The sequence below is a fragment of the Cucumibacter marinus DSM 18995 genome (genome assembly GCF_000429865.1).
In the GTDB taxonomy this organism is placed as follows: Bacteria; Pseudomonadota; Alphaproteobacteria; order Rhizobiales; family Devosiaceae; genus Cucumibacter; species Cucumibacter marinus.
Genome location: NZ_AUCR01000001.1, coordinates 395,062 through 452,732, shown reverse-complemented (window position 1 = coordinate 452,732; position 57,671 = coordinate 395,062). Strand labels below are relative to the sequence as shown.

The window sequence follows — 57,671 nt, the reverse complement described above, 5'->3', positions numbered from 1 at the left end:
AGAGGGCTGAGGCAGCGCCCCTTACGCCCCGAGCGCCAGCTTGATAACGGCCCCGATCAGCACCACGACGGCGACGCCCGCCGCCCAAAGGCCGACGAACCAGATCAGCCGCGAGGAAAGCCCCGACCTCGCCATTAGTGGTAGCCTTCCTCGGGGTCGACCTTGCCGCGGAACACCCAATAGGCATAGGCGGTGTAGATCAGGATGATCGGCACCAGCACCACGGCGCCGGCCAAGAGGAACCCGAGGCTCTCCGGCGGTGCCGCGGCTTCCTGAATGGTCAGCGCACCGGGGACGATATAGGGAAAGAAACTGATCCCGAGCCCGGTGAAACTCAACGCGAACAGCCCCAATGCGGCAAGGAAGGGGGCGGTGTCGCGTTGGGCAGAAAGCGACCGCCACAGCCACCAGAAACAGGCCAGCACCAGAACCGGCACGATTCCGGAGAACAGCATGGTCGGCCACTTGAACCAGCGTTCGAGATAGATCGGGTTGAGGAAAGGTGTCCAAAGGCTCACCGCGCCGATCAGTGTCAGCATGCCGAGCGCAGACAATCGGGCAACCTTTTGCGCAATGTCCCGCAGGTTACCCGTGGTCTTCATTACCAGCCATGTCGAGCCAAGCAGGGCATACCCGGTGGCCAGCGCAACGCCGGTCAAAAGGCTGAACGGGGTCAGCCAGTCCCACCAGCCGCCGGCATAGGCGCGGTCTTCTATGACGATGCCTTGTACCAGCGCGCCAAGCGCGATCCCCTGCATGAAAGAGGCGATCAGCGACCCACCGAAGAACCCTGCATCCCACCAGGAGCGGCCCCGCTTGGTCCGCCACCTGAATTCGAAGGCCACTCCCCGGAAGATCAGTGCCAGCAGCATGGCGATAAGCGGGGCATATAGAGCCGGCAGCACGGTCGCATAGACCACCGGGAACACGGCCATCAGCCCGCCGCCGCCCAGCACCAGCCAGGTCTCGTTACCGTCCCAGACCGGGGCGATTGAATTCATGGCGACGTCCCGGTCACGCCCCTTGAACAGCGGAAACAAGATGCCGATGCCGAGATCGAACCCGTCCAGCACCACATAGGCGAAGACCGAAAAGGCGATCAGCCCGGCCCAGATCAGCGCCAGATCAACCATGATTGCCCCCCGCGCTGGTCGCCTCGACCGCCTGCGCGGGGGTCAAACCCGCTGCGCGCGTTGGCACTTTGTCTTCCTCGGTATCCGGTGTGTCGGGTGGCTTGCGCATCAGTCTCAGCATGTAGAAGACGCCCGCACCGAAAACCAGAAAATAGACGATGACGAAGGCGAGAAGCGATGCGCCGACGGCGGGCGCCTCGATCGGCGAGGCGCTCTCGGCAGTCCGCATCAGGCCATAGACCGTGAAGGGCTGCCGCCCGACCTCGGTTGTCACCCATCCGGCCAATACGGCGATGAACCCGGATGGGCCCATCAGGACAGCGGCGCGGTGGAGCCACTTGTCGGAATAGAGATCACCGGGCCCGAAGCGGCGGAACAGCGACCAGGCGCCGATGAACAGCATCAGGAAACCAAGTCCGACCATGATCCGGAAACTCCAGAACACGATCTCGGCAGGCGGACGGTCCTCCTTCGGGAAGGCCTTCAGACCCTTGACCTCGCCATCGAGATGATGAGTGAGGATCAGTGAACCCAGCTTGGGAATTTCGAGCGCGAAGCGCGTTTCCTCTGCCTCGTCGTCCGGCAGTCCAAACAGAATGAGCGGTGCACCATCCTCATGGGTTTCGTAATGCCCTTCCATCGCCGCCACCTTGGCCGGCTGATGCTCGAACGTGTTCAACCCGTGCAGGTCACCGGCGAAGATCTGGATAGGGGCAACGATTGCCGCCATCCACATTGCCATGGAGAACATGATCCGGGCAGGACGCCCGCCGCGCTTTCTGAGGAGGTGAAAGGCCCCAACGGCGCCGACCACAAAGGCGGTGGTCAGGTAAGCAGCCAGAACCATGTGAACGAGCCGGTAGGGGAAGGAGGGTGAAAAGATGATGGCCCACCAGTCCTGCGGGATGAATTGGCCCACCTCGTTGATCACGTGCCCTTGCGGCGTCTGCATCCAGCTGTTCACGGCCAGGATCCAGGTCGCGGATATCAAGGTGCCGACAGCCACCATCACGGTTGCGGTGAAGTGCAGTTTGGGCCCCACTCGATTTAGGCCGAACAGCATAACTCCGAGGAAACCGGCTTCGAGGAAGAAGGCGGTGAGCACCTCATAGCCCATGAGCGGTCCGATCACGGGTCCCGCCTTGTCGGAGAATTCGGCCCAGTTGGTGCCGAACTGGTAGGACATGACAATGCCCGAGACGACCCCCATGCCGAAGCTGAGGGCGAAGACCTTCTTCCAGTAGTCGAAGATGGCCATGTAGACCGGGTCGCGACGGATCAGCCACAGCCCCTCGAGGACTGCGAGATAACTCGCCAGCCCGATCGAGAAGGCCGGGAAGATAATGTGGAACGAGACCGTGAACGCGAACTGGGCTCGCGCCAGCATCAAGGCATCGAAACCTTCGAACATGACGGCATTCTCCCGTTTCCGCCTCGCCGGTTGCCGAGCCGGCGAATGGGTCTGTGGATGAGCTTGATCCTTAAATCAGGACTTTGCACTGGGACCAATTGCCTCGCACGGTCCGACCTTAAGCATTCATTATGCATAGGAAAGAATTCAGGGATTCAACGCGTGTAGAAATATGGTCTTGGCAACTTTTTCCGGCCAAGCTCGATATCCATCGCGCCCCATGGTCGCGCCAGATGCCACACGAACCGCCGGAGCCCGGGCCTCCCGGACTTTTTCATGATCCAAGTATTGTCCTGTATCGCTTTCGATCACGAGCCGTGGATTCTGCTGCTTGCTGCAACCTGTTGCGTTCTCGGGTCCTGGGTGTCCGTCCAGCTGCTCGGCCGCGCCAAGGCGACAAAAGGCACGCACCAGGCCGTGTGGACGGCGGTGACCGGTATCGTGGCCGGTACGATGATCTGGACAACCCATTTCGTGGCCATGATCGGTTTCGATCCGGGTGTTGAAAGCGGGCATGACGTAGTACTGACGGCAGCCTCTCTTCTGGTGGCCATGGCCGGCGCGACATTGGCTGTGGGACTGATGACCCGCAAATCGGGCTGGTACTGGCCGGAAATTGGCGGCGCGTCGCTCGGCCTTGGTATTGCACTCATGCATTACTGGGGCATGGCAGGCTATGTTGTCGCTGCTCAGGTCAGCTGGGATCAGACGCTTGTGGCGTCGTCTGTCTTTTTTGGCGTCACGCTGGGCGTGATTGCCGCCAACCAGTTGATGCGTGGCGAAGGCCTTGGTCGCATGATCCGCGGCGCCAGCCTTCTGACGGCTTCGATCTGTGCGCTGCATTTCATCGGCATGGGCGCCATGACCATCATGCCCGACCCGAGCGTCGCGGTGCCGCCGTCGCTGCTGCCGGACGAAGTTCTCGTTCTTGCCGTCGTGGTGATGATGGCCATCATTCTCGGTGTCGGGGCGTCGAGCTACTTCCTCGACACCCGTTCGGAGGCCCACGCGGCAGAGCTCTACCGTGAGATGGTCCAGTCGGACCAACTGACCGGCCTGCCGAACCGCGCTTTTCTGACCGCCCAGATCGATCGCGAGCTTGGCGAAATCAGCGCCCGCAATTCGCGGATCGCGATCACGGTTTTCAACCTCGATCGCTTCAAGGACATCAACGAGGTCCACGGCTATGCCATGGGCAATGCGGTGCTCAAGACTGTCGCCCGCCGGGCGAGGGCAGTCCTGCGCGACGGCGAGGTTCTCGTCCGCCTCGGTGGCGACGAGTTTGCCGCCCTCAAGCTGGAGGCCGAACGCGATTCCGTTGTCGACGAATTCATCGCGCGCCTGGAAACAGCATTGCGCAAGCCGGTCGAAAACGGCGGCTTCAACTTTCGACTTGTTGCCAGCTTTGGTGTCGTGACCTTCCCCGATTGCACCGGCAGCGCCGATGAGTTGCTGACCTTCGCCGATCAGGCCATGTTCCGGGCCAAGCGCTCGGTTACCTCCAAGGTCTGTCACTACGATCCGGCGATGGACGGGTCCAAGCGCTCCGAACGTGCCCTGGTCATGGATCTGCACCGCGTTCTCGAACGCGATGAGCTGGTCTTGCATTACCAGCCCCAGATCAACGTTGCCTCGGGGCGTCTGGTCGGTTTCGAGGCGCTTGTGCGCTGGAACCACCCCAAACGCGGCATGGTGCCACCGGGCGAGTTCATTCCCTCCGCGGAGGAGACCGGTCTGATCCTGCCGATTGGTGCCTGGGTTCTGCGTGAAGCCTGTGCGACAGCGGCGACCTGGCCCGGACACCTCAAGATTTCCGTCAACGTGGCCTCGGCACAGTTCCATATCGGCAACTTCGCTCAGCTTGTGGCCCAGACTCTGGCTGACACTGGCCTCGCGCCCGAGCGGCTTGAGCTCGAAATCACTGAAACGGGCATTCTCGACAACACGCTCGGCACCATGCAGGTCGTGCACCAGCTCAAGGCGCTGGGCGTCACCATTGTCATGGACGATTTCGGTACGGGCTATTCCTCCCTGTCGACACTGCAGTCTTTCCCCTTCGACAAGATCAAGATCGACCGCTCTTTCGTGTCGTCACTGACGACCTCCAAGCAGTCGGCCGCCATTGTCATGGCCACCATGATCCTGGCCAACAGCCTCGACATTCCGGCGCTCGCCGAAGGGGTTGAGGACGAGGAGACGCTCGATCATCTAAAGGCGCGTGGTTGCGAAGAAGCACAGGGCTACTTCATTTCCCGGCCCGTGCCACTGCATCAGGCCCAGACCATGATCGATGCAGACGAGAGCCAGGCCGGGCTTGAAGGCCGAAAGGTCGGCCGGTTCACCGTCCTCGGCTGATCCTGCGGCCCGATCTTCCGGGCAATCAGAATGTAAAATCAATTGCTTGCCGTGCCATTCGTTCGGTGCGCTAGTAATTTTACGTATGCATCAACATACTTAACTTGATAACATACTCTCATCTGATTTTTTCTTTTACGTACAAGTATTTATCAGCCGGTATATATTATCGTCATTACTCGTTAATACAGTTGAGGTGAAATAGAAAAAACGGGGCGTCAGCATACGGAGACTCTGCTCAACAAGCGGGAGTATGCGACATGAAATTGAACATCCTTTCTGGCCGCGGCGGCAGTGCGGCGAAGGATGCAGAAGCGGTAGTAGAGGCCTTATCCAAATCGCAGGCGGTCATCACGTTTGACGCCGACGGCACAATTATCGAGGCCAACGAAAACTTCTGCAAGACAATGGGCTACGAGCGCGACGAGATCGTCGGGCAGCACCATCGCATGTTTGTCGAACCGGGCCATGCGGAAAGCAGGGAATACAAGGAATTCTGGGAACGGCTCGGTCGCGGCGAGTTTGACCGTGCGGAATACAAGCGGATCGCCAAGGGCGGTCGCGAAGTCTGGATCCAGGCCAGCTACAATCCGGTGGTCAATTCGGCGGGCAAGGTGGTGCGAGTCGTCAAGATCGCGACCGACGTGACCGAACGGCGTCTGGCTCAGGCCGATGCCCGTGGACAGCTCGATGCGCTGTCCAAGTGCCAGGCCGTCATCGAATTCGACATGACCGGCAAGATTCTGACTGCCAACGAGAACTTCTGCAACGCAATGGGCTATTCCCTCGATGAAATCGTGGGCAAGCACCATTCGATGTTTGTTGATCCCGACTATGCCAAGGGCCGCGAATACCGCGAGTTCTGGGACCATCTCAATCGGGGCGAATACCATTCTGCCGAGTATTTGCGTTTCGGCAAGGGCGGCAAGGAGGTCTGGATCCAGGCGATCTACAGCCCGATCCTTGATCTCAATGGCAAGCCTTTCAAGGTTGTAAAATTCGCCAATGACGTTTCCGAGATCGCCGCCCGCAAAGTGGCCATCGCAACGCTTGGTGAGCATCTCAACAAGCTCTCGCAGGGCGATCTGACGGCCGCGATCGAATCCGAGTTTGAAGGCGAGCTCGACCAGTTGCGCATGGCGTTCAACGGGTCGCTCAAGACCTTTGCGGAAACCATTGCCAAGGTAAAGACCACCTCGGCGGGCTTGCGCACCGCGACCGGTGAAATCCTGTCCGGCGCCAACGACCTCTCCGAACGCACCACCAAACAGGCGGCGACCATCGAGGAAACTTCGGCGGCGATGGAACAGCTCGCCGGCACGGTCACCGAGAATGCCAAGCGGGCCGAAGCGGCCAAGCAGCGAGCGCGTGATGCCTCGACCACGGCGGAAAAGGCGGGGCGTGTGATGGAAGGCGCCAACGGCGCCATGGAGCGCATCTCGTCATCCTCCACCAGGATCTCAAACATCATTGGCATGATCGATGACATTGCCTTCCAGACCAATCTTCTGGCGCTCAATGCATCTGTTGAGGCCGCGCGCGCCGGCGATGCCGGCAAGGGCTTTGCCGTGGTGGCGGTCGAAGTGCGCCGGTTGGCACAATCCGCGGCGGAGGCCTCCTCGGAGGTGAAGTCGCTGATCGATCAGTCGTCCTCCGAAGTGGGTGAAGGCTCGCGACTTGTGGCGGAGGCCGCGGAGAAGGTGACGACCATGCTCGATGGTATCCGGGAGAATGCCGACTTCATTTCCGAAATCGCCGAGGCGAGTCAGGAACAGTCGAGCACGATCTCGGAAGTCTCGATGTCTGTGCGCCAGATCGATGAAATGACCCAGCACAATGCTGCGCTTGTCGAGGAAACCAACGCGGCAATCGAGCAGACGGAGAACCAGGCCAACGAACTGGATGATTTGGTTGATGTGTTTGTGGTCGACGATGGTCACCGCGCGCAGCTTCAGGGGCGTGGCATTTTGCTCCATCCTCACGAAAACGAGGAGGACGCGACCGGCGGCAGCCGGGCCGCGGCCTGACCGCGGGCCGGTCCGCCGGGGGCAGGGCGCGTCGCAGTGCCGTGCCCTTGCTGATGTCGGGCGTGCCCGGAAGCGCGTTATGGCGCCTGCCGGGCCCACCTGCCAGCACGATGCACACGCCAATTCGGCCGAACGCAACGGTTCAGCAGAAGCAGATAAAGCATTGATGGTGAAGGAGGATGGCTCCCCGGGCCGGACTCGAACCAGCGACCCAGCGGTTAACAGCCGCTTGCTCTACCAACTGAGCTACCGGGGATCACCAAAACCTCGCCAGTGGCGAAGTGGGGGCGGATGTAACGCGTTTGATCCGGTTTGCCAAGACCCCAATTGACAACTTCTTGGCACGAACCAGGTTTTCTTCACGGCCGGGGCGGCGGGGTCGGGTTAGTCCCGGTTCCGCGCAAGGTGCTTTCGAGCCCTGATCAGGTCGCCGACCCGGTTGATGTTGAAAAAGGGATTGTCGTCCCGGTCCGCGTAATCCAATGGCAGCCACCGCAAAATGTCGAGAAAGCCGCGGACGCTGCGGTCCGGATTGTGCGCCAGATGGTCCGGCAAACGGTCCAGAGCTGAACGCCGCCACAATGCGCAAACCGGGTAGAGCGTGTCACCTGAAGATCCCACGACCGCATCGGTGGCATCGCCGGCCTTGCCCAGCGCGCGCGTGACGAAATCCGTAGGGAAGAAAGGAGAATCGACGGGTGCGGTGACCAGCCATTCCGGCGGGACGGCAGACGTACCGGCATGTGTATACGCTGCCAGCAGGCCCGATAGCGGACCACCGCCATCATCCTTGAGAAGGGCCAGGCCGGGCAGGGTGGTTTCACCGCCCGCCACGACGGCGGCCTCGGTTTGAGGCCCCAGGCGCGCGGCGGCGTGCTCGAGTAGCTTTTGTCCGCCCAGGCGCAGCCGCGCCTTGTCCACATTCCCGAGCCGCCGGCCTTGGCCGCCTGCCAGAATCACGCCTGAAATATGGGGATTGTCCGGCATGGGAACGCCGTTTTCACAAAGGAAGGCTTGGAGGCCACGCCCGGAATCGAACCGGGGTACACGGATTTGCAGTCCGCTGCGTAACCACTCCGCCACGTGGCCCCAAACAGACCGGGGTCGTAAGTCAAAAGCCGGGCATGTGCAAGACGCAATCGATGCCCGGATTGCCCCGCAGATGATTTCTGTCGCAGGATAGCAGGGCAGCGGTCGCAAGCCACACTTGCGCTGCTGAACGCCCGGCGATATGCAACCGGCAACTGATACCGCCCGCGCGAGGCCCCAATGACCGATTTCGCCAAACACCGCACCGCCATGGTCGACAGCCAGCTTCGGCCGAATGACGTGACCGATCGGCGTATTCTCAACGTCATGGGAAGCGTGCCGCGCGAGAGCTTCCTGCCGGAGGATCGTCGCGCCCTGGCCTATATCGATGAAGACCTCCCGGTCGGATCGAGCGTTGCGCCGCGGTTCCTGCTGGCTCCCATGCCCTTTGCCCGGCTGGTTCAACTCGGTGAAGTCGGCAGCGATGACGTCGTTCTCGATATCGCCTGTGGTACCGGCTATTCGGCAGCGGTGCTGGCGCAGCTCGCCTCATCCGTCGTTGCCATTGAGGACAATGAGGCGCTGGTCGAACTCGCCAACGAGAACCTCGCGGCCCTCGATATCGGGAATGCGGCTGTCGTTCAGGGTGAGCTCACCGGCGGCGTGCCGAGCGAGGCTCCCTTTGACGTCATCATCATTGAAGGCGCCGTCGAGGAAATCCCCGAGGAGCTGTTTGCCCAGCTCAAGGAAGGCGGACGCCTGGTGGCTATCGAACGTTCCGGCGCGGTCTTTGTGGCGGCGGTCTACATTCGCTCCGGCGACGAGTTCACCAAGCGCGTGGCCTTCAATGCCGGGGTGCCGTCCCTCAAGGCTTTTGCCAAGGCGCCGCAGTTCCAGTTTTGAGGGGCTCGCTGGCACTCTCGCGCAAAATATGCGTCCCTTGCTGACCCGTCCTGTTGCACTGCCACCACTTTGAACCAAATTATGGTGACCGCACAGCGATGTGAGACCGGTTCGCTTGAGTGTCGAATCGGGGACGGCTAGTTTGGTGCAATAGTTTAGCAATGGCGCTCGCGTAGTGTGAGGGCAGTACACTTGAGGGAGTATTCGTGGTGCATTTCCCGCGACGTATTGTGATGTTCGCTGCCGCCCTGGCAATTTCGACCATCCCGGCATTTGCCGAGAGCCTCACCGAGGCGATGGCCCGCGCTTACGCCAACAACCCCACGCTGGCTTCGGCCGTTTTGAGCGTCAAGATCGCCTCTGAGGACATTGCCCAGCGCAAGGCCGGGAAGCGACCCAATATCAGCCTCTCCGCCAACACCGGCTATTCCTGGTCAGTCAATGGCGGCACTTTCTCGGACTCCGGTTCGGGCCGGTTGACCCTTTCCTATGATCAGACCCTGTTCGACGGGCTGCGCACCGACGCCCAGATCGATCAGGCCCGTGCGCTCGCCGATGCAGCCTCGCAAGGGCTGCGCAATGCAGAGCAGAACGTTCTCCTGTCTGCCGCCTCCGCCTATATGGACGTCGTGCGTGATACCCAGCTTGCCAGCCTTCGGTCGGACAATGTCGGCTTCCTGCAGGCCCAGGTGAAATCCGCCCGGGACCGGCTTGAGGTTGGCACGGGCACCCGGATCGACGTGTCCCAGGCTGAATCGCGCCTCGCCCAGGCCGTTGCCGCCTATCGCGCCACGGTCAACTCGCTGCAGATTTCGCGCGCCGCCTATACCCGCTGGGTGGGTGTTGAGCCGCGCAACCTCAATTCGGATTTCCGCTTCGGTGGCATCATGCCGGGGAGCCTCGACTCAGTCATGGCGTCGGCCAATGCCAGCCACCCGGCCAATCTCGCCGCGCAGGCCCAGGTCCGCGCCGCCCGCTATGGCAGCGACCTTGCCAACCGCGCTTTCGGTCCGACCCTAAAGCTGGTTGGCTCGATAACCGGTTCGTTCACGGATTCTCCTCCGCCGGGCGCCGCCAACGGTACCATCAGCGGGGATATCGGGTTGCAGCTTGTCGTCCCGATATATGCGGGCGGCTCGATCACCTCGGGCATGAAACAGGCGAACCTCAATCGCACCAAGGCAGAGTTTGATGCCCAGGCGACCATGTTCGAGGTTCGTCAATCGGCCATTTCCGCTTGGTCGGGCTACCAGACCGCGATCGCACAGATTGAGAGCGCTCAGAGCGCCGTCAATGCCGCCCAGTCGGTCCTCAACGGTCGCATCGAGGAGCAGAAGGTCGGTCAGGCCACTGTTCTCGACGTGCTCAACGCCCGCGCCGAACTCACCGGCGCCCGCGAAGCCCTGATCTCGGCGCAGCGCGACAAGATCGTCGCGGCGTTCTCCGTTGTTGCCGCAGCCGGCCGGCTCAGCGCTGCCGAACTCGGTCTGCCGGTGGCCATAAAGACGGGTCAGGCCTATCGCCAGGCTGTCGAAAATGACGCATGGGGCGATATCCGCACCGTTGACTGATCGCTGACGTCGAAAAACCGAACAAGGAACGCCCCGGTCACTCCGGGGCGTTTTTCTTTTTGGCCCAGGCAGCTTTTGGTGCAAGCAGCTTTTGGTGCAAGCAGCTTTTGGTGGATGAAAGGTTAACGCCGGCGTGCCCGGTATTGGGTTATCCCCTGCAGTCGGGATAAGGTGAAATCACCCGAATCAGGCTTGGTCCTGGTTTCGGCGAGTACGCGGCGGCAAGGGGGCCAGGCACGAGACCGAACTGCGCGCCGCCGCGCCTTTGAGTGATAATGAGGCCGTTATGAACCAGCCCGCGTCTAAAGAACCGTCGATGGATGACATCCTTTCGTCGATCCGGCAGATCATTGCCGACGATGATGCAGGTGCGGCCGCGGCCAAGGCCAAACGCGCTGCCGAAGCCCAGGCAGCAGCGGCATCCAAACCGGCTCCTGCACCCGCGCCGGCCCCTGAGCCCGACCCGGAACCACAGGCCGCCGCAGATGATGACCTGCCGTCCTTTTCGCCCGCCGACGAGACCGCGGAAAATCGCGACGCTGAACCGCTGGCGCTCAGCCCCGAACAGATCATCGCGGATGAGATGGGCGAAACACAGGACGATACCGGCACCGACGATCCCGATCTTTCAGAGTGGGGGCTGACCGAGGAAGACGTTGCGCCTGCCGCGCCGGCAGAAGAGCCGCAGCCCGAAGAACCGCGCTACGAAGAGCCCGTGGAGGAACCGGCAGGGGAATCCGGCATGGTCATGCCTGATGACGTCGCCTTCGCCGAACCGGCCGCGGATGATCCCGCTCCGCAGCCCGAACCGGAGCCCCGTATGGAGTCGGCCTCCAGCCTGCCGGACAAGAACCTCTCCGCAGATATTGCGGAACGCCTGGTGGAGCCCGCTGTCGAAGCAGCCACCCACAAGGCCTTCAGCCAGCTCAACGCCCTGGCGCTCTCCGGCCAGCAACGCACGGTCGAGGATCTGATCCGCGAGATGCTGCGTCCGATGCTCAAGGAGTGGCTGGACGATAATCTTCCATCGATGGTCGAGCGCCTCGTACAGCGTGAAATCGAACGGGTCTCGCGCGGCCGCTAAACGGCAATTCCGGCCCGCTGACCACATTCCCTCCTGCGCCAATTCGGCCTTCACCGGTTGACAGGCCGATTGCGCTTGGCTTTACACCAATGACTGTTTCCCCGCCCGCCATCCGGCGAGCGCGTATGCGTATGGGCCGTTCCGATGATCGATAAAAACTATGAGCCTTCCAGCGTTGAAGGACGGATTTACGAGGCTTGGCTGAAAGCAAAGGCTTTCGAGGCCGGTGCCGGCGCAAAGGAGGGGGCCGATTCCTTCTCCATCGTCATCCCGCCACCCAACGTCACCGGCGTCCTGCATGTGGGCCACGCGCTCAACAACACGCTGCAGGACATCATGATCCGCTTCGAGCGCATGCGCGGCAAGAATGTGCTCTGGCAGCCCGGCACAGACCACGCTGGCATCGCCACTCAGATGATCGTCGAGCGCAAGTTGATGGAAAACCAGCTTCCCTCGCGCCGCGAAATGGGCCGCGAGGCGTTTCTTGAGCGCGTCTGGGAGTGGAAGGAAGAAAGCGGCGGCAAGATCATGGGGCAGCTGCGCCGGCTCGGCGCTTCCTGTGACTGGTCCCGCGAACGCTTCACCATGGATGAGGGCCTGTCCCGCGCAGTGCTCGAAGTCTTCGTCAAGCTGCACAAGGAAGGCCTCATCTACCGCGCCAAGCGCCTGGTGAACTGGCATCCGGGCCTGCAGACCGCGATCTCCGATCTCGAAGTCGAGAACATCGAGGTCAACGGCCACATGTGGCATCTGCGCTACCCGGTCGAAGGGACGGACGAGACCATCGTCGTCGCTACGACCCGGCCCGAGACCATGCTCGGCGATACCGCCGTTGCCGTTCATCCCGAGGACGAGCGCTACACCCACCTGATCGGTAAAAAGGTCCGCCTGCCACTGACCGGCCGACTGATCCCCATTGTTGCCGATGAGCACGCCGACCCCGAACAGGGCTCGGGTGCGGTCAAGATCACCCCGGCGCATGATTTCAACGATTTCCAGGTCGGCCTTCGGCACGACCTCGAGCAGATCAACATCTTCACCGTCGATGCGAAGATCAACGAGAACGCGCCGGAGGCCTATCAGGGGCTCGACCGGTTCGACGCGCGCAAACAGGTCGTCGCCGATCTCGATGAACTCGGTGCGCTTGTCCGCATCGAGGACAAGGTGATCTCGGTTCCGCATGACGAAAAGACCAAGATGGTCGTCATCGAACCCTATCTGACCGACCAGTGGTTCGTGGATGCCGAAACCCTGGCCAAGCCCGCTATCGCCTCGATCCGCGAGGGCCGGACCAAGTTTGTCCCGAAGAACTGGGAGAACACCTATTTCGCCTGGATGGAAAACATCCAGCCCTGGTGTGTTTCACGCCAGCTCTGGTGGGGTCATCAAATCCCGGCCTGGTATGGACCGGACGGCACCGTCTTTGTCGAAATGACAGAAGACGAAGCGCTCGCCGCCGCCGAGAAGCATTATGGCAAGGCGGTCGAACTCACCCGCGACGAAGATGTCCTCGACACTTGGTTCTCTTCCGCACTGTGGGCGTTCTCGACCCTTGGCTGGCCCGACGACACTGAGGAACTCAAGACCTATTTCCCGACCTCGGTGCTGGTGACGGGCTTCGACATTATCTTCTTCTGGGTCGCCCGGATGATGATGATGAGTCTGCACTTCCTGGGCAAGGAACCCTTTGAGACGGTCTATGTGCATGCGCTGGTGCGCGACGAGCATGGGCAGAAAATGTCCAAGACCAAGGGTAACGTCATCGACCCGCTCGACCTCGTCGACACTTATGGCGCTGACGCGACCCGCTTCACCCTGGCGGCGATGGCCGCGCAGGGCAGGGACCTTCGTCTCTCCATGTCGCGCGTTGAAGGCTACCGCAACTTCGTCACCAAGCTTTGGAATGCGGCCCGCTTCCTCGACATCAACCAGTGTGCGCGTGTTGACGGGTTCGACCCCAAATCTGTCGCTCTGCCGGTGAACAAATGGATCATCGGCGCAACCGAACGCGCCGTTGCGGCGGTTACCGCCGGCATCACCGAGCACAAGTTCAATGAAGCCGCCAATGCCGCCTATGACTTCGTCTGGGGCACCTTCTGCGACTGGTATGTGGAGCTGACAAAGCCGATCCTGTCAGGCGAGGACGAAGCGGCGCGCGACGAAACCCGTGCCAGCGCAGCCTATGCGCTGGATGAAATCCTCAAGCTTCTGCATCCCTTCATGCCCTTTGTGACTGAAGAACTGTGGGCGCAGGTTGCCGGCGCCAGGCACGACACCATGCTGGTGCTTGCCGACTGGCCTCAGGCCGCCGGTCTGGAAGATGCTGACGCCGACGCGGAGATCGAATGGATCATTGCGCTGATTTCCGGGGTGCGCTCGGTCCGGGCGGAAATGAACGTACCGGCAGGCGCGCGAATCCCGCTGGTGATCACCGGCGCCGAAGATGCCACCCGTCAGCGGGTCAAGGACAATGAAGCATTGATCGAACGGCTTGCGCGCCTTGAAAGCGTGACCTTTGCAGACGACGTGCCGCCAAGCTCTGCCCAGCTGGTGCTGGGTGAGGCGACCGTCTGCCTGCCGCTCGCCGGCGTTATCGACATCGATGCGGAACGCACCCGCCTCGAAAAGGAGATCGCCAAGATCGAGGACGAGGCCGCTCGCATCGAGAAGAAGCTCGGCAATGAGCAGTTTATCGCCAAGGCGCCGGAGGCCGTGGTCGAAGAACAACGCAGCCGTCTGGCCGATCTCAACGAGCGCAAATCCCGCACCGAGGCCGCAATGGCCCGCCTCGGCTGATTGTGGACCAGCTTGGATTGTTGAATGAGGCGCCTTCGGGCGCCTCATTTGTTTTGAGGGGCTGAAGAATGGCGCTGTGAATGCGCCGGTTCCGTCAATGCGCTGCTAACCGTCAAACCAATCGATTAGGCGAGGCCGAACGATTTTCGGGGGTCCGGTACGCGCGAGTTACCTTTTTGCAACAGCCTCAAGTGAATCATATCGCTTGGATTTCAGCCGTTCAGGCGGGGCCCGAGGTGCCACAATCTTACCTCAAACCCCATCAAGAACGGTGAGGGGCGGAACTGCGGACAATCCGGCGCTCATGGCTGTCGCAAAACGGTCATGACTCGCGTGAGGAGGCTCTGTTGTCTGCCCTTGTGCAGCGCCATCCGGCTGGTCATAAAGCGTGCCGGCCACAAGCGCAGCAAGAGGATTGACGGCATGGATGCCAAGAACAAGAACTTGGACAAATCGAAACTGCCCAGCCGGCACGTGACCGAAGGACCGGATCGCGCGCCGCATCGCTCATACTATTATGCGATGGGGCTTAATGCCGGTCAGATTCATCAGCCGTTTGTCGGCGTGGCGACCTGCTGGAACGAGGCTGCGCCGTGCAATATCGCACTGCAGCGCCAGGCCCAGGCCGCCAAGCAGGGTGTCGCCTCCGCCGGCGGCACACCGCGCGAATTCACCACCATCACTGTGACCGACGGCATCGCCATGGGTCACCAGGGCATGAAGTCCTCGCTGGTTTCGCGCGATCTCATCGCGGATTCGGTTGAACTCACCATGCGCGGGCACTGCTATGACGCGCTGGTCGGTATCGCGGGCTGCGACAAGTCGCTGCCGGGCATGATGATGTCGATGGTGCGCCTCAACGTGCCGTCCGTCTTCATCTATGGCGGGTCGATCCTGCCGGGCCGCTATAAGGGCAAGGATGTCACCGTCGTCGACGTGTTCGAGGCTGTGGGCCTGCACTCGGTCGGCAAGATGTCCGATGACGACCTTGAAGAACTCGAGCAGGTCGCTTGCCCTTCGGCGGGCGCATGCGGTGGCCAGTTCACCGCCAACACAATGGCGACCGTGTCCGAAGCCATCGGCCTTGCGCTTCCTTATTCGGCCGGCGCACCGGCGCCCTATGAGATCCGTGACAAGTTCTGCGAGGCGGCAGGCGAGGCGGTGATGAACCTGCTCTCGCTCAATCTGCGCCCGCGCGACATCGTCACGCGCAAGGCGCTCGAGAATGCCGCGACTGTCGTCGCCGCCTCGGGCGGTTCGACCAATGCCGCACTGCACCTGCCGGCCATCGCCCATGAGATCGGCATCGATTTCGACCTGTTCGACGTCGCCGAAATCTTCAAGCGCACGCCTTATATCGCGGACATGAAACCCGGTGGCCGTTATGTCGCCAAAGATCTGTTCGAAGCTGGCGGCATCCCGATGATGATGAAGACGCTGCTCGATGAAGGCTATCTGCACGGCGACTGCATCACCGTCACCGGCCGCACGATTGCCGAGAACCTCGAAAAGGTCGAGTGGAACGACCAGCAGGATGTGGTCGTGAAGGCCGCGACGCCGATCCGCCCGACCGGCGGTGTTGTCGGCCTCAAGGGCAATCTGGCGCCCGATGGTGCCATCGTGAAGGTCGCGGGCATGAAGAACCTGGTGTTCAAGGGCCCGGCTCGTTGCTTCGACAGCGAGGAAGAATGTTTCGAAGCGGTCAAGAACCGCCAATACGAAGAAGGCGAAGTGCTCGTCATCCGCTACGAGGGGCCGATCGGTGGGCCGGGCATGCGTGAAATGCTCTCCACCACCGCGGCGCTGTATGGCCAGGGCATGGGCGACAAGGTTGCGCTCATCACCGATGGCCGGTTCTCCGGCGGGACCCGCGGTTTCTGCATCGGCCATGTCGGGCCTGAAGCTGCGGTCGGTGGGCCGATCGCCCTGTTGGAAGACGGCGACATCATCGAGATCGATGCCAATGAAGGCATCCTCGCGGTGGAAGTGAGTGCCGAAGAGCTTGAGGCGCGCAAACAGCGCTGGAAGGCACGGGAGCTGAATGTCGGCTCCGGTGCGCTTTGGAAGTATGCCCAGACCGTCGGTAACGCGCGTAACGGCGCGGTGACCCATCCCGGCGGCAAGGGCGAAAAGGAGTGCTATGCCGATATCTGACTGCGGGCTGCAGTTGAAAGGTATGCTGGCCGCCGCCGCGATTTGGGCCGTTCCGGCTCTTGCGGCGGCCCAGGGCCTGCCGGGCGGATCGCAATTGTCCGCCATCGACAGTGCGCGCGATGCCACCGAGGCCGTGCAAAGCCTGTCGAGCGGTGGATCCGGCGGCTCGCCCGGACGCCTCAACATCTCGATCAATGCAGGCGTCTCCAACGACGAACTGCTTGGTGCGCTTGAGGCTGGTGCCGAAGCTGGACAGCCCCTGGCGCTCTGGCAGCTGGGCCTGATGTACGAGAATGGCGATGGCGTGAAGGCGGACAAGGCCAAGGCATTCGGCTATTTCTCGCGCATTGCCAATGACAATGCCGACAGCCTGCCGCGCTCTCCTTCGGCGGATATCGTAGCCCAGAGCTTCGTCAAGATCGGTGAATATCTGCGCTCAGGCGTGCCCGATGCCGGGATCGCCGCCAACAAGACCGAAGCCAATCGGCTGACCTATCATGCGGCCACCTATTTCGGCGACGCGGAGGCCCAGTTCCGGCTCGGTCAGCTCTACCTCGACGATGCCGAATTCGGTTACAACCCGCTTCAGAGCGCCCGCTGGCTTACCCTTGCCGCGCGCAAAGGCCATATCGGGGCCCAGGCCACGCTCGGCCGGCTGATCTTTGATGGCGAAGGCGTCGAGCGCGATCCCGTCGAGGGGCTGATGTGGCTCAACGTGGCCGAGCGCCATGCGGATGGTACCGCGGATCAGGCCTGGATCGAGGATCTGATCGAAAGGGCCAATGCCGAGGCGAGCGACAATGAGCGCCTGAGCGCCCTGATTGCTGCCGACAGCCTGTCGTCCCAGCTCGGTCTCTAGTTTAGCCTAGAATGCAAAATCGCCGACCACGGGCACGTGGTCGGAAGGCTTGTCCCAGCCACGCACATCGCGGTGGATGTTGACGCCGTTGAGCCGGTCCGCAGCCTGCGGCGAAAGCATCAGATGATCGATCCGGATGCCATTGTTCTTGCGCCAGGCACCGGCCTGGAAATCCCAGAACGTATAAGCCGGTTCTGCTGTTGTTGACCGCACGGCGTCCGTCATGCCCAGCGCCTCGAAGGTGCGGAAGCGCGACAGGCTCTCGGGATGATACAACGCGTCGCCCCACCAGGCCTTGGGATCGTGGGTGTCGATGTCCTGCGGGATCAGATTGTAGTCGCCCATGATGACAAGCGGCTCTTCGTTCGCCAGCTGCTCGCGTGTCCAGGCCGTCAGCCGCTCCATCCAGCCAAGCTTGTAGGGGAACTTCTCACTGTCGACCGGATTGCCATTGGGCAAATAGATGCCGGCAACGCGGAAGGCGCCGTTCTCTGTCGAAAATTCGGCCTCGATGAATCGCGCCTGTTCGTCGCCATCGTCCCCCGGCAGGCCGCGATTGACTTCGTCGAACGGGATCTTTGAGAGGAGCGCCACGCCATTGAAGCTCTTCTGGCCGTGGGTAGCGACGTTGTAACCCATCTCCTCGAACGCTTCGCCGGGGAAGTTCTCGTCGATCGTCTTGATTTCCTGCAGGCAAACAATGTCCGGCTGGGCAGTCTCGAGCCAATGCTTGACCACTTCGAGCCGGGCCTTGATGCCATTGATGTTCCAGGTTGCGATCTTCATGGGCTGGCCTCCGGTCACGCGCGCACCTTAACCGGTTGGAACGCCGGCAGGAACCGTCTTCCGATGGGGAGGCCGAGCTATCCTCAGATCGAGAAGCTGGTGCCGCAACCGCAGGAGGCGACCGCGTTGGGATTGCGGATTTCGAAAGCCTGTCCGATCAGGTCGTCGACGAAATCGATTTCCGATCCCTGCATGAATTCAAGGCTCATCGAATCGATCAGCACGGTCGCATCGCCCTTGGCGAGCACCAGGTCGTCGTCTGTCGGGCTTTCCTTGACGAGATTGTATTCGTATTGGAAGCCGGAGCATCCACCGCCTGAAACAGCGATCCGCAGGACAGTGCCTTCGGCTTCGCCCGACAGGATCTGTGCGATCCGGGCAGCGGCGCTGTCTGTCAGAATAACGTCGTTCTTGAGAGCTGCGGTATCGGCCATCTTGCAATTCCTTGTCCTGACGTGTCACTCAACACGTGCGCCGCTAGAATATCGGCGACATCGAACACGACTAGAGATAGGACGTGGCCGATGCTTTGAAAAGGGGGGCGCACCAAGGCGTGATTTTCTCATGATTGCTGAGCCCTCTGTTTCGCTGGCCTCTGACCCGGCCAGAACGCGCGGCCGCCTTCACAAGACGGACGACAGTCCAACGCGTTCCGAATTCCAGCGCGACCGCGACCGGGTGATCCACTCCACCGCCTTTCGCCGCCTCCAGCATAAGACCCAGGTGTTTCTGGCTCATGAAGGCACGCATTTCCGCACCCGGCTGACCCACACGCTCGAAGTTTCCCAGATCGCACGGGCGATTTCCCGCTCGCTTGGGCTCAATGAAGACCTCGCCGAGGCCGTTGCGCTGACCCATGATCTTGGCCACACCCCCTTTGGCCATGCCGGGGAGCGCGCGCTGCACCGCTGCATGGAGGGTGCCGACGGGTTCGATCACAACATGCAGGCCATCCGTGTCGTCACGCGGATCGAGAACCGCTATGCCGAACATGATGGCCTGAACCTCACCTGGGAAGTGATCGAGGGCATTCTCAAGCACAATGGCCCGATGACCGACCCCGCCGGCAATCCCGTGGGGCGCTACAAGGAACATGGGCTGCCATTCGGCATCCATGACGAGATCGCATCGGCTGATCTGATGCTGCACACCCATGCCAGCCTTGAGGCGCAGGCTGCTGCCATCGCCGACGATCTGGCGTACAACGCCCATGATGTCGACGACGCGCTGCGCGCCGGCCTGCTGACGCTCGACGATCTGATCGAGGCCCCCTTGATCGGCCCGATCGTGAAGGAGGTAAGGGCGCGCTATCCGGATGTCCCGGTCAAGCGGCAGGCCCATGAGGTTATCCGCCGGCTCATCACCCGTACCATCGAGAATGTCATCGCCACCTCGGCGGCGCGCATTGCCGATGCCGGGATCACGACGGCGGACGAGGCCCGCCATGCCGGGCGGACGCTCATCGGCTTCGATATCGAAATGGCCGAGCGCGAAAAGCAGCTCAAATCCTTCCTGTTCGCCCGCGTCTATCGCCATGACGATGTCATGCGCCATGTACGGGTCGCAGAAGAAATCGTTGAACGGCTTTTCCGCTCCTATGCCGGCGGCGATCCCATGCCCGGGCGGTGGGGAGAAGCGTTCGAGCGGACGTCGGGTACCACGCGGCTTCGCGTCATCAGCGATTTCGTGGCCGGCATGACCGATCCGTTCGCCCTGTCGGAATACACCCGATTGTTTGACCTGCGCCCGGATTTCGGCTAACCCGCAGCCGGTCCCCCCAACCATTCAGGCAGTTGAGTTATGGACGTCTTTGCCGTCTTTCACGAACGCGTGGCACAAGCCCTTCTGGCGGCCTATCCGGCCTTGTCCGAAATGGACGATCTGCGCGCCCGGTTTACGGTTGAGCCGCCTCGCGATCCAAGCCATGGCGACCTGTCGACCAATGCCGCAATGGTTGTGGGAAAGCCGCTCAAGACCAATCCTCGCGAGATTGCCGGCACGCTGGCCGAGCACTTCGCAAACGACGGGGACGTCGAGGCCTGTGAGGTCGCCGGCCCGGGCTTTCTGAATTTCCGCCTGACACCCGCCCTGTTCCAGACGGTTGTGGCCGCCGCCAATCGGCTTGGCACGGATTTCGGACGCTCAACGGCGGGTGAGGGGATCGGGGTCAATGTCGAATATGTCTCGGCCAACCCCACCGGCCCGCTGCATGTGGGGCACACCCGCGGCGCGGTCTACGGAGATGCTTTGGCCTCGCTGATGGCCTTCAGCGGCTTTGAGGTGACGCGCGAATACTACATCAACGACGCCGGCGGGCAGGTCGATGTGCTGGCTCGCTCGGCCTATCTGCGCTATCGCGAAGCGTTGGGGGAAGACATCGGCGCAATACCGGAAGGCCTCTACCCCGGAGACTATCTGAAGCCGGTGGGCGAAGCGCTGAAAGCCAAATACGGCAGTGACTTGGCGCAAAAAGCTGAATCGGAATGGCTGCCGATCGTCAAGCCTTTCGCCCTCGATATGATGATGGATCTGGTTCGCTCCGATCTCGCGCGGCTCTCGATCCATCACGACGTGTTCTTCTCCGAGCGCACCTTGCACGGAGACGAAGGCGATATCGCCAAGACCCTCGCCTGGCTGAAGGAACAGGGACTTGTCTATGTCGGCAAACTCGAGCCGCCCAAGGGCAAACTGCCCGAGGATTGGGAAGACCGCGATCAGACGCTTTTCCGCGCTTCCGATTTTGGCGACGACACCGACCGGGCGCTGGTCAAATCCGATGGCAGTTACACCTATTTTGCCGCCGACATCGCCTATCACCGCAACAAATATCTGCGCGGCTTCACACAGCAGGTGATCGTGCTCGGTGCTGATCACGCCGGCTATATCAAGCGCCTCAAGGCCGCACTGAAAGCCGTTTCGGGCGGTGAAGCGGAAATCGACGTGCGAATCTGCCAGCTCGTCAATCTGACCCGCGGCGGCGAACCGGTGAAGATGTCCAAGCGGGCAGGCACCATGGTCAACCTGTCCGACGTTGTCGACGAGGTCGGGCCCGATGCCGTGCGCTTCATCATGCTGTTCCGGCGGAATGACGCTCCGCTCGACTTCGATTTCGATGCGGTAACGGCGCAGACCCGGGACAACCCGGTCTTTTACGTCCAGTATGCCCACGCCCGTGCCTGTTCGATCTTTCGCACTGCCGAGCGGGACCTGCCGGCACTCGACACCAGCGCGGATGCCATTGCTGCCGCCGATCTGTCGGTACTCGACAGCCCAGAGGACATGACCCTCATTCACGCGCTGGCGCAGTTCCCGCGCACGGTTGAGGGGGCCGCGCGGGCGCATGAACCGCACCGGATCGCCTTCTATCTTTATGATCTGGCGTCCGCGTTCCACACCTTCTGGGCAAAAGGCAAAGAAAACCCGCGCTTACGGTTTGTTAACGACGATGACCAGACACTAACGTTGGCCCGACTCGCATTAGTCGCCGCCGTGCGTCAGGTGCTCAAAACCGGGTTGACCATTCTGGGAGTGACTGCGCCTGAAGAGCTTTCATAATTCAGGCACATTGCTATGCCTGATGTGTCAAGATGCTCGGCGAAGAAAAATTATCCCTGTTGCAAGGGGATACCAGACAGGACGCTGGTGAATGAATACAGCGAACCCCAACAATCCTTCGGATAAGGATGAGGAATCTGATGACCTGATCGCGGAACTCGCGCGGTTGGTTGCGGCGGATGCGCAGAAGAAGACTGCGCCCGAAGCTGGTTCCGAGCCCGAATCCGCTGCGCCCGCGCAGCCCGAAAGGCCCAATCCGTTCGACCGCCTCGGCCAGAACGCCGAGCCGGCGCGTAAGCCGGAGCCTGAGCCCGAGGACACGGACAGTGACGAGCCGGTGGCCGAACGCGAGCCGTTCCTGGACCTTGCAGGCGAAGATCACGCAGGCCACGATCAAACGGGTGACGATCGCGCCGGTGATGACGACGCCAAAGACAGCGCTGATCGGCCGGAACCTGAGTTGCGTTCCAGGCCTGTGCCGGAGCCCGATCCGCAAGTGACGGCGCACAAGCCGGAACCCGAACCGTTCAGCGCGCTGCGTCTCGACCCTGAGCCGAAAGCCGAGCCGCAGCCCGAGCCAAGGGTGAGCCAGGAACCAAGAGCGAACCAGGAACCGCCGGCCGCACCTAGCGTGTCGCCGGAAACGCCCTCGCACAGCGAACCGGAGACGGTGCCTGTAGGGTTCCGCGGTTCCATGTCCGCAGACAAGGCTGGTGAGAGCGAACGCAAGGAGCCGACGCTCGATCGTCCGGCGGCCACGCCGGCACCTTCGGTGAGCACGCCGCCTCAGCCGGCAGCACCCGCAGGCGAGGGGATTTCCCCGTTCCGCACACGAGAAGTGCCGAAAAAGCCGGCGGCTGAACCGCGCGTTACCTTGGCTGATCTCGGTCTTGATCAGGGCGAAGGTACCGGTGCTCACGGCGATGATGGCGATGGTGACGCCCCTGAACAGCGCCAGGAGCCAAGGCTCGAAGCTGAGCGGCCGGAAAAGCCGGCGCCGTCGGTGTCGCTGGGCGGATCGGCCTATGCACCGCCGCCGAACCCCTTCAAGCGTGATACCGTCGACCGGGTCGAACCGTCGCTCGGCGGCAAGGCTGATGACACCAGGCCGGAGCCGCATGCTGATGCATCGCCGCAGCCCAGCATTTCGTCTCAGGACGATGCCACGCAGGATGACGATGCGGACGAATCCGTGCCGATGGACGACATTCCGGCAGTGATGGCTCTTGGCGACGATCCGATCGCCAACCTGATTGCCGAATCTGAGCCCGAGGCAGAGCCGGAAGCGCCTGCGCCCGTGACACACGCGCCGCGCGAACCGAACCAGGCTCGACCGGCCGCCGCTGCACCCGTTCCAAAACCTGAGCCGCGCGTTGAGGCAAAACCGGAGCCCAGGCCGGAGCCAAGACCCGAACCGCGCGTCGAAACACCCAGGTCTCCGGTCGAAGAGCCGAAGCAGCCCGACTGGGCCGCCGGGCAGGCCGATCAGGACCGTTTCGACCAGGCACCGGGCCTGCGTGGCAGTATCGATGATCCCGCGACATCCCCGGCATCTTCATCCGATCCGCTTTCGGAAATCGAGCGGTTGATCGCGGAAACGACAGCCGTTGATTTCAATAGTGATAATGGCACGCCTTCGCCTGACGCTCCCCGCGAACCGCGCCCGGCACCTGAGGCCTCACGGGCTTCCGTGGCCCCGTTGCGTGAACTGGGTGGCGTTGGCGGCAAGCCGCAAGGCTCAGCGCCATCTGCATCCCGCTCTTCCAGTGATGGCGGTCTTGACGCGGAAAGCCAGGCCGCTGAGGCTGCAATTTTCGCTTCGATTGCCAGCTCGGCCCGCGACGATGGCTCAGGCAAGGGCATCGGCGAAGGGCCGCGCGCCAAGCCGCGCAAGGTCAAGGACAGTCGGTCTGGCGGCGTAGGACGTTTCATTGTTCCCGCGGCAGCCGGCCTTTTCATCGTCGCTCTACTGGGTGGCGGTGCCTATTGGTATTTCGGCATGAGTGGTGATGAGGGTGAGGCCCCGATCATCACGGCACAGAACACCGCGATCAAGGAAGACCCGCCAACCGAAGACACGCCGGATGACAACTCCATCGTGTTCGACCAGCTGGCAGGTGACACCCCGGATAATGCGGGCGACGAGCAGATCGTCTCCCGTGATGAAACTGGCGGTGCCTCAGGCAATGATGTGTCACGCGTGATTTCGCCTTCGAGTACGTCGAGTGGCGGTCTCGCCAACCGCAAGGTCAAGACCGTGACTGTGCGGGCCGATGGGACCATTGTCGCCTCGGATGAGTCCGCTGCGGGTGTCGAGCCGCTGCCTGCGGTGCGGCCCAATGTGCCCGATGTTCCTGGCGCCACCAGTGAGGAAGACGGCGATGCTGATTCCATCGGTGCAGTCCTCCAGGCCCTCAACGGCGATGGCGAAGTGCCTGACCTGACCGGGCTGTCCGGCGAGGACAGTGATACCAGCTCGGCGGCCCGTGCCATCGATGCAACCTCGGATGAAGGCACCGATACCGCTGCCAGTGATGACCCGAACGCGCCTGTGCCCTTGCCGCGGCCCTCTGGTCTGGAACGTCCGGAGCTGTCGCTGGCGTCGCGCCAGGCTGCAGTGAACACGAGCACCAGCAGCAACACCTCGAGCTCGAGTGGGTCTTCGCGGCCCACGCCGACAATCATCCGGCCCCCGAGTTCCTCTTCATCTTCGAGCGCGTCTTCCGGCAGCTCGGCTTCGACAGCTTCCAACAGCGCGCCGGTTTCTCTGGATGGTGGCAGCACGACAAGCCAGCCGGCACCGACGCCGAGCCCCACCCTGACACGCGTATCCCCCGATACAGCGCCTTATTTCGTGCAGCTGTCTTCCCAGCGTAGCGAAGCGGCGGCACGGGAATCCGCGGGTTCGCTGAGCCGGCGCTTCTCCAGCCAGCTTTCGGGCGTCAGCCTGGCCATTCAGCGGGTGGACCTGCCCGAGCGCGGAACCTTCTTCCGGGTCAAGGTGCCGACGGCCAACCAGTCCCAGGCGAGCGCCTTGTGTAACTCGATCAAGTCGGCGGGCGGCGACTGCTTCGTCACCGAGCAGTAACGGGCGCTTCAACAAGGGTTTCGAGCGGCGCCTTCGGGCGCCGTTCGCCTTTGGGGCATTTGCCCCCCGTTTTTCACCGGTTTGTGCGGCCAATTGCCCGCCCGCAGGGCGGTTGATGATGACGCCCCGGCAAAAAGCCGTCATGATTTGCCAAGATGCAGCAAGATCCTCAAAGCCCGCAGAACCGGCCCCAGGACGATTTCTGGAACGTGGAGGAGAACAAAACTCCGCCGGGCCAGGTCATGTATGTCGATGTCGACGGCTATGAGGGCCCGCTTGACCTGCTCCTCGACCTTGCCCGCAAGCAAAAGGTCGACCTCGCCAGCATTTCCGTGCTGGCGCTTGCCGAGCAATACCTCGCTTTCATCGAAAAGATTCGCGAAAGCCGCATAGAGATTGCCGCCGACTATCTGGTGATGGCGGCATGGCTGGCCTATCTCAAGAGCCGGCTGATGGTGCCGCATACCGATGACGAGCAGGAGCTGAGCGGCGAGGAGATGGCCGCCCAACTCCAGTTCCGCCTGCAGCGGCTCGAGGCGATGCGCGACGCGGCCCGGCGGCTGATGAACCGCGACCGGCTGGGCCGCGATTTCTTCGCCCGCGGCATGCCCGAGCCCATCGCGCTGCACCGCGAACGGCGCTGGGAGGCCAGCTATTTCGAGTTGCTCAAGGCCTACGCCATCCAGCGCGAGCGCAACGTTCCCCATGACTATGTGCCGGTCCGGCGGGTGGTCTGGTCGCTGCACGATGCCGAAGAGATCCTGACGCGCCTGCTGGGCGCCGGGCACGACTGGGCGCCGATCCACGAATACCTAGCCGACTATCTGGCCACGACTGAAGAGCGTGCCACGATCATTGCGTCCAGCTTCTCGGCCAGTCTTGAGCTTGTGCGAAGGGGCGAAGTCGAGCTACGTCAGGGCCACGCATTCGGCCCGCTCATGCTGCGCAAACGGCGCGGCGGGCCGCCACCCGAGAGCGAGTGAGGAACCGCGTGTCGGACGACACAGCTACACAACACCTTGGCGATAGCGACGGACCGGATCGCGATGAAGCGCAGGACGCAGGCGGGCAGGTGACGACCCGCAATCTGCGTGTGGTCGAGGCGCTGCTGTTCGCCAGCGACGAACCGCTCAGCGAGGCCGATCTGCGCCGCCATCTCGGCGAGGAACCGGATATTCCGGCACTTATCGAGGCGCTCACTGCCAAATATGCCACTGCCGGGGTCAACCTCGTGACACGCGACGGCAAATGGGCCTTCCGCACGGCTGCTGATCTCAGCTATCTGCTGCGCCGCGACGAAGTCGAGGAGCGGCCATTGTCGCGCGCCGCGCTCGAAACCCTGTCGATCATCGCCTATCACCAGCCGGTGACCCGGGCCGAAATCGAAGAGGTGAGGGGTGTTGCCACCTCCAAGGGCGTTCTGGACGTGCTCATGGAAGCCAATTGGGTGCGCATGCGCGGGCGCCGCCGCACGCCCGGGCGCCCGGTGACCTATGGCACAACCGAGGAATTCCTCGATCATTTCGGGCTGGAGAACATCAACGATCTCCCCGGCCTGGCGGAACTGAAGGGCGCGGGGCTGCTTTCGAGCACGCTCCCGCCTGATTTCTCCGTTCCGGTTCCCGATACCGGCCCGCGTGAGGACGAAGACCCGCTTGATCCCGACGACGAAGGCGATCCCGACCTGTTGGGCGATGCAGGTTTTTCAGACGGCTCTGGAGAAGAGTCGTGAGTGATTCAGACAAGTCGAAAGCCGAGGTGCAGGCCGATTGGGGGCCGCGCGGGACGGTCGGCGTCAGTTTCGCCGCTGCCCTCGAATTCGACGATGTTCATTGCCGCATCGGCGAGCGCGACGTCCTCAATGGCGTTGATTTCACCCTGTCACCGGGCGAAATCGTGTGTCTGCTCGGCGAATCGGGATCGGGCAAGTCGACCATTTTGCGGGCCGCTGCCGGGATTCAACCGATTACCGGTGGCCGCGTCCTGATCAACCGAAAATGCGTGTCCGACGCCCGCACCACAATCCAGCCGGATAAGCGTGGTGTGGGGCTGATGTTCCAGGATTTTGCGCTGTTCCCGCATATGAGCGTGCTTGAAAACGCAATCTTCGGGCTCAAGAAGCTTGGGCGCCGCGAGGCACTCAAGCAGGCCCGTCAGGCGCTCAAGCGCGTCGGGCTCGCGGACCGTGAAAACGACTACCCGGCGCAGCTCTCGGGCGGCCAGCAGCAGCGTCTGGCGCTGGCCCGGGCCGTGGCACCCCGTCCGGGCATTCTGCTGCTCGATGAGCCCTTCTCGAGCCTTGATGCGCGGTTGCGTCAGGCTGTGCGCAGCGAGACTCTGGCCGTGCTGCGCGAAACCGGCGCCACCTCGCTGATCGTCACCCACGATCCCGAGGAGGCCATGCTGCTCGGTGACCGGATCGCTCTGTTGCGCGCCGGGCGAATTATCCAGATCGACCGCGCCAACGATGTCTATGATCACCCTGTTGACCTCAATGCTGCCCGGTTTCTGTCGCATCTCAGTGAAGTCGAGGGGGAGGTGCGCAATAATGTCGCACTCACCCCGATCGGTCCGGTGCCGGTTTCGGGTCGGCAGGACGGTCAACGCGTGATCATCGGCATCCGGCCCGTCGGGGCGGTTCACCTCAGCCTTGGCGGCGATGGCGCGGCGGGACGCATCGTTTCGCGCCGGGACGCGCTGGGTGTGGGCAATTACGAGGTGTTGGTCGCCGGTGTCGAGCATCCGATCCGGCTTCGGAGGCAGGCACATCCCGAATTCGTGCCCGGTCGTGACGTCTATCTTTCGCTCGATCCGGCCCACGTGCTTGTGTTTGACGCCGATTGACCATATCTGATTAGAGACGAGGTAAGCGGCGGGATCATCTCCGCCGCAAAGGAGCGAGTTATGAATCCAGGCCCTTGGGGTATTCTGATCATTGCCGTAGCGGCCATTCTGCTGTTCGGCCGTGGCAAGATCGCGAATATGATGGGAGAAGTCGCCTCCGGCATCAAAGCCTTCCGCAAAGGCATGGCCGACGAGGAAAAGCCCTCCCAGATCGACATCAATGCCGAGAAGGACAAGGAACGGACCGACGCCTGAACCGCGTTTCCGGGCCATTCCGTTACGCGATAGCTTAGGGCCGTTCGCATGTTGAGCCTCGGTTGGAGCGAAATGCTCATTATCGCCGCGCTCGCGCTGATCGTTGTCGGTCCGCGCGACCTGCCGGCTATGCTGCGCCAGATGGGGCGCTTTGCCGGCGCAGTGCGCCGCATGGGCAATGAATTCAAGGCTGAACTGAACAAGGCCGGCGATGTCGACGATCTCAAGTCGATCCGCAATTCCATCACCAATCCGCTCAAAGAGACTTCGCGCCAGATCCGCAGCGAATTCAACAAGATCGATTCCGACGGCAAGTCGAGCCCTTCGGGCGCGCTCAAGCCCAAGCAGGAAGGCAGCGAGAGCGTCGTTAACGAGATCCGCGAGGCCGCCGGCATGAAGGCTGGCGAAGCCGCTGCTGAGGCGGCGCCGGCCAAGAAGGTCGTGGCCAAGAAGGTCGTGGGCAAGCCGCCCGAGCGCAAACAGCCCATTACGCGCAAGCCTGCGTCCGGCAAGTCGGCTTCAGGCAAAACCCCGGCGAGCAAGGCCACAACCGGCAAGACAGCCACCGGCAAGACAGCCACCGGCAAATCGAGCGCGAAGTCGAAAACGGCAGCCAGCAAGTCGACGCCGTCCAAGACCGCTGCGTCCAGAACACCTGCCCCCAAGACTGCGGCGTCCAAGACCGCTACCCGCAAAACCGCTGCAAGCAAGACAACGGCAGCAAGCAAGACCCCTACGGCGAGCAAGACCCCTGCGGCGAGCAAGTCGAATGGGAGCAAGCCTGCGGCCGCGAAAACCGGTGCTCGCAAAACACCTTCGCCGAAGGCAACGGCAAGCGACACGGCTGCCAGCACGACGACAGCCACCAAGCCTACCGCTACCAAGAGCGCTGCCAGCAAGACCACACCGGGCAAGACCACGCCGAGCAAAACGGCGTCGCGCAAGACCGCCGCCCGCAAACCTGCCTCTGCCAAAACTGCCGCTGCCAAATCTGACAAGGCCGAGCCGGCCGAGACCGAAAGCTAGGCGCCCCTATGACGACCGAGCCGGCGAAAACCGAGCCTGAAGCCAATCACGACGAGGCTGTCGCCTATGGCGCCGATGTCGAGGAGCAAACTGAGGACGAGCTCGCAGGTAGCGAGGCGCCCCTCATGGAGCACCTCATCGAGTTGCGCCAGCGTCTCATCTGGTCGCTTCTGACCGTCGCTGTGCTGTTCGTCGGCTGTTTCTTCATCGCCGATTACATCTACGCCTTCCTGCTTGGCCCGTTTGAGCGCGCCGCTGGCGGCATCGAGAACGTGCGGCTGATCTATACCGCACCCCAGGAATTCTTCTTCACCAAGCTTTCAGTGGCTCTGTTCGCGGCTATCTTCCTGGCCTTCCCGGTGCTGGCCAGCCAGGTCTACATGTTCGTGGCTCCAGGCCTCTACAAGCGCGAACGCAAGGCGTTTATCCCCTTCCTGATCGCGACACCGGTGATGTTCGTCATTGGCGCCGCCACCATGTATTACGGTGTTCTGCCGCTGGCTTTGGGCTTCTTCCTGTCCCAAGAGGTCAACGGCCCGGGGATGGCGACCATCGAAATGCTGCCGCGCGTTTCGGAATATCTGGGTCTCATCATGACCCTGCTTCTCGCCTTCGGCATCTGCTTCCAGTTGCCAATCGCGCTCACGCTCATGGCCATGGTCGATCTGATTTCCAGCGACAATCTCAAGTCCTGGCGCAAATACTCGGTCGTGGCCGTTCTGGTCGTGGCGGCCTTCCTGACGCCGCCCGATCCGATCTCCCAGCTTGGCCTTGCAGTCCCGCTTTTGCTGCTCTACGAGGTGTCGATCATCTCGGTACGGATTGTGGAACGCAATCGCCGCCGCAAGGTCATCGACGCGGCCGCAACCGGGGCCGACAACAGCTAACCCGACAGGGCGCGTTTCCCGCGCCACCGGACCGCAGGAAGCCGGAAATCATGTTCGACATCAAATGGATTCGTGCCAATCCCGAGGCATTCGATGCGGCGATGGCGCGTCGCGGCGTGTCGCCCGTTGCCGCCAATCTGCTGGCGCTTGACGAAGACCGCCGCGAAACCGTTCAGGCCATGAACGATGCGCAGCAGCGCCAGAATGCCGCCTCCAAGGAAATCGGCAAGGCCAAGGCATCCGGTGATGAAGAGCGGGCGCAGGAAGTGATCCGCCAGGTCGCCGACCTCAAGTCGGAAGTTCAGGATCTCGAAGAGAAGTCGCGCCGGCGCGCCGAAGCGCTGGACGACGCGCTTTCGCTTCTGCCCAACATCCTGGCCGACGATGTGCCGGATGGGGCCGATGAGGATGACAATGTGGAGCGCCACAGGCATGGCGAGCCCAGGCGCTTCGACTTCAAGCCCAAAGAGCACTATGAGCTCGGAGAAGCGCTCGGTTTCATGGATTTCGAAACCGCTGCCAAGCTTGCCGGTTCGCGTTTCGTGGTGCTGCGCGGTCAACTCGCCCGCCTCGAACGGGCGCTCGGACAGTTCATGCTTGATTTGCACATCAACGAGCATGGTTTCACCGAGATCGTCGCTCCGCTCCTGGTGCGCGAAGAAGCGCTGTTCGGTACCGGGCAACTGCCCAAGTTCGCCGAAGATGCCTTTGTCACCACTGACAATCGCTGGCTGATCCCCACCTCGGAGGTTTCGCTGACCAATCTGGTGCGCGAAGCGATAACCGAAGGCGCGGACCTGCCCCTGCGTTTCACCTCGCTCACCCCGTGCTTCCGCTCCGAGGCCGGCTCCGCAGGCCGAGACACCCGCGGCATGCTGCGTCAGCACCAGTTCTACAAGGTCGAGATGGTGGCCATCACCACGCCAGACAAATCGGACGACGAACAGCTCCGGCTGCTCGACTGTGCCGAGGACGTGCTCAAGGCGCTCGAAATTCCCTATCGCGTGCTCACCCTTTGTGCGGGCGACACCGGCGCCTCCATGCGGCGCACGATCGACCTTGAGGCCTGGTTGCCGGGGCAGGACACCTATCGCGAGATCTCCTCGATCTCGACCGCTGGCGATTTCCAGGCGCGCCGCATGCAGGCCCGCTACCGCGATGCAGATGGCAAGGTGGATTACCTCCACACCCTCAATGGCTCCGGCATCGCTGTGGGCCGCGCGCTGATCGCGGTGATGGAAAACTATCAAAACGAGGATGGCTCGATTACCATTCCCGCAGTGCTGCGCCCCTATATGGGCGGAATGGAGAAGATCGGCCCGGCTCAATGAGTGACCAACCGCGTATCCTTTTGACCAATGACGATGGCGTCGACGCGCCCGGTCTGGCGCTGTTGCGCGAGATCGCGGATCATTTCTCAAAGGATGTGTGGGTCGTGGCGCCTGCGGAGAACCAGTCCGGTGCCGGGCATCGCTTCTCGCTGGGCTATGAGCTCGAACTCGACAGGCGCGAGGAGCGGGTCTACGCGCTCAACGGCACCCCGGCAGATTGTGTCGTCGGCGGCATCACGCATCTGATGAAGGACCACCGTCCCGACATCGTCCTGTCAGGTGTAAATCGGGGACAGAATGTCGGGGATCTCATTCACTGCTCGGGGACCGTCGCCGGAGCGCGGGAAGGGGCCCTTCAGGGTGCCCTCGGCATCGCCCTGAGTCAGGGCATGGATTTCAGCGCACCGCACAGTCTCAACTGGGAGGCGACCGAGCATCACGCCGTGGAGGTGGTCGAGACCATTCTCGAAGCGGCGAGCGGCACCGAGACCTATTTCAACGTCAACTTTCCGCGCTGCACACCGACGGAAGTAACCGGGGTGCGCATCGTCGCGCATCAGCGCTTTTCGCGGTCGCCGTTCGAGTTTTATCCCTCGGACAATGCAGGCAAGCACTTCGTCGCCGTTCTCGATGCACCGCATCCGCTCGACCCGGAGGCCGACTTCGCCAACCTGATCGACAATCACGCGATCACGGTGACCCCCCTGTTGCTGCAACAGACCGACCGCGAGGCGGCAACTGCGCTCGAGCGCCATTTCGCTGCCCGGCAGGGTCGGGGCGCCGCCTGACATGACCGGCGTGGACGAGCCCGAAGGGCACCGTCTGGCCTGTGCCCAGCTTATTCTCCGCCTTCGCCAATTCGGCGTGACCCACGCACCGCTCCTGCGCGCCATTGAGGCCACTCCGCACGAAGCCTTTGTGCCCGAAGAGTTCGCCGAACACGCCTATCGCGACGTTTCCCTGCCCATTGCCTGCGGCCAATCCATGACCTCGCCGGTGACCCTGGCACGCATGATCGACCTCATGGGCATTAACGGTGGTGTGAATTCGGTGCTCGAAATCGGCACAGGTTCGGGCTACGCCGCAGCGCTTTTGAGTAAACTTTCTCGCCGGGTTTTTACCATGGACCGGTACAGAACGCTTTTATCTCAAGCCGAAACGCGCTGGCAGACAATCGGCTGCGCCAACATTGTCGGCCTGCATGGTGACGGGTTCGAGGGCCTTGTCAGCCATGCCCCGTTCGACCGGATACTGGTGACCGGTTCGATCACTGAAGTCCCTGAAATCCTTATCGAACAGCTGGCTGACGACGGCGTGCTGGTGGCGCCGCTTGGCGAGCCGAACGAGCGTCAGATCCTCACCCGTTTCGAGCGCGTCGACGACACCGTGATCGAGCGAGAAGGGGGGCAAGTTCGCCTTTCAGCGCTGGTTCAAGGAAAATCCCGCGCACTTTAAGCTAGTTTTTACCTTAACGGCCCATGCTGTGCTCGAGTGAGTAGCTGAGTATGAGTGCCCCGATGCGTATGCGCGTGGTCGATCCGCGACTGAAGTCTTCAACCGCAATTGTAGCCACGATGGTCTTTGGCCTGGCGGTTTCCGGTTGCAGCACCACCTCGATGTTCTCCGGTTCCGATATCACCGGATCGACGCGAACGGCGTCGGCCGGCAATGTCAGTCAGCCCATGCCGGGCCAACTGACATCCGCACCGCAGGGGCCGTATGTGCCGCCTTCGGATGTCGGACCGCGATACCCGAACAACGTGGCGCCGAACCAGGTTGCGGCGCCCGTCGTGCAGTCGGCAGCCTTGCCGCCCGCTCAACCCAGTGCAACCAAGGGTACAACAACCATGAACCCGCAGACGTCTGTTGCCAGCGCCGCGCCGCGTCCCGCGACCCAGCCTGTGCCCAATTTGGCGACTGAACCCGCGTCGGTTGGCGGTTTCACGCACGTCATTGAATCCGGTGAATCGCTGTATGCGATCGCCCGCAAATATTCCGTCACGACCGACTCCATCGTGCACGCCAACGGGCTCGAATCCCCCGACAAGATCTTTGTCGGACAGCGCCTGACCATTCCGGGCAAGCAGGGCAATGCGCCCAAGCCGGTCCAGACTGCGTCTGCGGAGCCCAAACAGGCAGAGCCGGTCAAGCAATCCGCGCCGCAGCCCAAGCCTGTCGAGACCGATCCGGTCAAGACCGCCTCGGTCAGCCCGGCGCCGGCACCCGCGCAGCAGCCCTTGGGCTCCGCGCCTGCCGCTTCGAGCGCAGACAATTTCCGCTGGCCCGTACAGGGACGCCTGATCGTCGACTTCAAGTCGTCCAAGGGCACCGGCATCAATATCGAAGCGCCAGAAGGCGCAATGATCCGCGCCGCTGAAAACGGCACCGTGATCTACACGGGCAACACCGTTGAAGGTTATGGCAATCTGGTGCTTATCCGGCACGCGAACGGCTTCGTGTCCGCCTATGCGCACCTCAAGGATATTGCGGTCCAGAAGGGCCAGGCGGTCAACCGCGGCGACAATATCGGCTCTGCCGGTATGACCGGCTCGGTGACCCGTCCGCAGCTCCACTTCGAGCTGCGCAAAGGGGCGACCCCGGTCGACCCGGTTCCTCTTCTGGCTGGCTGAACCTCCAACTTTACCAGCAGATCGGGCGGTCAGGCGATTTCAGTTGCCTGACCGTTTTCGCCTGCGATCTGGCGAATGAACTGGATCGCGACACGGCCCGACCGGGCACCGCGTGTGGCCGCCCATTCGATCGCGCGGGCCCGCAATTCCTCTTCCGGCAACGTCAGGCCGAAATGCTCCGCATAGCCGTGCACCATCGCCAGATAGGTGTCCTGGTCGCAATTGTGGAAACCCAGCCACAGCCCGAACCGGTCTGAAAGCGATACCTTCTCCTCGATCGCCTCGCCGGGATTGATAGCTGTCGCGCGCTCATTGTCGATCATATCGCGCGGCATCAGGTGCCGGCGGTTCGACGTAGCATAGAACAATACATTCGCCGGCCGGCCTTCGAGCCCGCCATCGAGAATGGTCTTGAGCGATTTGTAGGTCGCCTCACCCTGATCGAAAGACAGATCGTCGCAGAACACGATGAATCGGCTTTTGGTGGCTGCCAGGGTCTTCATAAGGGCAGGGAGCGTTTCTATATCCTCTCGATGGATCTCGATCAGCTTGAGCGCGGAGATATCCCGGTCGCCAAGCGCATTCACATGCGCGTGGACAGCCTTGACGAGCGAGCTCTTGCCCATGCCGCGCGCACCCCACAAAAGGGCGTTGTTCGCCCCCATGCCGCGCGCGAATTGCTCCGTGTTTTGAAGCAGTTGATCGGATACTGCGTCGATCCCCTTCAAAAGACTCAGATTTACCCGGTTCACCCGCGCCACCGGCTTGAGGCTGCCGGTCGCACCCTCCCAGACGAAGGCCTCGGCGGCATCGAAGTCCGGCGCGGCGCGTTCGGCGCGCCCGCTCAAGACCGCGAGCGAGGCGGCGATATCGTTCAGCGTTTCAGCGATTCCATCCGGAAATTCGGGTTTTGTCATGGTTTATCAGTCTGTTATCTCGACGGGGGAATGGCTTTGCAATCCAGTTGACCCGCTTGTATAGTCCGCCGCGATTTCCGGAACGGATGCATCAATCGAGCCTTGCGGCACTTATGGATGAAACCGCTCGGCTTTGACAAGTTGACCCCAGGAGAGCTTTTCGATGTTTGTCACTCCAGCTTATGCGCAGGCGGGCGGCGCCGGCGCCATGGATATTTTCAGCGGCCTTTTGCCGATCCTGCTGATTATCCCGATTTTCTACTTTCTGATTATCCGGCCGCAGCAGCGCCGCGCCAAGGAGCATCAGAACATGCTCAACGCGATTTCGCGCGGTGACACCGTCGTGACCTCCGGCGGCATTGTGGGCAAGGTTGTCCGCGTCAAGGAAGACGCCGACATCGAGCTCGAGATTGCCGAGAACGTACGGGTCAAGGTCGTCCGCGGCATGATTGCCGACGTGCGTTCCAAGCCGGCCCCGGCGAACGAAAACAAGAACTGAGCGACTTCCCCGACCGTTCACAGGCCTTCCTGACCCATGCTGCAATCCTCGCCGATCCGTTCGATCCTCATTCTGCTCGTCACGCTTCTGGGTGTGCTCTTCACGGTGCCGAACCTGTTCGACGCCAAGACAGTGGAGACATGGCCTGACTGGATGCCCAATCGCCAGATTGTGCTCGGCCTCGATCTGCAGGGCGGTTCGCACCTGCTTTTGCAGGTCAACCGTGAGGGGATCACAACCGAACGGTTGGGCGAATTGCGGCGTGAGGCGCGCACGATTCTCGCCAATGAGAATGGCATCGGCAACGTCATCACCACCGAAGGTCAGACCCTGACCATCGAGTTGACCGACCCTGTTCGCATTGATGAGGCCCGCAACGCGCTCGAGGAACTGGTCAACACCGTCCAGGCCTCCGCGCTGTCCCTCGGCACGGTGCAGGAAACGGTTCTGTCGGGGACCGATGATGGCAAGCTCACCCTGACCCTCACCGATGAGGGGATCGATGCGCAGCTTTCCTCGATCGTCAGCCAATCGATCGAAGTGATCCGCAATCGTATCGACGAACTCGGCACCACCGAGCCGACAATCCAGCGTCAGGGCAATGACCGCATTCTTGTGCAGGTGCCGGGTTTCGACGATTCGGCCCGCCTCAAGGAAATCATCTCCAAGACCGCGCGCCTGACCTTCCACCTTGTTTATCCGGGCATGACACCGGAACAGGCGAGGGCCCGTGGTCTGCCCGAGGGCACGATGATCCTGCCGTCCGACGATGGTGGCGAGGAACTGCTCTACGAAGACGTGGCTATCGGCGGCGAAAGCCTGCAGGACGCTCAACCGAGCTTTGATTCCCGCACCTCGCAGCCCGTTGTGACCTTCCGCTTCGATACCCGGGGCAGTATCAAGTTTGCCGAGATCACCTCGCAGAACGTGAACCGCCGTTTTGCCATCGTGCTCGACGGCACGGTGATCACCGCGCCGAATATCATTCAGCCGATCACCGGCGGGTCAGGCCAGATCCAGGGCAGCTTCACACCCGAGAGCGCCACCGACCTTGCCGTGCTTCTGCGTGCCGGTTCGCTGCCCGCGAGCCTCGATATCATCGAGGAGCGCTCCGTCGGCCCGAGCCTGGGCGCGGACAGCGTCGCCGCCGGCCAGCTCGCTGCCGTTGTCGGCACGCTCGCCGTCATCGTCTTCATGATCATCGCCTACGGCCTGTTCGGGGTGTTTGCCACCATCTCGCTGGTGGTCAACCTGGTACTGTTGCTGGGGGCGCTGTCATTGCTTGGCGCCACACTTACCCTGCCGGGTATTGCCGGTATCGTGCTGACCATCGGTATGGCCGTTGACGCCAATGTGCTGATCTATGAGCGCATACGCGAGGAGAGGGCGGCCGGACGAAACGTCGTTCAGGCGCTCGAGGCGGGCTTCCAGCGCGCCATCGCGACCATTGTCGACGCTAACGTCACCACCCTGATCGCAGCCATCATCCTGTTCTTCCTCGGTTCCGGCCCGATCCGCGGATTCGCCGTGACCCTGGCTATCGGTATCGTCACGACCCTGTTCACGGCCTATCTGCTGACGCGGTTCATGATCGCCCGCTGGTACAGGATGCGCCGCCCCAAGGAACTCAAGCTGCGCCTGCTGTCCCTGATTCCGGATGGTACCAAGGTGCCCTTCATGAAGTGGCGTGTCGGTGCCTTTATCGGTTCGGGCCTGCTGATCATTGCTTCGATGGGCCTGTTCGGCACCACCGGGCTCAATCTCGGCATCGACTTCAAGGGCGGTTCCGCCATCGAGATCCAGTCGCAGTCCGGCCCTGCTGATATCGGCGCGGTGCGCGAACAGTTGTCCGGGCTCGACCTCGGCGATGTCGCCGTGCAGGGCTTTGGCACGCCTGAAGACGTGCTGATCCGTATCGAGGCCCAGCCGGGCGGCGATGCCGCGCAGCAGGAGGCCGTGACCAAGGTCACCACCGCTGTCGAGGATGCGGGCTACAATGTCCGCCGCACAGAGGTGGTCGGCCCGACCGTGTCCGGCGAACTGGCCCAGACCGGCACGATTGCCGTCGTCGTCGCCATTGTCGCCGTGCTGGCCTATATCTGGCTGCGCTTCGAGTGGCAGTTTGCCGTCGGCGCCGTCATGGCCCTGGTGCATGACGTAGCGCTCACCATCGGCATGTTCGCGATCACGGGATTCGAGTTCAACCTTGCCTCCATTGCGGCCATTCTCACCATCGTCGGCTATTCGTTGAACGATACCGTGGTGGTCTATGACCGCGTGCGCGAAAACCTGCGCAAGTTCCGCAAGATGTCGATTCCCGACCTGTTGACGATGTCGATCAACCAGACCCTGTCGCGCACGATCCTGACCTCGTTCACCACCATCCTGGCGTTGCTCTCGCTGGTGGTCTTCGGCGGCGAAGTGATCCGCAGCTTCACCGTGGCGATGACCTGGGGTGTGGTCGTGGGGACCTATTCCTCGATCTTCATCGCGGCCCCGCTTCTGATCTACTTCAAGCTGGCCGCCCGGGAAGAAAAGCCCAAGGCCGAAAAACGGGCGGACGGCGCAGCCGTATAGGCGATTTGAATGCCCGGACCAGTTCGCGACGGCCATTACCCCTATCAGGCGCCCATCGATGCCTATGGCAATGGTGGGTTCCGCTTTGCCGACATGTCGCATCGCGGCTCGCTGTTGTGCCTGCCGTCGGGCATGCACGCCTGGGAAGTGTCCGAACCGGCGGGAATATCGGAATCATCACTTTCAGCGCCGCTCGCAAGTGATTCTGAAATCGAGGTTTTCTTTCTCGGCACCGGTGAGGACATCGTCTTTCTCGATCCCGCCATCCGGGCTCTGTTTTCCGAGCGCGGCATCATCGTCGAGCCGATGAGCACCGGCGCCGCCGTGCGCACCTACAACGTCATGCTGGGCGAAAAGCGCCCGGTCGGCGCGGGACTGATCGCGGTGGAACGGGCGAAGCGGTGAGCGTCCACCCCGACAGCTACGGCCTCGCCACCGCGGCGCTCAAACAGCTCGATGGCGACCGCTACATCGCCTCCCTGGTGCTCCCGGAACCGGCCCGTGCCCATATCCAGGCCTTGTGGGCCTTTGCTGCCGAACTGGCCGCGGTGCGCGGCCGGGTCACCGAACCCGCGCCGGGCGAGATCCGCCTGCAGTGGTGGGCCGATGCGCTCGAAGGAACCGAGCACGGCGCCGTGCGCGCCAATCCGGTCGCCGATGCGCTGTTCGATACCATCGAGACATTCGGGCTCTCCACCGTGCCTCTGATGCGCATGGTCAATGCCCGCCGCTTCGATCTTTATGACGATCCGATGCCGGATCTCGGCCAGGCCGAGGGTTATGCGGGCGAAACCGCTTCGATCCTCTATCACTACGCCGCGATGATCCTGAACGGGGGACGTGAGCCGCAATCCGGCGATGCCGCCGGTCACCTCGGCGTCGCTGACAGCCTGAGCCTGCATCTGCGCGCCATGCCGGCGGACTTGGCGGCAGGCCGGCTGATGCTGCCTCACGACCTTCTCACCCGGCATGGTGTGACCGAAAGCCAGCTTTTCGCAGGGTCGATGACCGAGGGCCTTGGCGATGCGCTCGCTGAACTTCGGTCCATCGCGACAGATCACCTGGAAGAGGCCCGCACCGCGATTGTCTTGCTTCCTCGCGAAATCCGGCCCGCTTTTGCCGCAATTGCCTTGATTGATAAGCGCTTGAAGGCTCTGGAACGGCACCGCCAGACACCGTTCGCGCTCTATCCGGCGGGCGCGGATTGGCGAAAGATCGCTGCTGTGCTGTTCTGGGCCATGAAAAGCCAGAAATAGGCATCGCGCGGATCCTGGCCGGCGAGCCTGGGTGAGGGGTTACCGTGGCCATTTCCTACCGTCTTGACCGGCTTGCACCGGACGTGACCGAAACCGTGACGCGGTTCCCGGTGGCGGTCCTGTTCGCGCTGGCCCTGACCCTGACCGCAATCCTGACGGCCAATGACTGGCTCATTGCCGGCGATCGCGATGCCATGCGGCGCCTGGCTTTCGGCTTCGCGGCAGGCGGCTTCATGGCGGTCGCCGGGCGCCTGGTGGCGGAAAACCTGCGCCTGACCGGGGCGAGGGGCATTGCGCTCAGCCTGTTTCCCGCGATCCTGGTTTTCGGCCTGTTCCAGATCGATGACAGTACTTGGGTCGTGCCCGGCGCCCTGGCGGCTGCGGTCCTGCTCATGCTGTCGACGGCACCCGGGCTGTTCGACCGCGCCCGGGGCGGTCGCGAAGACGCTCAGGACCGGTTCTGGTGGATCAACCACCGCGCCATCATCTCCGGCGCCATCGCCGGGGTCGCTGTTGCGCTTGTCCTGCTTGGCCTGTTCGCCATCCATCAGGCACTCAGCCTGCTCTTCGGCATCGATATCGACGATCTGATCGGCAACTGGCTGATGCCGCTGACCTTGTTCCTGTTCGCGCCGCTTTACTGGTTGTCGACGATTCCGCGCCTTGCCGATTACGAACCGCTCGATCTCACTGAACCGGATTTCCTGTCCCGCGCCATCGGCTTTCTGGGGCAGTTCGTGCTCACCCCGCTGCTGTTCGCCTATGCGCTGATCCTTCTGGCCTATGCCATCCAGATCGCGGTCACCCGCACCTTCCCGGAAGGTATTGTGGGCTGGCTGGTGCTGACCTTCGTGGTTACCGGCGCTGCCAACTGGCTGGTCCTGCATCCCGAGTTCATGCGCGAGAAACCGCTCGTCCGCTGGTTCCGCCGGCTCTGGCCCTTGCTGACCGTCATCCCGCTCGGTCTGTTCGCATGGGGCGTCTATGACCGCATTGCGGCCTATGGGCTGACCCCGGAGCGCGTGGTGCTGGTCTTGGGTGGCGTCTGGGCCGTGCTGGTCACGCTCGCCTTTCTTCTGCCCTTCACCCGCGACATTCGCCTGATCCCGGGCCTTGCAGCGATCTTGTTGCTCCTTGGTGCCGTCGGTCCGCAAAATGTCGAGAACCTGTCCCGCATCAACCAGCTCGACCGGCTCGAGGCAGCGCTTGCAGCAGAATCGATGGACGAAGAAACAGCGGCAACCGCCCGCGGTGCCATCTTCTTTCTCATGGGCAGCGCTGAAGGACGCCGCACCCTCGATACGGTGTTAGCCGAGCGGGATGTGTCACTGCCCGCCACGGGGGATTCCCTGTCGAGGACCAGCGCGTTCGACTACATGGAGGCCTTGTCGATCCCGCGCGCACCCGACCAGCCCGTGCCCGACCGAATTGCCCGCGTCGATGCCGGCACTGCCAGCGTTCCCGTGGATGTCAGCGCCACGCCGCTCTATCTCGGGCGCCTGCAGCTGTCCGCAAGGGCCAGCGCCGACTATCCCGGCCTCACCCTGCGCCACACCGGCAATACCTTGCATTTCGCCAGCGCCCGGGGCGAAGCCGAACAAACGCTCGACCTGACAGGCTGGCTTACTCGCCAGACGGGAGACACGGTGGTTGATCCGGCTCTGCCCTTCACGCTGGAGGGCCGCGATTTCCTGATTGTCGTCAACGATATGAGCTACCGCCGGCCCGATGCCGGCGAAACCCCCGCCGAACTGCTTTGGCTCAACGGCAGCGTCTTCGCCGAACCGGTGCGGGAATAAAGGTTGTTGTTTGCCCAGCCCGCCGGCGTGACGCAATAGAATGTCCGGGACGACCTGGGAAGATGCAACCCAGCGCCCTCACCCCGAGGTGCGAAGCGGTGCTGAGCCTCGAAGGGCGAGGGCGTCCTTCGAGGGTCGCGCCGGTGGCGCTCCCGCCTCAGGATGAGGCCAGTATGTGTTGCGGCGCAGTACAAACATACCGCGCCGTCCCGGCCTTGAGCCGGGACCTCGTTAGAAATGATCTTGGCCCCGGATCAAGTCCGGGGCGGCCCGAAATACCTGGCGAGGGAAAAGGAGGACGAGAGAGGGCGCAGCCCGAATGAGGACCCCGGCGCACTTTTGCGCCGCGGCGTCGCAGGCGCAGTGGAGGTCACAGCGACCAGCGTCGTGACCGGAGCGGTGCGCGCCGTGAGACAAAGAGAGAGCCGGGACCTCCTGTAAAGTTGTCTAGGCCACGGATCAGCCCCCCGGGCGTGAGGCAGTCAAATTCGCGAGCATCCATGATGGGATGCCACGCGGGAGCCGCGTGCGCCCAGTGAGTACCGCCGAACTACATGTGATGCCTCATGGACCCTCGGGTCTTACCCGCCTCGCGCCGGCGGGCTGCCCGAGGGTGACGAGGAGGGAAGTAGCGCCCAAATCTCCACCCTCACCCTGAGCTGGTCGAAGGGCGAACCACGAAGGGCGAGAGCGTGCGCAGAAATCCTCTACAACCAGCCCGCAATGTCAGAGAGCGCCCGGCTGGTGATCGCCTTCTTCTTGGCCATGGCCTTGTCCTTGCCGCGCCAGCGTTTGACGCCCTCCGGCTTCACCAGCGTCACCTCCGGGAAGAGCCCAAAATTGACATTCATCGGCTGGAACGATTTCACGCCATTGGCTTCATCGGCCAGATGGCCACCGGTGATGTGATGGATCAGCGCCCCGAGCGCTGTGGTCGATGGCGGCGGGGGCAGGGGCGTGCCGGCCCGGTCTGCTGCGGCCATGCGACCGGCAACAAGTCCGAGTCCCGCGCTCTCCACATAGCCCTCGACGCCGGTAACCTGGCCGGCAAAGCGCAGCCGTGGCATGGCCTTGAGCCGCAGATCGGCGCCCAGCAGTTTCGGCGAATTGAGGAAGGTGTTGCGGTGAACCCCGCCCAGCCGGGCGAATTTCGCCTCTTCGAGACCCGGGATCTTGCGCAATATGTCGGCCTGTTCGCCATATTTGAGCCGGGTCTGGAACCCGACAATATTCCACAGCGTCCCGAGCGCATTGTCCTGCCGCAGCTGCACCACTGCATAGGGCGGATTGTCCGGATCGCGCGGATTGGTCAGCCCGACCGGTTTCATGGGACCGAAACGCGGGGTCTGCCGGCCGCGCTTGGCCATCACCTCGATGGGCAGGCACCCGTCGAAATAGGGGATGTTTTCCCATTCGTTGAGTTCATGCTCCTGACCCTCGATCAACCCGTCGATGAAGGCGTTGTACTGGTCTTCGTTCATCGGGCAGTTGAGATAATCGGAGCCGGTCCCGCCCGGGCCGGGCTTGTCGTAACGCGACTGGGCCCAGACGATGTCCATGTTGATCGAGTCTTTGTAGACGATGGGCGCGATAGCGTCGAAAAACGCCAGCGATTCCTCGCCCGTCAGCTCCAGAATCGCGGCCGCCAGCGCATCCGAGGTGAGGGGGCCGGTGGCGATGATGACGTGCTTCCAGTCCTCGGGCGGCAGCCCGGCCACTTCGCCACGATCGATGGTGATGTTCGGATGGCCGGAGACGGCCTGTGTGACCGCCTCGGAAAAACCGACACGGTCGACCGCCAGTGCACCGCCCGCGGGCACCTGGTGAGCATCGGCGCATTTCATGATGATCGAATTGCCGCGCCGCATTTCTTCGTGCAGCAGACCGACGGCATTGTGCTCATGATCGTCGGAGCGCAGCGAATTCGAGCAGACGAGTTCGGCAAAGTGGTCGGTCTGGTGGGCGTGGGTTTCACGCACCGTCCGCATTTCGTGAAGGATGACCGGCGCGCCGGCTTCCGCCGCCTGCCAGGCGGCTTCCGAGCCGGCAAGTCCGCCGCCAATGACGTGAATGGGATCCATTACGCTTCGCTTTCAAAGACGCGCCGGTGGCGGGGCCACCGGCTGATTTGCGCCTGCTATACGCAATGGGGGCGGGACGGCACAAGCGCAGTGTGCCGCCGCCGTGCATCGATCGGACCGAATTCAGGCCGCTTCGCGGCGGTCATGCCGACCTTCAAGAATCTCTTCGGCAATCTTGTTGCAGAAATCCTCGAGATCGCCGGGGTTCCGGCTGGTCACAAGGCCCTGATCGGCGATGACCGGATGGTCGTTCCAGTGTCCGCCTGCATTGATCACATCGGTTCGGATCGAGGGATAGGAGGTGACCTTGCGGTCCTTGACGAGACCGGCTTCGATCAGAAGCCAGGGTGCGTGGCACACCGCTGCCACCACCTTGCCTTCGCTCCAGAATGTCTGGATGAGGGTGATCACCTTGTCGTTGAGCCGCAACACGTCGGGATTGATTTGCCCGCCGGGCAGAACCACGGCGTCATAGTCGCGCGGTGCGACCTGGTCGATGGTCTTGTCAACCGGTTCCGACTGGGCCCAGTCGCCGTGGGACCAGCCGCGGATGACGCCCGGTTCGGGCGCGGCAACATGGACGTCGGCACCGGCATCGCTGAGCCTGTCGCGCGGTTGGGTCAACTCGGAGTGTTCGAATCCGTCGGTCGCGATGATCACGACCTTCTTGTTGCTGAGATCCTTCATGGGAAATCTCCTTGGTTCGTTTGCTGAGGGACAAACGCTGCCCCCGGCCGGCCCGTTCCTTCGCGTTGCGAATTGGGGCAAGTTGAGCCCAGACCTACAGCTTTTGAATCGAATCCCTTCCGATTGGAGATATTGCCGTGACCAGCCAGATTACACTTTGGGGGCGCAAGACCTCTGCCAATGTCCAGAAGGTCCTCTGGACGCTCGCCGAACTCGATCTCGACTATGTACGTGTCGATATCGGGGGCAAGTTCGGCGGCAACGACCTGCCGGACTATCGCGCGATGAACCCGAACGGGCTGGTTCCCGCCTTGCGCGACGGCGATCTGATCATGTGGGAGAGCAATGCCATCGTCCGCTACCTCGCGGCGAGCTACGGCAAGGGCACACTATGGCCGGAAAGCCCGGTGGAGCGGGCGCTGGTGGACCAATGGGCAGACTGGTCATGCTCGACCTTTCAGCCGGCCTGGCTCAATATCTTTCTCAACCTGGTGCGGGTGCCTGCGGAAAAGCGCGATCAGGCAAAAGTCGATGCCTGCGTCGCGGCCACCGTCAAGGCGTTCGAGGTCATGCAGACCCAGCTCGCGCGCACGCCCTATCTGGCCGGGGACCGCCTGACTTATGCCGATATCGTCGCCGGCGCAGGGCTCTATCGTTGGGAGACCATGGAGATCGATCGTCCCGCGCTTCCGCATATCGAGGCCTGGCATGCCCGGTTGAAAGAGCGCCAGGCTTTCCGCGACAGCGTCGAGATCGACTATTCGGAGCTCAGGGCCTCCTGACCACCGGGATCTTGCGATATCCGCACACCGTCCCGGCCCCGAGCCGGGACCTTATGATGTTGCTATTCAGCCTCGAAAATCGACCGCACAGCGTCAGCATGGGCGTTGACCGCGTCGATATTCTCCTGGGGCGGACGTGAGGCACCCATGGCGTCCGAGGCCGCGGTGATCTGCTCGATCATCATGGTCTTCTGCTCGTCGGTCAGGCCTGGGTTGTTCTGAACCTGCTCGATGGCGGCGGCCATCTGCTGGTCCATGGCGCCGCCCTGTTCGGCCCAGGCATAGGCCTGGGTCACCGCACTCATCGTCTGCAGCCATTCCATGAACCCGGAGAACCCGTGCGGCTCAATGACGGCATTGATGCGATTCTGCGCATCCTCATAGGCCATGAAGCCGATAAAGGCGGCGGCAGGCGATTCCTCGTCCATGGTTTCGGTGTCGAACTCGGTCTCGAGCTGCTGCGTGAGCGCCCGGACTTCCGGATAGGATGCAACGAAGTTTTGCACGATGTCGGGGGTGAGGCTGGCGATTGGAACGCCAGGGGCCTGCGCCAGGGCGGTCGAGACGCCGGTAACCGGCGTGATGGCCGGCAGGGCCGATGAAAAACTGGCAAGGGCGATGGCGGCGGTAGCAGCGAGGCGTGCGAACATGGCGGCGTCCTTTCCGGAAAACTGAAGCAAGGAAGGTGGCAGCACGCCGAATATCGGTCAAGCGGGTGAAAACACGCCTGAAAAAAGAAAACACCCGCGCTCTAGAAGAGGGCGGGTGTTCGAAGGTCTTGCCGCTGGTGGGCTTGGCAGCCGTCCGACGGGTTAGATCCGTTCGGCATGGTCACGTGCCACGTAGCGGATATCGCCGCGGGAAATGCCGAGGTCGTTCAGCTGACGGTCGTCGAGGCTTTCGAGCTCGCGCACGGTACGGCGGAAGGTGTTCCAGCGGCGGAAGCTATCACGAATGCTCATGTAGATTCTCCTTGAATGGGGTTAGGGTGTAGGCCGTCCGTTAGACGCGGGCGGCCTGGTTGCGTGCCACAAAGCGGATTTCGCCGCGGGTCAGGCCCAGATCGTGCAGTGCACGGTCATCAAGGCTTTCGAGTTCGCGGACGGTGCGGCGGAAGGAATTCCACTTGCGGAAGCTAGCTGCGATGTTCATCGGTCTTCTCCATTGCTGACAGCGCTGAGATAGTGCCGATGGAGGGGAATGAGCAGAGGGGTAAATCGCAAGCCGCCCATGCATTTTTTGCATGGCAAATTAACGAATCCTTGCGTCACAGCCCCCGCGCCGAAAGCAATGCAGATCGCCGGCCTGCATCTCGAAAATCGCGTTCCTGGGAATCCCCAGATCGTCACAGGCCAGCCGGATATCGATATCGATCTCCCGCACTGCCTGCTTAACGTCCAGATATTGCCGCATTTTTGCCGCCTGCCGGTTCATCGCCCTGCCTCTTGAATGATGAAAGACAACACGAGAATCCTAGGGGCGTTCGCCCGGCGCTGCTATGCAGCCATGTGCAGGATCGATATGCGCCTGACGCATGCAGACACGCAAAAACGGTCACAAAATACCCGTAAACCCGGTGGGATGGATTCATGGCCCCCCATGCGCTCAGCGCAACCCGCTGAAATCGGCACATGAAAAAGGCGGCCACGCGGACCGCCTTCGCATCCAAGCCGCAGAGGGATAGGCGTTATTCTGCCGCCGAGGCCACCCCGTCGCGCCGATCCAGCAGTTCCTTGAGGAATTTGCCGGTATAGGAGCGCGGCTCCTCGACGATATCCTCGGGCCGGCCAATCGCCACGATCTCGCCGCCGCCATCCCCGCCTTCGGGACCAAGGTCGATGATCCAGTCTGCGGTCTTGATGACCTCGAGATTGTGCTCGATGACCAGCACCGTGTTCCCGGTCTCCACCAGCTCGTGCAGCACCTCGAGCAACTTGGCCACATCGTGAAAATGCAGGCCGGTTGTCGGCTCGTCCAGCAGGTAGAGCGTTCGCCCTGTCGCGCGCTTCGAAAGCTCCTTGGAGAGCTTGACCCGCTGCGCCTCGCCGCCTGACAGGGTTGTTGCCGGCTGCCCGACCTTCACGTAACCGAGGCCGACGCGCTGCAGCGTCTTCATCTTGTCGCGGATCGCGGGCACGGCGGAGAAGAACTCGACGGCTTCATCGACTGTCATGTCGAGCACATCGGAGATCGATTTGCCCTTGAACTCGACCTCGAGCGTCTCGCGATTGTAGCGCTTGCCCTTGCAGACATCGCAGGTGACGTAGACGTCCGGCAGGAAGTGCATCTCGATCTTGATGACGCCATCGCCCTGGCACGCCTCGCAGCGCCCGCCCTTGACGTTGAAGGAGAAGCGACCCGGCGCATATCCACGCGCCTTGGCCTCCGGCAGCCCGGCGAACCACTCGCGGATCGGCGTGAAAGCCCCGGTATAGGTCGCCGGGTTCGACCGCGGCGTCCGCCCGATCGGGGACTGGTCGATATCGATGATCTTGTCGAGGAATTCGAGACCGGCCAGCGTTTCATAGGGGGCAGGGTGCACCCGCGCCCCATTCAGCTTGCGGGCAATCGCCTGGTAGAGCGTATCGATGATCAGGGTCGACTTGCCGCCGCCCGACACCCCGGTCACGGCGATGAACGTGCCCAGCGGCACATCGACAGAGACATCCTTGAGGTTGTTGCCGGTCGCACCGGTCAGGCTCAACCGCCGGGTCTTCGAAATGTCGCGCCGTTCGGCTGGCACCGCGATTGCCTTGCGGCCGCTCAGATATTGCCCGGTCAGGCTGTCGGGATGCGCCAGAATGTCCTCCGGCCTGCCTTCGGCGACGATCTGCCCGCCATGCACGCCGGCACCCGGCCCGATATCGACCACATGGTCCGCGGTCAGGATCGCGTCTTCGTCATGCTCGACCACGATCACCGTATTGCCGAGATCCCGCAGCCGCCTCAGCGTTTCCAACAGCCGCGCATTATCGCGCTGATGCAGCCCGATCGAAGGTTCGTCGAGCACGTAGAGAACACCGGTCAGCCCGGACCCGATCTGGCTCGCCAGCCGGATGCGCTGGCTTTCGCCGCCCGAAAGAGATCCGGAGTTCCGGCTCAGCGTGAGATAGTCGAGCCCGACATCGTTGAGGAAGCTCAGCCGCTCGCGGATCTCCTTGAGAATGCGTTCGCCGATTTCGCGCTGGGTGTCGTTGAGTTCGGCAGGCAGGGCCTCGAACCATTCATGCGCGCCCTTGATCGACATGGCCGAGACCTGGCCCACATGCAGCCCGGCGATCTTGACGGCCAGCGCTTCGGGCTTCAGCCGGTAGCCGTCGCATGCCTCGCAAGGCGCGGCGGACATATACTTCTCGATCTCCTCGCGCATACCCGCGCTTTCGGTTTCGCGGAAACGGCGGGTGAGATTGCCGATCACCCCTTCAAAGGGTTTGGAGGTCTTGTAGGAGCGCAAGCCGTCGTCATAGACGAAGTCGATCTTTTTCCCGTCCGTGCCGTAGAGCACAGCAATCCGCACCTCCGTCGGCAATTCAGCCCATGGCGTCGCGGTGCTGGCACCGAAATGCTTGCACACGGCCTCGAGCGTCTGCTGGTAATAGGGAGCGGAGGTGCGCGACCAGGGCACGATGGCGCCCTTTTTAAGGCTCAGCGTTTCGTCCGGCACCACCAGCTCGGGGTCGATCTGGGTTTCGCTACCCAACCCGTCGCAGACCGGGCAGGCACCGAACGGGTTGTTGAACGAGAACAGGCGCGGCTCGATCTCGGCAATGGTGAAGCCGGAAACCGGGCAAGCGAACTTCTCCGAAAAGATCAGGCGCGCGGGTTCGCCATTGTCCTCGGTCTTGTCGGCGAACTCGGCGATGGCAATACCGTCGGTCAGCCGCAAGGCGGTCTCGAAACTGTCGGCAAGCCGCGACTGCATGTCGGGCCCGACAACGATTCGGTCGACCACCACTTCGATGTCGTGCTTGATCTTCTTGTCGAGGGCAGGGGCGTCGGGGATCTCGTGGAATTCTCCGTCGATCTTGACCCGCTGAAAGCCCTTTTTCATCAGCTCGGCGAGTTCCTTGCGGTATTCGCCCTTGCGGCCCCGCACGATCGGCGCCAGCAGATAGAGCCTCGTTCCTTCTTCGAGCTCCAGCACCTTGTCGACCATCTGGGTGACCGTCTGGCTTTCGATCGGCAGGCCCGTGGCCGGCGAATAGGGAATGCCGACGCGCGCGAAAAGCAGGCGCATATAGTCGTAGATCTCGGTGACCGTGCCCACGGTCGAGCGCGGATTGCGCGAGGTGGTCTTCTGCTCGATGGAGATGGCGGGGCTCAGCCCTTCAATGCTCTCGACATCGGGCTTTTGCATCATTTCAAGGAACTGGCGCGCATAGGCCGAAAGCGATTCGACATAGCGGCGCTGGCCCTCTGCATAGATGGTGTCGAAGGCGAGCGAGGATTTGCCCGAGCCGGAAAGCCCCGTCATCACGATCAACTGGTCGCGCGGCAGGGTCAGGTCCACGGATTTGAGATTGTGCTCCTTGGCCCCGCGAATGACGATCTCGCGGTTCAGCGGCGACGGTGTAGGCCGGGTCGATGACATGAGCCGGGTAATCCTTGAAACGGGCTGTGTACGGGATACGCAACGCGGCGGCATCGGACCACCGTGAAACGTCCGGGCCTTATGTAGGCATTCGGCGTGCTATGCGGTACCGAGAACATAAAAAGAACGCAAGCCCCGATGTCAAGCGGATCACCGGACAACCCCTGACATGCTCTGCCATGCCGACGGCAGGGGCGGGTGAGAAGCTGAATATGATCAAGGACATGGGCCGGCAGGCATTGCCCGGCGCTTCGCTCCGGCCGAGGCGGGAATCCATGTGAGTTAGCGGCATAGCGCTGGTGGCGAAGGGGTTGGCGCATGGGCCTCAACAATGACCACCAGCCGCTCCGTGCTTGCTCGGCCTCCGAGCCGGGACCTCGATGATCAATCCCATGGCCTCCGGATCAAGTCCGGGGCGGCACGGAGGGGAAGCACGCGCCCCGAGTTCAGGACGAGGACAGTGCTCGTGCTGTCGTCTTGAAATGCCGCCCTGCGCTAGTGCCCGCCGGCGCGGGAATGACGATAAGGGAAAGGCGGATTCCGTGTTTCTGCCAGCCTACCGCAACAACTGGCCGCGTTCCTTGAGGAGTTCGCGTTCGCCTTCGCTGGCGAGCTTTTCGTCCCATTCCTGCAGCATGGCCTTGGAGAGGACCGCCCAGACCTCGGGGAAGAACGCGAGAATGATCATCGGGACATAGCCGAGCGGCAGCATGGGCGCCTTGCCACCATTCTGTTCGAGCTCCCAATAGGGCTTGGTCGCGAAGGTGTGGTGGTTCGAGTGCAGCGGCAGATTGTAGAACATGCCGGTCGAAACGCGGCGGTGGCTGTCCCAGCTGTGGCGCGGTTCAACCCGGGTGCCGGGCACGCGGACCAGCCCGTAATGTTCGATATAGTTGACGGTCTCGAGATAGAACTTGCCGATGAAGGCGGCGAGGAAGGCCCACAGGATGCCGATAGGCCCGGCAAAGATGACGAACAGCGCGATGGTGCCCAAGGTCATCAGCTGGCCGCGCCAGAAGCGATTGTTGAAAAACAAATCCTTCTTGCCGCGGCGTTCGAGCCGCGCCCTTTCGAACCCATAGGCAGACAGGATCTGTCCCCAGGTCGAGCGGAAGACGAAAACGCCGATATACTCCCCGCGTTTGGCTGTCGCCGGGTCCTGCTCTGTCGCCACATGCTTGTGGTGGCCATAGACATGCTCGATGGCGAAGCCGGTATCCCAGGTGAAAGCCAGAAGCCAGCGGCCCATGAGATAGTCGAGCGTCTGCCCGGTACGGTGCACAAGCTCGTGGGCAACAATGACCCCGCCCATGCCATAAAGAACGCCGAGCCCCATGATCCCGCCAAGCGTGCTCCAGAAACCGGTAGCCACGCGCGCCGCCGCCGGATCAAAGCCGATGGCATAGAGCACAGTATCGATGAACCAGAACCCGTCGGTGACCGTGTTGAGGCACACAACGGTCATCAGCACCGACAGGGGAAGCGTCAAAAGCAGCTGGAGATTGAGATACCAGGCCGGGGGAAGATCCTCGCGATTACCGGCATCGCCCACCCATTCCTCGACCATGCCGCCGAAGAAATAGGCCGTGGCGACCGTGAACCACATCCAGCCGCCGCCCACAGCCATCGCGATAGTCGAGAAGATGAAGAACAGGTTCATCGTCGAATACCGGACGGTGTTGAACGCGCGGCGCGCCAACAACGGCTTCCTGTCGGGAGATGTGGTCGTCGAACTCATCTGGTTCCATTCCTGGCTTGGGACCGGTGCTTCGGACCGGTCACGGCCGCCGAATTACCGGTGCCGGGTCGGCCCTGTCCTGCCGCAGATTGCGCCTCGGCGCAAGCTGCAACAGAACCGCTTTTTGTCTCCTGACGGGGTCAGATCGGGGCGAAAAGAATGGGCCAGCCTTGACACGGGATCGGGCAAATGGAACATAAAGAGAACAAAAACATGTGCGCCGAAAACGCTGTGGATGATCGGGTTTGCCCGGGCAAAGCCGCGTTTTCCCCCTTATGATGCGCGCAAAACAGACGGACATGGCAGGGCCCCGTGGCCCGGCGAAAGGAATTCGATATGTCAGGCAGCGTAAACAAGGTCATCCTCATCGGCAATCTGGGGGCCGACCCCGAAGTGCGCCAGACCCAGGACGGCCGTCCCATCGTCAATCTGCGGGTGGCGACTTCCGAGCGCTGGAAAGACCGCAATTCGGGTGAGCAGCGCGAGCGCACCGAGTGGCATAGGGTCGTGATCTTCAATGAGGGGCTGGCACGGATTGCCGAGCAGTATCTGCGCAAGGGATCCAAGGTTTACCTCGAAGGCCAGCTGCAGACGCGGAAATGGGAAGACCAGTCCGGTCAGGAGCGCTACTCGACCGAAGTGGTGCTGCAGGGCTTCAATTCGTCGCTGACCATGCTCGACAGCCGCGGTGAAGGCGGCGGTGGCAACTTTGGCGGCGGCGGTGGCGGCAATTTCGGCGGAGGTGGTTCGCGCCCGGCCGGCGGTGGCGGCGGTGGCAATGCCCCGAGCTTCGACACCGGCGATGTCGACGACGATATCCCGTTCTGATGCGATTTCCGGTCGGTTCCACGACCGGGACGGTTTTTGGCGCGGCGGCCCTTTTGCTTGCTCTGGCTGCCGCGCCCTCCGCCCTTGCCGGGGAGGCGGACATACGTGATGCCTCGGCAAGCCGGGAGCCGGACGGCACCTGGCGCATTTCCGCAACCATCGCCCATGCCGATACGGGCTGGGACCACTATGCCGACAGGTTCGAGGTGCTCGCACCCGACGGCACCGTGCTCGGAACCCGCGTCCTGTTGCACCCCCATGTCACCGAACAGCCCTTCACCCGGTCACTGACCGGCCTCGACATTCCTGACGGCGTGTCCGAGATCGTAGTGCGCGCCCATGACAGCGTGCATGGTTATGGCGGCACTCAACTCGTCGTGACGTTGCCGGCGGAATAGGCGCAACAAAAAAGGCCGGCACAATGGCCGGCCTTGATCATGATCCCTGGCACCGCGAGCAAGCCTATTGCTTTACCGCGTTTTCGAACGGTGAACCGGTGTCCGCTTCACCAGGAAACGCTCTAGCGCCGGGCAAACGGGACAGAAGCGGTGGTGACCCCGCCGGTGTCCTTGTTGCGCAGGTTGAGGTTGAGCGCGATGGCGCCGTCATCCAGCGCCAGGCTGGCATCGACGTCGAACTTGGCGTCGTTTTCTGCGGTGTAGTCGCGCAGCTGGAATACCAGCGACTGGCCGCGGCGTTCGCCGACAGCGGTACCGGTGAAGCTGCCCGCATTGACGATCGCTTCATACTGGTCTGCGCTCTGGTTATAGGCGAGGGTACCCCCGACCTTCACCACCACGCTCGCCAGCGAGCAGCGCGAATCCACATGGATGCGAATCCGGTCGGCATCCTTGACGTCCATGCGGCACTGGATGCTTTCGGGGTTCTCCTGATCGGCGAAATGCGCCGATCCGCGGCCGATCCACTTGCCCACATAGGCTTTGATCAGCGCCACATCCTCTTCGGCGGCCTGGGCCGGTGCAGCAATGCTGGCCATCGCGCCAAGCGCGAGAATGCCGGCTACTGCGGCATTACGGGCCGTCTTGAACGAAATCATCAATTCTTTCCTCCGACTTTTCCGAATATCCGCCCCCCGGCGACCAACACAGCCGGCAATATGAAAAGATCGCCGATCAGCGCAAGAACGAGTGTGAGTACGGTTAGCGTACCAAAAAGTGCAACTTGTGGCAGCGCCGAAAACATAACGACCGAACAGCCGACGCACAGGATCAGCGTGGTCGCTACCAGTGCCGGCCCCACACGCACCAGCGTGCGGTCGACCGCCTCGACTGCATCGAGCCCTTCGTCCCGCGCCCGCTTATAATGGGCCAGGAAGTGGATCGTGTCATCCACCGCGATACCGAAGGCGATCGTCAAGGAGATGACGGTCGTGATCTGCAGCCCCGTACCGGATATCCACAAATAGAACTCGGTACCCAGGATCGGCAGAAAGTTCGGCACGATGGAGACGACGGCCACCTTCCAGGAGCGGAAGGCGAGCCCGATCACCCCGATCGCGACGATCACGGCGATTGTCAGCCCGTTCTGCAGCGACTGGATCATGTCGACGCTGGCGAAGGCCGACAACACCCGGAACCCGGCTACCTTCGCGCCCTCGACCCCCGATTCTTCGAGTAGTCGTTCGGCCTCGATCACCTGTTCGCGGATATCGGTCGAGGAGGACGAGGTCGGCGTGAAGGCGGTCACCAGCGCCATCTGGCCATCATCGGTGATGAAGCGGCGTTTGAGGAAGGGCCCCACAGCATCGAAGATCTGGTCGCGCGTGAACCCGGAATCCGAATAGTGCGAGAAGCTCGCTGCGGAGATCACCTTGTTCTCCCCGAACACGCTCTCGGCAATGTCGTGGACCGTCTGGATGGTCTCGAAATCCTTGTCGGTCACATCGGCGACGGCGTCTTCGAGCGGCACCGAAATATAGATCGGCGACACCCCGCCCACGCCTTGGTCGATATCCTTGGAAGTCTCGAGCGCCTGGCTGTTGGACGGCAGGTAGTCGCGGAACGAGAAGCGCGGTTCGATGGTCAGGTGCGGGTAGAGCAGCAGAACCGTCAGCACGATGCCGAGCGCGGCCAGGAATTTGTAGCCGCGATTGGTCGCGAACTGTGCGACCGGGATGATCGCCGTCACCGCGACCGAGGGGCTGCGTACGCCCTTGAACCCGAGCTTGAGCGCCAGCATCAGCACGAGCGGCAGGAAGGTCACCAGTGCCACGAAGGCGATGATCACCGCAATCGCGCCGGAGGCGGCGAATTCCTGGATGCCCTGGCCCTGGGTGAGCAGCAGCGAGGAGAAGGCGATCAGAGTTGTGATCGAGGTCAGCGCACAGGCCGGGCTGACGCGTTCCACCGTCATGCGGATGGCCTTGTGCGGGTCTTCACCCTCGTTCCACAGCCTCAGCCAGTAGAAACAGAAATACAGGCTCTCCGCGAAGGCGATCACCAGCACCAGCGCCGTCACGATATTGGTGAGGAAGGTGAACGAACCGAAGACCGTGGTCACCACACCGATAACCCAGAAAACCGAGATGAACGGCGCCGTTGTGGCAATCACCGCGCTCCAGAAAGAGCGGAACACCACGAGCGCGATCAGGAAGCCGAGCCCCATGCCGATCGAGGTGAACTTGACCTGGTCCTGCAGGCTCGCATCGAGCAATTCCTTGGTCCAGATCGGCGGGCCGGTGATCTGCAGCGTGTAATCGGGGCTGTCGTAATAGGCGACAAGCTCCTCAAGGCTTTCGATCATGTCGGTCTCGTTCCACACCGAGCCCACTTCGCTCGCCGGGAACATGATCAGGACCATGCCCTTGTTGTCCTCGAGGATGAGGTTGCGCATCATCGGGTCGTTTTCGCGCAGATCGTTGAGCGCGGCGGCCACTTCCTCGGACGTCTGCATATTCTCCGGCACCGCGGGCACCGTTGTGCCCGGATCTTCCGTCGGTTTACGCAGGGAGAAAGGGGACAGCGTCCCCACCGCATATTCGTTGAGAGCCAGATCGAGCGCGATGGTGCGGATTTCCTCCAGCACCTCGGGATCGGTCAGCTTGTCGGAATGTACGAGCAGGTAGAAGTCGTTCTCGAACGTGCCGAACGTGTCACGCAGTTCCTCGTAGTTCTCGAACTGCTCCCCCGAACCGCTATACATCCTGAGCAGATTGCCGTCGGTCGACATCTGCGGGACCATGTAGAAGCAGAAAGCGGTAAACGCGAGCACAAGTGCACCCGCCACCTTGGGATATTTGAGGGTGATAAACCCAAGGCGCTCAAGCCCAAAACCGATCGACAAAATGCTCGCTCCGCTCCAACCCGGGGGTTTTCGGTGCTTTACCGGCTTGTCGCCGGTGACGCAAGCCCGCGACGACCCGCTCGCCTAGATGTCAACGCGTGTTTTCAGGCGTTTCCGCCCGACCATGCGACACCACTGCACCGCGAAAATGACACTTTGTGTGACACAAATGTGGATGGTGCAGCCGAATGCCCGCAAATCCCCGCTAAAAGTGGTATCGCCTGCCGGAATCGCTTAGAACCGATGCCAACGTGACGAGCAACGAAAACACACTGTGACAGACACGCCCGACGAACCCCAGGACGAGACCCCCGATCCCGCCGGCATGCCGCCGCGGGGAAGTGACATTCAGGTCGTCTCGATCACCGACGAAATGCGCAAGTCCTATCTCGATTATGCGATGAGCGTGATCGTGAGCCGCGCGCTGCCGGACGTTCGAGACGGGCTCAAGCCCGTGCACCGCCGCATCCTCTATTCGATGCATGAAAGCGGCTATGTCTGGAACAAGCCCTACAAGAAATCGGCGCGCGTCACCGGTAACGTCACCGGTAAGTATCACCCGCATGGAACCGCAGCGGTCTACATGTCGCTTGTGCGTCTGGCACAGGACTTTTCGCTGCGCGTGCCGCTGGTCGACGGACAGGGCAATTTCGGGTCGGTGGACGGCGACATGCCGGCAGCCGAACGCTACACCGAAGTCCGCATGGAGCGCGTGACCGACACGCTGCTCGAAGACATCGACAAGGACACCGTCGATTTCGTCGACAACTATGACGGCTCCGAGCGCGAGCCGAGCGTGTTGCCGGCACGCTTCCCGAACCTGCTGGTCAACGGGGCAGGGGGTATTGCGGTCGGCATGGCCACCAATATCCCGACCCACAATCTGACAGAGGTTATCAACGCCACGCTTGCCCAGCTCGAAAATCCCGACATCACCGTCGACGAGCTGATGGAGATCATTCCGGGACCCGACTTCCCGACCGCAGGCATCATTCTGGGTCGGTCGGGCATCCGTTCCGCCTATGAGACGGGCCGTGGCTCGATCCTGATGCGGGGCCGTGCTACCGTCGAGGAAATCCGCAAGGACCGCGAAGCGATCATCATCACCGAGATTCCGTATCAGGTGAACAAGGCCACGATGATCGAGAAGATCGCCGAGCTGGTGCGCGACAAGCGCATTGAAGGCATTGGCGATATCCGTGACGAATCCGACCGCCACGGCATGCGGGTCGTCATCGAGATCAAACGCGATGGCGCGCCCGACGTTATCCTCAATCAGCTCTATCGCTTCTCGCCGCTGCAGACGTCTTTCGGCGTCAACACGGTGGTGTTGAACGGCGCCAAACCGGAACAGATGACGCTGAAGGCCATTCTTCGCGCCTTCCTGGAGTTCCGCGAGCAGGTCATCACCCGCCGCGCCAAATATCTGCTGAACAAGGCTCGCGACCGGGCCCATGTACTGGTCGGCCTCGCCGTGGCCGTGGCCAATGTGGACGAGGTCATCCACCTCATCCGCACCGCACCCGACCCGGCAACCGCCCGCGAACGTCTGCTTGAGCGCGATTGGCCGGCGGCCGATGTTGCCCCGTTGATCGAACTCATCGACGATCCGCGCCACAAGGTGAACCCGGACGGGACCTTCAAGCTGTCCGAAGAGCAGGCCAAGGCGATCCTCGATTTGCGTCTGCAGCGCCTGACCGCGCTTGGCCGCGACGAAATCGGCGATGAGCTCAACCAGCTCGGCGACAAGATCACCGACTATCTCGACATCCTGCGTTCGCGCGACCGGGTGATCTCGATCATCCGCGAGGAACTGGAGGCCGTCCGTGACCAGTTCGGGTCCGACCGCAAGACCGAAATCGTCGACGCTGTCGGAGATGTCGACGACGAGGACCTGATTGCCCGCGAAGACATGGTCGTGACCGTCTCGCATTCGGGCTACATCAAGCGGGTGCCGCTTTCGACCTACCGTGCCCAGCGCCGCGGCGGCAAGGGCCGGTCCGGCATGAGCTTCCGCGACGAGGACTTCGTGACCCGGCTGTTCGTGGCCAATACCCACACGCCGGTCCTGTTCTTCTCTTCCCGCGGCATTGTCTACAAGCTCAAGGTCTGGCGTTTGCCGGTCGCGGCCCCCAATGCGCGGGGCAAGGCGCTTGTGAACATGCTGCCGCTCGAGGAAGGCGAACGGATCACCTCGATCCTGCCATTGCCCGAGGACGAGGACAGCTGGGGCGATCTCGACATCATGTTCGCGACCGAAACCGGCACCGTGCGGCGCAATTCGCTGGCCGATTTCGTGCAGGTCAACCGCAACGGCAAGATCGCCATGAAGCTCGATGAGGGCGACGGCATTGTCGGTGTGGATACCTGCACCGTCAGCCAGGACGTGATGCTCACTACCGCCGGGGGCCAGGCGATCCGGTTCCCGGTCACCGATGTGCGCCAGTTCAAGGGCCGCAACTCGACCGGCGTGCGCGGCATTTCGCTCGCCAAGGGCGACAAGGTCATCTCCATGTCGATCCTGCATCACCTCGATGCGACGCCGTCCGAACGTGCCACCTATCTCAAGATGAGCCGTGCGGTGCGCGGTGAGGGCGAGCCGCCTGAAGGTGCGGATGCAGGTGACGAGGAAGTGGAGGCCGGTGAATTGAGCCCCGAGCGCTATGCGGCCCTCGGCGCCTCCGAACAGTTCATCCTTACCGTTTCCGAACACGGCTATGGCAAGCGTTCCTCGAGCCACGAATACCGGGTGACCGGACGCGGCGGCAAAGGCATCGTCGCCATGGCGGTCAATGACCGCAATGGTGAGCTCGTTGCCTCGTTCCCGGTGGAGGATGCCGATCAGATCATGCTCGTCACCAATGGCGGACAGGTGATCCGGGTGCCGGT

At 62.3% G+C, this 57,671-nt stretch carries 46 protein-coding genes and 2 tRNA genes (1 of these 48 running past the window's edge); 30 read left to right on the top strand and 18 right to left on the bottom strand.

Annotation, left to right across the window (positions count from 1 at the left end):
• Positions 1-134: 134 nt before the first annotated feature.
• On the bottom strand, positions 135-1,136 hold the full coding sequence (gene cydB, locus G489_RS0102330; protein WP_029040160.1) for a cytochrome d ubiquinol oxidase subunit II: 1,002 nt from the start codon (positions 1,134-1,136) through the stop codon (positions 135-137).
• Positions 1,126-2,544, bottom strand: coding sequence for a cytochrome ubiquinol oxidase subunit I (locus G489_RS0102325; RefSeq protein WP_029040159.1), 1,419 nt, complete (start codon positions 2,542-2,544; stop codon positions 1,126-1,128). Before G489_RS0102325 ends, cydB begins: the two co-directional genes overlap by 11 nt.
• Positions 2,545-2,820: 276 nt before the next feature.
• Between G489_RS0102325 and G489_RS0102320 the strand changes: the two genes are divergently transcribed.
• On the top strand, positions 2,821-4,899 hold the full coding sequence (locus G489_RS0102320) for a putative bifunctional diguanylate cyclase/phosphodiesterase (protein WP_051332217.1): 2,079 nt from the start codon (positions 2,821-2,823) through the stop codon (positions 4,897-4,899).
• Between the two features lie 260 nt (positions 4,900-5,159).
• The gene (locus G489_RS18745; RefSeq protein WP_051332216.1) at positions 5,160-6,926 is read left to right on the top strand and encodes a methyl-accepting chemotaxis protein; all 1,767 of its coding nucleotides are present in this window, start codon (positions 5,160-5,162) and stop codon (positions 6,924-6,926) included.
• A 180-nt stretch (positions 6,927-7,106) separates the two neighbouring features.
• Here G489_RS18745 and G489_RS0102310 read toward each other — a convergent pair.
• The 3 genes from G489_RS0102310 to G489_RS0102300 form a co-directional block, all read right to left on the bottom strand.
• A tRNA-Asn gene (locus G489_RS0102310) sits at positions 7,107-7,182 on the bottom strand.
• Between the two features lie 128 nt (positions 7,183-7,310).
• Complete coding sequence (gene mobA / locus G489_RS0102305) at positions 7,311-7,913, bottom strand: molybdenum cofactor guanylyltransferase (protein ID WP_029040157.1); 603 nt, start codon at positions 7,911-7,913, stop codon at positions 7,311-7,313.
• Between the two features lie 28 nt (positions 7,914-7,941).
• A tRNA-Cys gene (locus tag G489_RS0102300) sits at positions 7,942-8,015 on the bottom strand.
• A gap of 180 nt (positions 8,016-8,195) precedes the next feature.
• Between G489_RS0102300 and G489_RS0102295 the strand changes: the two genes are divergently transcribed.
• The 6 genes from G489_RS0102295 to G489_RS18740 all read left to right on the top strand — a co-directional run bounded on the left by G489_RS0102295 (position 8,196) and on the right by G489_RS18740 (position 17,322).
• Positions 8,196-8,858: a protein-L-isoaspartate O-methyltransferase family protein gene (locus G489_RS0102295; protein WP_029040156.1), complete on the top strand. Its 663-nt coding sequence runs from the start codon at positions 8,196-8,198 to the stop codon at positions 8,856-8,858.
• 233 nt (positions 8,859-9,091) lie between these two features.
• Positions 9,092-10,429, top strand: coding sequence for a TolC family outer membrane protein (locus tag G489_RS0102290; protein ID WP_035871182.1), 1,338 nt, complete (start codon positions 9,092-9,094; stop codon positions 10,427-10,429).
• A gap of 316 nt (positions 10,430-10,745) precedes the next feature.
• Positions 10,746-11,513 (top strand): PopZ family protein, encoded by a 768-nt coding sequence (locus G489_RS0102285; RefSeq protein ID WP_051332215.1) that lies wholly within the window; start codon positions 10,746-10,748, stop codon positions 11,511-11,513.
• A 144-nt stretch (positions 11,514-11,657) separates the two neighbouring features.
• On the top strand, positions 11,658-14,309 hold the full coding sequence (locus tag G489_RS0102280) for a valine--tRNA ligase (RefSeq protein WP_029040153.1): 2,652 nt from the start codon (positions 11,658-11,660) through the stop codon (positions 14,307-14,309).
• Positions 14,310-14,732: 423 nt separating this feature from the next.
• Positions 14,733-16,463: a dihydroxy-acid dehydratase gene (gene ilvD, locus G489_RS0102275; protein WP_029040152.1), complete on the top strand. Its 1,731-nt coding sequence runs from the start codon at positions 14,733-14,735 to the stop codon at positions 16,461-16,463.
• Positions 16,450-17,322 (top strand): tetratricopeptide repeat protein, encoded by an 873-nt coding sequence (locus G489_RS18740; protein ID WP_051332214.1) that lies wholly within the window; start codon positions 16,450-16,452, stop codon positions 17,320-17,322. Before ilvD ends, G489_RS18740 begins: the two co-directional genes overlap by 14 nt.
• A gap of 6 nt (positions 17,323-17,328) precedes the next feature.
• Here G489_RS18740 and xth read toward each other — a convergent pair whose 3' ends face one another.
• Complete coding sequence (gene xth, locus G489_RS0102265) at positions 17,329-18,108, bottom strand: exodeoxyribonuclease III (protein ID WP_029040151.1); 780 nt, start codon at positions 18,106-18,108, stop codon at positions 17,329-17,331.
• 83 nt (positions 18,109-18,191) lie between these two features.
• A complete protein-coding gene (erpA, locus tag G489_RS0102260; protein ID WP_029040150.1) occupies positions 18,192-18,542 on the bottom strand; it encodes an iron-sulfur cluster insertion protein ErpA in 351 nt (116 codons plus the stop codon).
• 130 nt (positions 18,543-18,672) lie between these two features.
• On the opposite strand from erpA, the gene G489_RS0102255 reads away from it, so the two are divergent.
• From G489_RS0102255 to G489_RS18720, 13 genes are all read left to right on the top strand, one after another.
• Entirely contained in the window at positions 18,673-19,869 is a 1,197-nt protein-coding gene (locus G489_RS0102255) for a deoxyguanosinetriphosphate triphosphohydrolase (RefSeq protein WP_029040149.1), read from the top strand.
• Between the two features lie 39 nt (positions 19,870-19,908).
• Positions 19,909-21,663: an arginine--tRNA ligase gene (gene argS / locus G489_RS0102250; protein WP_029040148.1), complete on the top strand. Its 1,755-nt coding sequence runs from the start codon at positions 19,909-19,911 to the stop codon at positions 21,661-21,663.
• A gap of 91 nt (positions 21,664-21,754) precedes the next feature.
• On the top strand, positions 21,755-24,751 hold the full coding sequence (locus tag G489_RS0102245) for an SPOR domain-containing protein (protein WP_029040147.1): 2,997 nt from the start codon (positions 21,755-21,757) through the stop codon (positions 24,749-24,751).
• Positions 24,752-24,906: 155 nt separating this feature from the next.
• Positions 24,907-25,734 carry a segregation and condensation protein A gene (locus tag G489_RS0102240; protein ID WP_029040146.1) on the top strand — a complete coding sequence of 276 codons (828 nt, stop codon included), beginning with the start codon at positions 24,907-24,909 and terminating at the stop codon, positions 25,732-25,734.
• 8 nt (positions 25,735-25,742) lie between these two features.
• Complete coding sequence (scpB, locus tag G489_RS0102235; RefSeq protein ID WP_081691356.1) at positions 25,743-26,483, top strand: SMC-Scp complex subunit ScpB; 741 nt, start codon at positions 25,743-25,745, stop codon at positions 26,481-26,483.
• Positions 26,480-27,595, top strand: a complete 1,116-nt coding sequence (locus G489_RS0102230) for an ABC transporter ATP-binding protein (protein WP_029040144.1) — start codon at positions 26,480-26,482, stop codon at positions 27,593-27,595. Before scpB ends, G489_RS0102230 begins: the two co-directional genes overlap by 4 nt.
• A 60-nt stretch (positions 27,596-27,655) precedes the next feature.
• The gene (gene tatA / locus G489_RS0102225) at positions 27,656-27,850 is read left to right on the top strand and encodes a twin-arginine translocase TatA/TatE family subunit (RefSeq protein ID WP_029040143.1); all 195 of its coding nucleotides are present in this window, start codon (positions 27,656-27,658) and stop codon (positions 27,848-27,850) included.
• A 48-nt stretch (positions 27,851-27,898) separates the two neighbouring features.
• Entirely contained in the window at positions 27,899-28,876 is a 978-nt protein-coding gene (gene tatB, locus G489_RS21535; RefSeq protein WP_051332213.1) for a Sec-independent protein translocase protein TatB, read from the top strand.
• Between the two features lie 125 nt (positions 28,877-29,001).
• Positions 29,002-29,763 (top strand): twin-arginine translocase subunit TatC, encoded by a 762-nt coding sequence (tatC, locus tag G489_RS18730; RefSeq protein ID WP_051332260.1) that lies wholly within the window; start codon positions 29,002-29,004, stop codon positions 29,761-29,763.
• Positions 29,764-29,813: 50 nt separating this feature from the next.
• On the top strand, positions 29,814-31,094 hold the full coding sequence (serS, locus tag G489_RS0102210; protein WP_029040142.1) for a serine--tRNA ligase: 1,281 nt from the start codon (positions 29,814-29,816) through the stop codon (positions 31,092-31,094).
• Positions 31,091-31,882: a 5'/3'-nucleotidase SurE gene (gene surE, locus G489_RS18725; protein WP_051332212.1), complete on the top strand. Its 792-nt coding sequence runs from the start codon at positions 31,091-31,093 to the stop codon at positions 31,880-31,882. Before serS ends, surE begins: the two co-directional genes overlap by 4 nt.
• Position 31,883: 1 nt before the next feature.
• Positions 31,884-32,549: a protein-L-isoaspartate(D-aspartate) O-methyltransferase gene (locus G489_RS0102200; RefSeq protein ID WP_029040141.1), complete on the top strand. Its 666-nt coding sequence runs from the start codon at positions 31,884-31,886 to the stop codon at positions 32,547-32,549.
• A 50-nt stretch (positions 32,550-32,599) separates the two neighbouring features.
• Positions 32,600-33,724, top strand: coding sequence for a M23 family metallopeptidase (locus G489_RS18720; protein WP_081691354.1), 1,125 nt, complete (start codon positions 32,600-32,602; stop codon positions 33,722-33,724).
• Between the two features lie 29 nt (positions 33,725-33,753).
• On the opposite strand, the gene G489_RS0102190 is transcribed toward G489_RS18720, so the two are convergent.
• Positions 33,754-34,641 (bottom strand): ATP-binding protein, encoded by an 888-nt coding sequence (locus G489_RS0102190; protein ID WP_029040140.1) that lies wholly within the window; start codon positions 34,639-34,641, stop codon positions 33,754-33,756.
• 163 nt (positions 34,642-34,804) lie between these two features.
• Here G489_RS0102190 and yajC point away from each other — a divergent pair, with 163 nt between their 5' ends.
• Genes yajC through G489_RS0102165 form a run of 5 tightly spaced genes read left to right on the top strand, consistent with a single transcriptional unit; the run spans position 34,805 to position 40,772 of the window.
• On the top strand, positions 34,805-35,140 hold the full coding sequence (yajC, locus tag G489_RS0102185; RefSeq protein WP_029040139.1) for a preprotein translocase subunit YajC: 336 nt from the start codon (positions 34,805-34,807) through the stop codon (positions 35,138-35,140).
• Between the two features lie 36 nt (positions 35,141-35,176).
• Positions 35,177-37,717: a protein translocase subunit SecD gene (gene secD / locus G489_RS0102180; protein ID WP_029040138.1), complete on the top strand. Its 2,541-nt coding sequence runs from the start codon at positions 35,177-35,179 to the stop codon at positions 37,715-37,717.
• A 9-nt stretch (positions 37,718-37,726) separates the two neighbouring features.
• Positions 37,727-38,122: an Mth938-like domain-containing protein gene (locus G489_RS0102175; RefSeq protein WP_029040137.1), complete on the top strand. Its 396-nt coding sequence runs from the start codon at positions 37,727-37,729 to the stop codon at positions 38,120-38,122.
• Positions 38,119-38,973, top strand: a complete 855-nt coding sequence (locus G489_RS18715) for a phytoene/squalene synthase family protein (protein ID WP_051332210.1) — start codon at positions 38,119-38,121, stop codon at positions 38,971-38,973. The genes G489_RS0102175 and G489_RS18715 overlap by 4 nt, the downstream gene beginning before the upstream one ends.
• 44 nt (positions 38,974-39,017) lie before the next feature.
• Positions 39,018-40,772 (top strand): DUF4153 domain-containing protein, encoded by a 1,755-nt coding sequence (locus tag G489_RS0102165; protein WP_029040136.1) that lies wholly within the window; start codon positions 39,018-39,020, stop codon positions 40,770-40,772.
• A 707-nt stretch (positions 40,773-41,479) separates the two neighbouring features.
• On the opposite strand, the gene trmFO is transcribed toward G489_RS0102165, so the two are convergent.
• Both trmFO and G489_RS0102150 read right to left on the bottom strand, forming a co-directional pair.
• Positions 41,480-42,853: a methylenetetrahydrofolate--tRNA-(uracil(54)-C(5))-methyltransferase (FADH(2)-oxidizing) TrmFO gene (trmFO, locus tag G489_RS0102155; RefSeq protein ID WP_029040134.1), complete on the bottom strand. Its 1,374-nt coding sequence runs from the start codon at positions 42,851-42,853 to the stop codon at positions 41,480-41,482.
• 123 nt (positions 42,854-42,976) lie between these two features.
• A complete protein-coding gene (locus tag G489_RS0102150) occupies positions 42,977-43,540 on the bottom strand; it encodes a type 1 glutamine amidotransferase domain-containing protein (RefSeq protein WP_029040133.1) in 564 nt (187 codons plus the stop codon).
• A gap of 137 nt (positions 43,541-43,677) precedes the next feature.
• Between G489_RS0102150 and G489_RS0102145 the strand changes: the two genes are divergently transcribed.
• Positions 43,678-44,322, top strand: a complete 645-nt coding sequence (locus tag G489_RS0102145; protein WP_051332209.1) for a glutathione S-transferase family protein — start codon at positions 43,678-43,680, stop codon at positions 44,320-44,322.
• 62 nt (positions 44,323-44,384) lie between these two features.
• Here G489_RS0102145 and G489_RS0102140 read toward each other — a convergent pair whose 3' ends face one another.
• The 6 genes from G489_RS0102140 to G489_RS18710 all read right to left on the bottom strand — a co-directional run bounded on the left by G489_RS0102140 (position 44,385) and on the right by G489_RS18710 (position 50,651).
• Positions 44,385-44,972, bottom strand: a complete 588-nt coding sequence (locus tag G489_RS0102140; RefSeq protein ID WP_029040131.1) for a hypothetical protein — start codon at positions 44,970-44,972, stop codon at positions 44,385-44,387.
• A 162-nt stretch (positions 44,973-45,134) separates the two neighbouring features.
• Positions 45,135-45,284 carry a DUF1127 domain-containing protein gene (locus tag G489_RS22170; protein WP_081691353.1) on the bottom strand — a complete coding sequence of 50 codons (150 nt, stop codon included), beginning with the start codon at positions 45,282-45,284 and terminating at the stop codon, positions 45,135-45,137.
• A 40-nt stretch (positions 45,285-45,324) separates the two neighbouring features.
• Positions 45,325-45,474, bottom strand: a complete 150-nt coding sequence (locus G489_RS22165; RefSeq protein ID WP_081691352.1) for a DUF1127 domain-containing protein — start codon at positions 45,472-45,474, stop codon at positions 45,325-45,327.
• A gap of 99 nt (positions 45,475-45,573) precedes the next feature.
• The gene (locus tag G489_RS0102125; protein ID WP_155889286.1) at positions 45,574-45,735 is read right to left on the bottom strand and encodes a hypothetical protein; all 162 of its coding nucleotides are present in this window, start codon (positions 45,733-45,735) and stop codon (positions 45,574-45,576) included.
• 274 nt (positions 45,736-46,009) lie between these two features.
• Positions 46,010-48,913 (bottom strand): excinuclease ABC subunit UvrA, encoded by a 2,904-nt coding sequence (gene uvrA, locus G489_RS0102120; RefSeq protein WP_051332208.1) that lies wholly within the window; start codon positions 48,911-48,913, stop codon positions 46,010-46,012.
• A gap of 556 nt (positions 48,914-49,469) precedes the next feature.
• Positions 49,470-50,651 carry an alkane 1-monooxygenase gene (locus tag G489_RS18710; RefSeq protein ID WP_081691351.1) on the bottom strand — a complete coding sequence of 394 codons (1,182 nt, stop codon included), beginning with the start codon at positions 50,649-50,651 and terminating at the stop codon, positions 49,470-49,472.
• Between the two features lie 336 nt (positions 50,652-50,987).
• Between G489_RS18710 and G489_RS0102105 the strand changes: the two genes are divergently transcribed.
• Positions 50,988-51,479, top strand: a complete 492-nt coding sequence (locus G489_RS0102105; protein WP_029040127.1) for a single-stranded DNA-binding protein — start codon at positions 50,988-50,990, stop codon at positions 51,477-51,479.
• Positions 51,479-51,877 carry a hypothetical protein gene (locus G489_RS0102100; RefSeq protein ID WP_051332206.1) on the top strand — a complete coding sequence of 133 codons (399 nt, stop codon included), beginning with the start codon at positions 51,479-51,481 and terminating at the stop codon, positions 51,875-51,877. The genes G489_RS0102105 and G489_RS0102100 overlap by 1 nt, the downstream gene beginning before the upstream one ends.
• A gap of 122 nt (positions 51,878-51,999) precedes the next feature.
• Here G489_RS0102100 and G489_RS0102095 read toward each other — a convergent pair whose 3' ends face one another.
• A complete protein-coding gene (locus tag G489_RS0102095) occupies positions 52,000-52,536 on the bottom strand; it encodes a hypothetical protein (protein WP_029040125.1) in 537 nt (178 codons plus the stop codon).
• Complete coding sequence (locus G489_RS0102090) at positions 52,536-54,782, bottom strand: efflux RND transporter permease subunit (protein WP_029040124.1); 2,247 nt, start codon at positions 54,780-54,782, stop codon at positions 52,536-52,538. The genes G489_RS0102095 and G489_RS0102090 overlap by 1 nt, the downstream gene beginning before the upstream one ends.
• A 325-nt stretch (positions 54,783-55,107) precedes the next feature.
• Between G489_RS0102090 and gyrA the strand changes: the two genes are divergently transcribed.
• Positions 55,108-57,671, top strand: the 5' portion of a protein-coding gene (gyrA, locus tag G489_RS0102085; RefSeq protein WP_081691377.1) for a DNA gyrase subunit A. The gene runs 283 nt beyond the window's last position; the window shows 2,564 of its 2,847 coding nt (coding positions 1-2,564); its start codon is at positions 55,108-55,110; its stop codon lies off the right edge, out of view.

Excerpts from the sequence above, each read along its gene's own strand:
- G489_RS0102325 (WP_029040159.1), bottom strand. The coding sequence starts at position 2,544 with ATGTTCGAAGGTTTCGATGCCTTGATGCTGGCGCGAGCCCAGTTCGCG.
- G489_RS0102320 (WP_051332217.1), top strand. The coding sequence starts at position 2,821 with ATGATCCAAGTATTGTCCTGTATCGCTTTCGATCACGAGCCGTGGATT.
- G489_RS18745 (WP_051332216.1), top strand. The coding sequence starts at position 5,160 with ATGAAATTGAACATCCTTTCTGGCCGCGGCGGCAGTGCGGCGAAGGAT.
- mobA (WP_029040157.1), bottom strand. The coding sequence starts at position 7,913 with ATGCCGGACAATCCCCATATTTCAGGCGTGATTCTGGCAGGCGGCCAA.
- G489_RS0102295 (WP_029040156.1), top strand. The coding sequence starts at position 8,196 with ATGACCGATTTCGCCAAACACCGCACCGCCATGGTCGACAGCCAGCTT.
- G489_RS0102290 (WP_035871182.1), top strand. The coding sequence starts at position 9,092 with ATGTTCGCTGCCGCCCTGGCAATTTCGACCATCCCGGCATTTGCCGAG.
- G489_RS0102285 (WP_051332215.1), top strand. The coding sequence starts at position 10,746 with ATGGATGACATCCTTTCGTCGATCCGGCAGATCATTGCCGACGATGAT.
- G489_RS0102280 (WP_029040153.1), top strand. The coding sequence starts at position 11,658 with ATGATCGATAAAAACTATGAGCCTTCCAGCGTTGAAGGACGGATTTAC.
- ilvD (WP_029040152.1), top strand. The coding sequence starts at position 14,733 with ATGGATGCCAAGAACAAGAACTTGGACAAATCGAAACTGCCCAGCCGG.
- G489_RS18740 (WP_051332214.1), top strand. The coding sequence starts at position 16,450 with ATGCCGATATCTGACTGCGGGCTGCAGTTGAAAGGTATGCTGGCCGCC.
- xth (WP_029040151.1), bottom strand. The coding sequence starts at position 18,108 with ATGAAGATCGCAACCTGGAACATCAATGGCATCAAGGCCCGGCTCGAA.
- erpA (WP_029040150.1), bottom strand. The coding sequence starts at position 18,542 with ATGGCCGATACCGCAGCTCTCAAGAACGACGTTATTCTGACAGACAGC.
- G489_RS0102255 (WP_029040149.1), top strand. The coding sequence starts at position 18,673 with ATGATTGCTGAGCCCTCTGTTTCGCTGGCCTCTGACCCGGCCAGAACG.
- argS (WP_029040148.1), top strand. The coding sequence starts at position 19,909 with ATGGACGTCTTTGCCGTCTTTCACGAACGCGTGGCACAAGCCCTTCTG.
- G489_RS0102245 (WP_029040147.1), top strand. The coding sequence starts at position 21,755 with ATGAATACAGCGAACCCCAACAATCCTTCGGATAAGGATGAGGAATCT.
- G489_RS0102240 (WP_029040146.1), top strand. The coding sequence starts at position 24,907 with ATGCAGCAAGATCCTCAAAGCCCGCAGAACCGGCCCCAGGACGATTTC.
- tatA (WP_029040143.1), top strand. The coding sequence starts at position 27,656 with ATGAATCCAGGCCCTTGGGGTATTCTGATCATTGCCGTAGCGGCCATT.
- tatB (WP_051332213.1), top strand. The coding sequence starts at position 27,899 with ATGTTGAGCCTCGGTTGGAGCGAAATGCTCATTATCGCCGCGCTCGCG.
- tatC (WP_051332260.1), top strand. The coding sequence starts at position 29,002 with ATGGAGCACCTCATCGAGTTGCGCCAGCGTCTCATCTGGTCGCTTCTG.
- serS (WP_029040142.1), top strand. The coding sequence starts at position 29,814 with ATGTTCGACATCAAATGGATTCGTGCCAATCCCGAGGCATTCGATGCG.
- surE (WP_051332212.1), top strand. The coding sequence starts at position 31,091 with ATGAGTGACCAACCGCGTATCCTTTTGACCAATGACGATGGCGTCGAC.
- G489_RS0102200 (WP_029040141.1), top strand. The coding sequence starts at position 31,884 with ATGACCGGCGTGGACGAGCCCGAAGGGCACCGTCTGGCCTGTGCCCAG.
- G489_RS18720 (WP_081691354.1), top strand. The coding sequence starts at position 32,600 with ATGAGTGCCCCGATGCGTATGCGCGTGGTCGATCCGCGACTGAAGTCT.
- G489_RS0102190 (WP_029040140.1), bottom strand. The coding sequence starts at position 34,641 with ATGACAAAACCCGAATTTCCGGATGGAATCGCTGAAACGCTGAACGAT.
- yajC (WP_029040139.1), top strand. The coding sequence starts at position 34,805 with ATGTTTGTCACTCCAGCTTATGCGCAGGCGGGCGGCGCCGGCGCCATG.
- secD (WP_029040138.1), top strand. The coding sequence starts at position 35,177 with ATGCTGCAATCCTCGCCGATCCGTTCGATCCTCATTCTGCTCGTCACG.
- G489_RS0102175 (WP_029040137.1), top strand. The coding sequence starts at position 37,727 with ATGCCCGGACCAGTTCGCGACGGCCATTACCCCTATCAGGCGCCCATC.
- trmFO (WP_029040134.1), bottom strand. The coding sequence starts at position 42,853 with ATGGATCCCATTCACGTCATTGGCGGCGGACTTGCCGGCTCGGAAGCC.
- G489_RS0102150 (WP_029040133.1), bottom strand. The coding sequence starts at position 43,540 with ATGAAGGATCTCAGCAACAAGAAGGTCGTGATCATCGCGACCGACGGA.
- G489_RS0102140 (WP_029040131.1), bottom strand. The coding sequence starts at position 44,972 with ATGTTCGCACGCCTCGCTGCTACCGCCGCCATCGCCCTTGCCAGTTTT.
- G489_RS22170 (WP_081691353.1), bottom strand. The coding sequence starts at position 45,284 with ATGAGCATTCGTGATAGCTTCCGCCGCTGGAACACCTTCCGCCGTACC.
- G489_RS22165 (WP_081691352.1), bottom strand. The coding sequence starts at position 45,474 with ATGAACATCGCAGCTAGCTTCCGCAAGTGGAATTCCTTCCGCCGCACC.
- G489_RS0102125 (WP_155889286.1), bottom strand. The coding sequence starts at position 45,735 with ATGCGGCAATATCTGGACGTTAAGCAGGCAGTGCGGGAGATCGATATC.
- uvrA (WP_051332208.1), bottom strand. The coding sequence starts at position 48,913 with ATGTCATCGACCCGGCCTACACCGTCGCCGCTGAACCGCGAGATCGTC.
- G489_RS18710 (WP_081691351.1), bottom strand. The coding sequence starts at position 50,651 with ATGAGTTCGACGACCACATCTCCCGACAGGAAGCCGTTGTTGGCGCGC.
- G489_RS0102105 (WP_029040127.1), top strand. The coding sequence starts at position 50,988 with ATGTCAGGCAGCGTAAACAAGGTCATCCTCATCGGCAATCTGGGGGCC.
- G489_RS0102100 (WP_051332206.1), top strand. The coding sequence starts at position 51,479 with ATGCGATTTCCGGTCGGTTCCACGACCGGGACGGTTTTTGGCGCGGCG.
- G489_RS0102095 (WP_029040125.1), bottom strand. The coding sequence starts at position 52,536 with ATGATTTCGTTCAAGACGGCCCGTAATGCCGCAGTAGCCGGCATTCTC.